The sequence below is a fragment of the Mycobacterium sp. ML4 genome, from assembly GCF_054515735.1.
On record NZ_JBTNSY010000005.1, the window covers coordinates 227456 to 285126 of the forward strand.

Sequence of the window (57671 nt, forward strand, 5' to 3'; positions counted from 1 at the left end):
GATTCGACGGCGGCCGCGTTCACGGTTCCCTCGGTGACCACCTTTGACTGTTCGACCACCTTGGTGAAGTCGGCGGCCCGCTGCTGAAAGTCGTCCCGGAATTCACCGGTGGAGCTGTCGATGACCCGTTGCACGTCCTCCTTGGCCCTCTTGAAGTCCAGCGAGGTCATGTTGACCACGCCCTTCTTGGCACCGGCGATGAACGCCGCTGCCCGCTGCTCCCGATCGGTTGCCTGGTGGTGCTGCCACACGAAGTAGCCGCTGAGCCCGCTGAAGCCGAGTATCAGCAGTACCGCGACGATCTTGGCGACCGTCGACAGCCTCGGGAACCGCACCGCGCCGCGCAGCCGGTCCCGCCGGGACGGATTGGCCGCTACTTCGGGTTCGGCCTCGCTGTAGTTCTCCGACTCGTCGTACTCCGCGGCCTCTGCATAGTCTTCCGCGTCGACGTATTCACCCGACTCGTCGTAGTCCTCGTATTCCTCCGACTCGTCGTACTCGTATTCCTCGTCGTCGTCGTCGTCGTCGTCGTCGTCATCGTCTGCGGCGGCGAGCGCCTCGCGGCGTAGCCGCGCGGCGCGGGCCTTGGCGCGTGCGGCCGCCGCCAGCGCCTCGGCCTCGGCGGCCTCTGCCTCAGCTTCCGCTGCCAACGCCAGCACGTCGGCCTTCGATGGCACCGCCTCGTCGTCTGTCTCAGCCATTACGGCCACCGCTCGTCATTATCGACTGAACTCCGGTATCTCTTACGGTATCGCCCATTGGTAACATCGGAGTCGCCAGCGAACTCCGACGAGGACCGATCAGGCGGATGATCATTCACCCAACCCTTTCCCCCACGTTCCTTCGCGACCGCGAAGGAATGCCGAGGACCGTCCGGCCGGCATCATGACCGCTGTCGACTCTCCCGAAAAGATACTCTTCACCTCCACCAGCCAAGCGTTTCTGTCCAAAGAAGCGTCGCTGCGTCATGTTCGGGAACTGCACGCCGCGGGCATGTCATGGGACCCCGAGTGGTGGGGGCGGGCCGCCGAACTGGGTTGGACCGGCCTGCTGGTTCCGGAGGAACTGGGCGGCGGCAGCGTATCGGGTGACGGGGTAGCGGATCTGGCCGGGGTCGCCGAGCTGCTCGGCAAGACGGTGGCACCCGGTCCGCTGTACCCGGTCAGCACGGTGCTGGCCGGATTGGTGGACTGCGCCGCGCAGGATGCGCACGCGGATCTGATCGAGTCACTGGTCTCGGGCGAGACCGTGGCGTCCTGGGCCGTGTCGGAGCCGCGCCGCCCCTGGGCGCCGCTGCAGCCGGCGGTCACCGCAACCGCGTCCGGCTCCGGCTTCCGTATCGACGGCACCAAGGACAGGGTGGAGGCGGCCGGTGCGAGCGCGGTGCTGCTGGTGACGGCGCGCTCCAACGACGGAGTGCGCCAGTTCCTGGTCCCGACCGACGCACCGGGCGTCCGGATCACGCCGCAGCAGTCGATCGACCTGGTCAAGCAGTACGCGCAGGTGGAATTCGACGGTGCCATGGCCACGGCGGCGGTCGGCGATGCCGGCGAGACGGCTGCCCTGATCGACCGCCAGAGCCAGATCGCACAGGTGCTGCAGTGTGCCGAGTCTGTCGGGATACTGCAGACCGTTTTCGACTTCACCGTGCAGTGGGCACTTGATCGGCACAGCTTCGGGCGGCCGCTTGCGTCGTATCAGGCGCTCAAGCACGTCTTTGCCGACATGAAGCTGTGGCTGGAGGCTTGCCGCGCGACGACGGCCGCTGCGATCGCCGACGTTTCCGCACGCGCGCCTGATGCGGGCCTGTCGACCAGCATCGCGAAGTCCTACGTCGGCGAGGTGGGCGGCGAGATCGTGCAGCGGTGCGTGCAGATGCACGGTGGCATCGGCGTCACGTGGGAGCACGACCTGCATCTTTACTTGAGACGAATCACGTTGTATCGCTCCATGTTCGGCACACCCGAGGAGCACAACCTGCGGGTATACGAGGCGGCCGCCAAATGAGTTCCACAGAAACCGTCGCCGAATTCGCCGCCCGCGCCAGGTTCTGGTTGGCCGAGAACATGCCGCGCATCGATCCGGAGTCGCCGCCGGCGGTGCCGCGTGACGCCGAACAATCCTGGCAACGTGCTCGCGAACTCCAAAAGCTGCTCTACGCAGGCGGTTTCGCCGGTATCTGCTTTCCGCGCGAGTACGGCGGTCTCGGGTTGGACTACGAGTACCAGCGGGCGTTCGACGTCGAATCCCTGTCCTATGAGATGCCGTTGATCCTCAACGTCCCGACCTTCACCATCTGCTGTGCCACTCTGCTCGACACCGGTAGCGAGGAGCAGAAGAAACAACACATCGCCGCGGCGCTGCGCGGTGAGGAGGTCTTGGTGCAGCTGCTCTCCGAGCCCAGCGGTGGCTCGGATCTGGCCGGTGTGATCACCCGCGCCGAACGTCAGGGCGACCGATGGGTGATCAATGGCGCCAAGACCTGGAGCACGAGCGCGTTCGCCGCCGACTACGGGCTGTGCCTGGCCCGCACCAACTGGGATGTGCCCAAACATGACGGGCTCACCATGTTCCTGGTGCCCATCAACCACCCGGGAATCACGTTGCGCCGCATCACCCAGGTGAGCGGCGGCGCCGAGTTCTGCGAGGAGTTTCTGGACGGGGTCGACGTGGGCGACGACGCCGTGGTCGGTGCGGTGAACAAGGGTTGGGCGGTGGCCTCGCGCCAGCTCTACCACGAACGCCGCGCCGTCGGACAGGGTTCGGAGTTCGCCAGCGGCTCGGGCAGCGAGGGCGGACACACGACGCCGGTGGACTACGCCGATCTGCTGGCCAGGACCGGGCAGGCGCATAGTGAGCGGGCGCAAGAGATGGCCGGGCGGGCGCTGGTGCATCGTGCGGTCGCCGAGCAACTCATCAACCACGTCTATCGCAATGTCAGGGACGGTTCCCTGCCGCCCGCCGGCGGGACGCTGATCAGGTTGTTCCACGCCGAGACGGTGATGCTGGAGATGGATACCGCGTTGGCCATTGCCGGGCCGGCCGGCGTCGTCGGCGAAGTCGGCGAAGGGCTGCAGAGCGGGATGCGGTACCTGTCACGACAGTCGGTGGCGATCGGAGGGGGTACCACCGAGATGGCCCGCAATGTGATCGGTGAGCGGGTGCTGAACTTCCCGCGAGAATACGCCGCGGACCGTGGAGTGCCGTTCAACCAGGTGCGGCACGGCAGGGCGCGATAGCCACCCTCAGTCTTCGACGAGGATGTCCTCGACGTCCCCGCTGACGACGGGTATCTGAACCAACGACAGGACGTGATGCGCCGGGCTGCCGGGCGGTGCCACCAACACGCACTCGGCGCCATGCTTGCGGGCCCGCTCGCGCGCCGCGGCCAACGCGCTGACGCCTGCGGACCCGAGATGAGTGACGGCACTCAGGTCGATCGTCAACGATGCTATGCCCGAACGGCTCTCGACGGCGATTTGACGATCCAGGGTGGACGCGGTGTTGGAGTCCACCTCACCGCGCACCACGATACGGCCGCCTTCGGCGACCAGTGAGACGAATTCGCTGTCAATCTCCCGGGGCTGGCCGATGCGGCTGGGCACCGGGTCGCTGACAAAGTTCACCGGCCGGGTGAGCCGGTGGCTGAGGCTGGCGGTCGTGCCGTCAAGGCTGTGCGTGACGTGGGATTCGGTCACCAGTGCCTCGGCCATCGCCAGGCCGCGCCCGCGGCCTTTCTCACCCTCGCGATGATCCTTCCACTCGCCGTGGTCGATCACGGACGCTCGCAACCTGGCGTCACCGCCCAACGAAGCCTCAACGATCAGGCCGCCGGAAACTTCGGTGCGGTAACCGTGTTCGACCGCGTTCTCCACAAATTCGGAGACTGCATGCACCACGTCGGAGATATCGGAGGCATCCGCACCGATCTCGGTAAGCCACTCGCGCAACTTGGCCCGAATCCCGCGGGCCGCGTGGATCGTCGCATCCGACATGATGTATAACGGCGGTACCGGAGTCCGGCGCTGCACCGCGAGTAACGTCACGTCGTCGCTGTAACCCGTTGAGCGCAAAAGCAATTCGAGGGTATCCGAGCACAGGCGGTCGACCGGCCGGGCCGGTGAATCGAGCACGAAGCCGCCGGTGCCGGCGGCGATGCTGCCGGCCAGATCGGCGAACTCCGCGGTGCTGGCCACCAAGGGCCGACCCGGCCGCTCGATCAGGCCGTCACTGTACAGCAGGACCGCGTCGCCGACGTCCAGAGTCTCGGTGCGCACCGGGAATCCGGTGTCGCTGCCCAGCGGACCGGCGCCGGAAGGTTGCACATACCGGGCGTTCGCGTCGGCCGTGACGATCAGGGGGGGCGGGTGCCCGGCGGTACAGTACTGAAGTTCACCGGACGTCAGGTTTAGTGCCGCGACACAGATGGTGGCCGAGTTCGATCCGGGAACGTGCTCGTGGAAAGCGTCGACCGCTTCCAGCGCTTCGGCGATCGTTTTGCCGGTGGTGATCTGCATCCGCAGGGCGGTGCGCAGCTGGGACATCACCGCCGCCGCTTCGACGCCGTGGCCGACGACGTCACCGACGACGAGCACCAGCCTGTCGCCCATGGCCAGGGCGTCGAACCAGTCACCGCCCGCCGCCGTATCCTCGGCGGCGACGAGGTACTCAGCGGCAATGTCGGCACCGGGAACCACCGGGACCGATGCGGCCAGCAGCGCCTGCTGCATGACGATCGCGGAGTCGCGGACGTTGCGGTACCGCTGCGACAACTCCTCGACACGAGCCTCCGTGGCCAACCGCGCGTGGACCCGCCCGGTGACGTCGTCGAACACGACTTGCACACCTTCGATGGATCCGTCCGACCCACGTCGGGGCGTGACGAGAAAGTCGAAGTAGCGCTCCTCCAGTCCGGAGCCTTGCAGGTCGACCTGCAACCGCCACTCCGATCCCGACTGCGACTCGCCGGTCTGATAGACCCGGTCGAACATGTCGTAGATCTGCTGGCCTTCGAGCTCGGGATAGACCTCCTTGGCCGTCTTGCCCACGGCGTTCAGCGACGGATTGAAGGCACGGAAGGCTGCATTGACCGCGACGAAGCGGTGGTCGGGCCCCTCTAGTCCCACCACCACGGCGGGGATGTTCTCGAAGATGCGCCGCACGTCATCAGCCCGGCCCACCGCTTCATCCCAGTCCATTTCGGCCGCCATATTGGCCGTACCTCCCGCGGACCGATGGAGCAAAACGAAGTCGGTGCGCTGACGCCAGCGTCAAGCAACAACAACAACCAGACTATCAATGCGCGAGAGATGCACCATGCACCGAAATTTTGAGGGGCGGGCCGCCCCTTTGACTACGCGGCGGACAGCGCCGCTTCGGTCGTAGGGTGAACCGGCAGCAGGTGGCCCACCCCGCAAGCGTGCACGATGCGCGCGGTCGCGGGGTCGCTGCTGACCAGGCGCAGGGTAATACCGCGGCGCCGGCACCGCTCGGCCTCGTCGGCCAATACCGCAAAGGCGCAGGCGCCCATGAAATCGAGCCCGCTGACATCAACGATCAGCGGCCCGGGTCGGGTGGCAACTCCCGACGCCTCGGCGAGCAGGCCCTGCCAGGTGTGCTCGTTGGACGCGTCGACGTCGCCGCCGGCGCGGATGACCACCGCCGAGCCGCTACGAACCGTGCCGGCTCGCAGCGTGCTACCCGGTTCACCCAGCTCCAGCGACAACCGGTCGCTCAGCGGCACCGGGATTGAGAAAGAGTCGGACGGACCCAGGTTCATCGTGTACCCCCAAAGAGGGCCGCGCGGAAAGAATCCCCCCGATGGAATGTCCACTGCGCGCCCGAAAGACAGACTGATGCATTGTGTATAGCAGAAACTCTGGCCTGATTCGGCCGAATTGCAGATCCGGCAACTGAAACACGACAACGGCTCTGCGTCTCGATCCGGTTGGATCGGATTACCTGGGTATCTGCTGTGTCGCTCACCAGAACACATTCGTGCGCGAGGTGATTATTGAGCGATCCCGATGCCATTCCGCGTGACCTGGAACGGGTCTGGACCGCGATCCCGGTGTGGTTGAGCGGCACCGGTCATCAAGCACCCGCCAGCGTCCGCCTGGGCCTGTTCGAGACCAACGGCGCTGTATCGGTTATCGCCGACGACCAGCCCCAGGGTGATCAGGCGGAGACCGGCTTTTGCGCCGGCTTGGACGTTGGCGCCGCGACCTTCATCAACTTCATCAGGTTGCCACCCATGATCTTGGCGACGTCGGCTTCATCGAAGTCGGTCAGCTCGTCAACGAAAGAGATCGGGTCCTTCAGTCCTTCGGGGTGCGGCCAGTCGGAGCCGAAGAGCACGCGGTCGGTACCCACCATCTTGACGATCTCGGTGAATCGGTCCTCCCAGAACGGGGTGATGTATACGCAGCGTTTGAACGCTTCGACCGGATCTTCGCTGAATGATTGCGGCATCTTCTTGTAGACGCCCTTGAGGCCCTTGAACAGGTCCGGCACCCAGTCGGCGCCGTTTTCGATCGACAGGATCCGCAGCTCCGGGTTTCGGGACAGCGCGCCGTGACACACCAGCGCCCCCATTGCATCCAGGATCGGCCGATGGCCCATCGCGAAGCTGCGGAACGGGGTCGGCTTGAACGGCAGGAACTCGTCGCCGGGCTCCCATACGTTCGCGAATTCGGAGTATCCGCTGTCCGAGGCGTGCATCGACACCGGCAGCTCGGCTTTGATGCAGGCCTGCCAGAACGGGTCGAACTCGTCGAGTCCGAACGAGCGGCTGCCCTTGTAGCCGGGCACCGGTGCCGGCCTGACCAGCACGGTGCGGGCCCCGCGCTCCAGACACCATTCCAGTTCTTCCAGCGCACGCTCGACGATGGGCAGGGTGATCACCGGCGTGGCGAAGATGCGGTCCTGGTAGTTGAAAGACCACTGCTCGTACATCCACTGGTTGAGCGCGTGGATGACGTCGTGGGTCATCTCCGGGTCGTCTTTCATCCGCTCCTCGACCAGGCTCGCGAGCGTCGGGAACATCAGCGCGTAGTCGATGCCGAGCTCGTCCATGACCTCGAGGCGCGCACCCGGTTCGCGGAACGCGGGGATGGCCTTCATCGGCTCGCCGAGGATCTCGCGGTAGCTCTTGCCCTGCGCGCCATTGCGGAAGTAGTCCTCCTGTGCGCCGGGCCGGGCCACCACCTCGAACGTCGGGTTGGGGATGTACTCGCTGATGTGGCCGCGCACCACGATCTTGGTGCGTCCGCGCACCTGCACGTAGTCGATGACGCGCTTGCGGTTTTCGGGCAGGAACTTGGTCAGCGCTTCCTGCGGCTCATACATGTGATTGTCGGCGTCGAAAACCGGGAAGGGAAGTTCGCGAGACGGCATGGCGATCTCCTGTAGAAGTCTTGATCTCTCTTGTTGGTAATGACGTTACCACTCCCGGCAGGGCTTAGTGCGATGAGGAAGAGCGGAATCAGCCACCGCCTGAGGATTCAGATTCGGCGCGGCCGAGGATGGCGAAGTTCACGGTCGCCGTCGCCGCCAGTTCGTCGCCGTCGCCGAAGATGTCGATCTGCATGACAAGCGATCGGCGCCCGGCCCGCAGCACCTTCGGCACGGCCAGGGCCGAACCCTGCCTGATCGGCCGCAGATAGCGGATGACGAGGTCGGAGGTCGTCATAGCGGTTCCCGGCTGCAGGTACTGCAGACCGAGTTGTCCTCCCGCCACGTCGGCGAGAGTGGCTATCAACCCGCCCTGCAGCGCGCCCGAGGTATTCACCACCTGAGGGCTGACCGGCATTGTCATCGCGAAGTCGTCGTGAAAGCTCGCCGGGCGCAAGCCGATCTGGGCGAACAGTTCGGCCAGTGATGGATCCGGTGTCTCGTCACCGGTTTCGCGGATGCCCAGCGCACGGCTGCAGAAGTCGTGCAGCTGGCCGGAGTCGATCGGCGTTCCATTCAATTCGGTTCCCAGCCAATGCAACCGGAGCGCGCCAAGGATGGTCTGCATGACGATGGCCGCGGCGGCACCGACGTCCTGGCCCGGGTTGAAGACCCCCTCGGTAATGCCCTGCCCGATGATGTCTCGCATCAAGCGGTGCAACGGCGAGAGGACCCGGGCGTATTCGCGGGGACGGGTCTCGGCCAGGTTCTGGTTGTAGAGACTCAGCGCCCGGTTCAGGCTGTCCTGGGTCGACGACTCCGGTTGCGCGCCGACCCGGGTGATGATCAGTTTGAGCGCGGCGGTGCTGTCCAGCCCCGCGGTTTCGGCGCGCCAGGTTTGCGCCGCCTGGGCCATGGTCCTCTCGAACAATGCCAGCAGCAGTTCATCCTTGCTGGCGAAATGCTGGTAGAAGGCGCGCAGCGACGTCTTGGAGCGGGCGACGACTTCCTGCACGGTGAAGTCCGTGCGGCCGGTCTCGCCGAGAATCTCGACCGCCGTCTTGATGAAGCGGTCGGCGCGGGTGACTTCGGCTTCATCGGTCGGGCCGGCCATAGGCGGTCTCCTCTTCGGGGCGCTGCAGACGCTCAGAGAATGAGGTTACCGCGCGGACCGGCGCGCTATGTCGGCTCCGGCGGCTCGGCCATGTCGGCCGTGGCCGAGGAACTTACCGGACAATTCGAGGTCACCGACGCCACCGACCGACCCGGCAACGCGCCCCTGTCAGCTACGCGAACCGCGTGGTCGGCCCCTGCGACGTGGCCGCACCTGGTATCCACCGCGCTCTGCCAGCGCGCGCAGCCGACGCAGCGCGAAATCCCTGGCCCGCCCCGATTCAGGAATCACCACCCCGGCCCACAGGCCCTCGACACCGGTGACTTGGTAGGCCTCACTGGCGCACAACCACCGGCGCGGGCAGGCCAAACACAGCGTCTTGGCAACCTCGTCGGGTTCGGTGGTCGTCCACCGCTCCGGCTCGGTGGTGCACGCCGGAACGTATTCGTTGAGCGGTGTGGACAACGGAATTGCCGTTGCAGTCATCGCTTTCCTCCCACTTCGGCGTCGTTGGCGCCGGTCTATGCGACGACATAACCATAAATGTAGCAATAAAGCAACGATAAAAACGTAGCAGCTACAACTTAGAGCCTGGCTTCGGTGGTGTTAGACGTGTGTTATTACGACTGACCTGTGGCACAGCTTTGCCCGGTTTACTACCCGCCGGCAGCTCTCGCGGGGGCGAAAACGGATGTGTAAGCCGGTAACGCCTGTTCGTGGCGCTGTGCCGAGCGCAGAGCGTGTACCGGGAAAGATGTAGCATCTACGAACGCAGTGCTGAAGGAAGGCCGTAGCGACGTGCCCGAGATGTCGGGATCCGAGCCCGGGGGAGAAGCGCGTTGACGTCTGATCACACCGTGTACAGATGGCCGGCCGCTCTGGTGGTCCGACTGGGCGACGAGGTCCACACCCTGGACCCGCGCGCAGGTGTCGCCGTCATCGGCCGGGACAGCTCGGCCACCGTCCGCCTATCCGATGAGCGGATATCCCGGTGGCACGTGCGACTCGAGCCCCATCGGGAAGGCTGGCAGGCCATCGACACCAGCACGAACGGCATGTACGTGGACGGCGTGCGCCGCAGCTCGGTTCTGGTTTCCGATGCCACCACCCTGCACCTGGCCAATCCCGAGGGTTTCCCGGTCACGCTGACACCCGAGGCCGCCTCCGACGAAGTCACCGGCGTAATCGACTTGCCCGAGCCGGACGAAGATGAATGGTGGGAGGCCGACATCGATCCGGGTGTGGCGCGTGCCGGGCTCGCCGTCGCCGCGCGCCGTAACGAACTCGAGATCACCCAGCGCGGACTCGCCAAGGACAAGATCATCAATGCCGGCACTTTGATCGCGTTCGAGAAGGGGCGGAGCTGGCCGCGCCGCGGGACGCTGGCGAAGCTCGAAAAGGCGCTGCAGTGGTCCCCTGGCACCATCGCCCGCATTCGTAGCGGGTCTGCGGTGCTGCCGATCAGCGGCCCGGCGACGGCACCGAGCGAAAGGTCGAGCGTCGCCGAGGAGGCCACGGAGTCGACCACCGACACCGTAGGGGCGCCGCTGATGGCGGAGGCGGTCGAACTCGCGATGCACACCATCAATGCGGCGACAGCGGAACTTCCCGAACCCACCGATCCCGCGTTCACCCCCAAAGTAACCAATATCCTCGCCGACCTGCGGAAGTTGGAGAACGTGGCGGCCAGCGCGGCTCGCAACGCCAAAGGCACCCCGTCAGTGGTGTTGGCGTTGAGCGGCGTTCGCCGCGCTTACAACGACGTGATGGCCAGGGCCGCTCGTTCGCCGAACGCGACGCTCGGGCAGCGCCTCCACAGGGCGCGCCACCGAGCCGAGCTCAGTATCGAAGAGGCGGCGGCCGCCGCCGGACTGCCCGAGAATTTCCTGTCAGATGCTGAGGCGGAGCGCCCCGTGCCGGATGAGGTCGCGGTCGCGATCTTGACGCTGATCGGACAGCTGTCGGTCAGCTAGGCGTGCGGTACTCGGGTTGGCGCAGGGGTCGGAGATCGTCTTGGACCTGCTGGCCGGTCGAACACGTCAGGCGTTTCTGGAATTGGCCGCCTCGATCGCCGACGGGTTCGCGTACACCAAGCGGACCGATCGGATGTCCCCCGGCTAGCGTCCGCCCGCCCGCGAGTGTGAACTACCCGACGCGACGCGCCGGTAGCGCGTCGTAGATTTCACGCTCGGCTTGCCGCGTCGCAGCGAGAAGTTCCGGCTACCCGCCCCGCGCCGCCACCATCGCCGACCGGTTCACCTTGGTGGCCGCCGTGCGCGGGATGCTGTCGACGAACTCGACGGTCTTGGGAACTTTGTATGGGGCGAGTCGGCTCTTGGCGTAGTCGATCACCTGCTGCTCGGTAAGTGGACCCGCAGCGTGCACGACGGCGTGCACCCGTCGTCCCCACCGCGCATCGGAGAGGCCGATAACGACGACATCGGCGATTCCCGGATGTCCGGAGAGTGCCGACTCCACCTCGGCGGGAAAGACATTGGCGCCCCCGCTGATGATCATGTCGGCACGCCGGTCGGTGATGTGCAGGTAACCATCGGTGTCCAGGTGGCCGATGTCGCCGGCAGAACGGAACCCGTCTTCGGTCGACGGCAGCGGCGGCGCTCCGCCCAGATACCGGTAGCCGGCGCTCATCGGCGCCCGCAGATAGACGTCACCCTGCTCGCCCGGTTCCAGGGGTCGTTTGTCGGCGTCCAGAATCCGGATTTCGGTGTCGCGGAATCCGCGACCGACGCTGCCCGGATGGCTCAGCCACTCGTCGCCGCGCAACGCGGTGAGCCCGAGATTCTCGGTCATGCCGTAGGCCATCACGATCTGCTCCGGGCTGAGCAATTCGAACCAGGTGTGCAACAGCGACGGCGGCATCACGGCGGCACCCTGCAGGATGAACACGATGCTGGACAGGTCGCGCCGCCCGATGTCCGGCAGCGCGGCCACGCGCGACAGCATCGTCGGCGTCGCCGTGAAATTGGTGACCCGGTAACGCTCGATCGTGTCCACAAACGTTGGCGCGTGGAACCTTTCGAGTATCACCAGATGGTCGCCGCCGAGCAGCATCAGTAGCGGAGCGAAGCCGTTGGTGTGGTACATCGGGGCGGGCACCATGATCCGCTGCGGCTTGGGCACCGGTGTCCAGTTCTCCAGGAACGGCTCGCCCTGCTGAGGTATCCACAGCGAGGGGGCCAGGTTGAGGATCACCTTGGGCACGCCGGTGGATCCGCTGGAACAGATGCCGTTGGCGGTGGGGGAGATGGCGGTCGGCAGCGGACTTCTGGGCGCAGCGGCCGCGAACGTGTCCAACTCCCATCTGCTGATGTCGTCGACCACCACGGCGGGATTGATCACCGCGCGCACCCGGTCGCGTTCCCACTCGGGCAGGTCCCAGTGCATGGGAATCGGAACGGCGCCGATCTTCCAGCAGCCCAGCGTCGCCAGCACCAGGTGCATCGAGTTCGGGATGGCGATAGCCACCAGCGAACCCTTCTCCGCACCCCGGGCCGCCAGCGCCCGACCCCACTGATTGGCCCGGGCGTCGAGTTCGCCGAAGGTGAGTGCGTGCGCGCTGCCGTCCACCGAGACGACGGTTACCGCTGTGTCGTCACGCTGTTGCTCTGCGAGCTCGGTCAACTTGGTCGCGAAGGGGACGCCGTCCTCGAACGGGTTGGGCGGCACCTTGTTGGTGACGGGGGCGGCGACGGGCTGGTTCATGCCGAGATGCGTCCACTGAACAGCGTCTCAAAGGATCCGTCCCGCACGTCCGGGATCAGTCGCAGTGCCAGCGCCTCCGGACTCAGCGGCAACCGGATCAGCGGTTGGGTGTGCCGGTCGAGCACGCTGATGTCCGACTCGTCGCAAAACCCCAGGGCGCCGAGTAGCTGATGGGCGGTGCGCAGCACTTGGCGCGCCGTGTCGGCCGCCTTCAGCCGCAGCACCAGTGCGTCTGCCGAAAGGATCTGCGTTGGAACCGATTCCGGACGGCACAGGGTGTACTTGGCAAGCTCGTGCAGCCCGCGAACGGCGACCACGGCATCCGCGACGGTGAATCTGACGGCCTGAAAATCAGCCAGGGGCTTGCCGAACTGCACCCGCGCCTGCACATGCGCGGTGGCGACATCCAGTGCGTGCTGTACCGCTCCGAGAATCCGCCATGATCCCAGCACGAGATGAAGGTTAACGTCGGCGGCCGGCACCGTGCCATCGGGTGCCGACAACGTGGCCGGGATCAGAAACGGCCCCAATTTGGCGGCTGTCCGCGACGCCGGTTGGGGCCGGTAGCGGTTGCCATCGAGATCGGCGGCGAGCCAGTGGCCCGGCAGATCGCCGTGGTCGATGCGCGGGCCTCGAGGGTTCACCAGGCTCAGCCGGGCGCCGTCGACGGCCAGCAGTTCCTCCACCAGGGGATACGGCAGGGCCGCCGCCCCGGCAGCCTGGCAGAGCACCGCGGCGGCCAACAGGTCGTCGGATCCTGACCGGACGTCGAGGTCGAATGCGCCGACCTCGGCCAGCGCCTCCCGTGCCGCGAGCCGAATGCTGTCGTCGATCTCGGCACGCAGCCCCGCCGACGGCCCGCCTAGCCGGGCCAGCCGCTTGACCGCAACGGCAGCGAAGTCGGTAATATCTTGTGGCAGTTCGGTATTCACCGATGCTCTCCCAACACGTCGCGTGCCACCATCATCCGCTGGACTTCGATGGTGCCCGATGCCACGGTGGCGGCCTGGGCGTAGCGCCAATGGTCGTCGACCGCCCCGTGCAGCGCGGCGGAGCTGCCGCTGTCCAGCGCGGTCGGGCCGAGCACGTCGAAAAGCAACTCGGCGACCAGCTGATCGCAGGTGGTGGTGGCGATGCGCGCCGCGCTGGCTGCCGCACCCGCTGCGGGGTCATCCTGCAACGACACCGCCCGATAGGCCATCAACCGGGCCACCCGCAGATCTATGAGCGCGCGAACCCACCGGGTACGAATGGATTCGGGCAGTCGGTCCCAGTCATCGCCCAGTTCGGCCTGCATCCGGTGCAGTAGTGCTTCGCAGCGGGCGTAGCGGGCGATACCGACCCGCTCGAACGTCAACGCCTCCCGCATCACCCGCCAGCCGTCACCGGGCTGACCCAGGACGTCGCCGGGGTAGGCCGGCAGGTCGTCGAGGAACACCTCGTTGAGGTGATGGGGTCCGAGCATGGACGGAATGCCCCGGACGGTGAAACCCGGCCGGTCCATCGGAATCAGAAACAGGCTCAGCCGCTTGGATTTCGGCGCATCCGGGTGGGTGCACGCGGCCAGCACGCACCAGGATGCCATCCGGGCGTAGGACGTCCATACCTTCTGGCCGGTGATCCGCCACCCGTCGCCGTCGGGGACGGCGCGGGTGCGCAGCGACGCGAGGTCGGTTCCGGCTTCGGGTTCGGAGAAGCCCTGGCACCAGATCACCTCACCGGAGGCGATGCCGGACAGATGCTTGGCCTTCTGCTCGGCAGTGCCGTAGCGCATGATGGCCGGGCCGACCCAGTTGATCCCCATGTACTGCGGCCCGCGGGGCTCGTAATTGGCCCACATCTCCTCGCGCAATACGGTCTGCTGCCAGATCGAACCACCGCCGCCGCCATGCTCTTTCGGCCAGGCCAGGGCCAGCAGGCCCTCGGAGGCCAGCAGCTTGCAGAACGATTCGGTGGTGGCCAGGTCGTCGGGATCGTCGGTGCAGGCGCCCAGGAAGTCGGCGGGGATGTGCTCGGCAATCAGCTGCCGCAACCGGTTGCGCAGTTCTCCGGCGTCGTCACCGAGGTCGTAGTCCATCGTCGTCATCCCTTCGGCAGCCCGAGTATCCGCTCGGCGATGATGTTGCGCTGGATTTCTGAGGTCCCGCCGTAGATGGTCGCGGCGAGGGCGTCCTGGCGTTCGAACAACAAGTCCGGATCGCCGGTCGACGCCGGGCCGGCCGCGGCCGCACTGAGCTCCCAAACACGTTGTAAAGTAACCGATCCCAATAGTTTCATGATGTCGGCTTCGGGCCTGGGCCGGCCGGCGAGTTCGTTGTTCAGGGCACGGTAGCCGGTCGCCCGCAGCGCCTCGGCGTCGGCGAGCAGCGTGCCGAGCTCGGTGTACAGATCATCGGATGCGGCATCGCGGATCGAATCCAGACCCCGCTGGATCTCGACCCAGTTCATGATCCAAATCATCTGGCGCTCATGGTGTAACGACGACAGCGCGACGTTCCAACCGCCATGCAGCGGACCGAGCAGGTTCTGCACTGGCACCTCGACGTCGTCGAGGAAGACTTCGCAGAACGTCTCGTCGGAAATCGACGCCATCCGGATGGGTTCGATCCGCACCCCGGGTGACTGCAGATCCAGGATCAGGCAGGAAATGCCACGGTGTTTGGGCGCATCAGGATCGGTGCGGGCATACAGGGTGCACCAGCGCGACTCGTGGGCCTGGGTGGTCCAGATCTTGTGGCCGTTGACCCGGAACACAGGGCCGTCGCGCTGAGCGCGGGTGCGCAGTCCGGCGAAGTCCGACCCGGCTTCGGGCTCGGACATGCCCAGCGCCCACCATTCGTCGCCCCGTAAGAGCGGCACCAGCAGGCGGTCGATCTGCTCGGGCGTGCCGAACTGGCGAATGCCGGGCGCCGCGACGCCGGGTCCCTGGATGTTGGGCAGCTTTGGCGCCGATCGCACCGCGGCCTCGATGCGTATCTCCATCGCGTCACGCAGGCCCAGCAACCGACCGCCGTGCTCGCGGGGCCAGGTGGGCTGTAACCAGCCGGACTCGAAGGCGGCTCGTTGGTAGTCGCGCCGCAACGGGATGTCCCAGCGATACTCGCGATAGCGGTCGTAGTAGTCGTCGGGCAGGAAGTCGGTCAGCCAGCCGCCGTACTCTTCTGTCACAGGCGTCATTTCGCGTCCTTCGCGAACCGGCGGCCCACCTCGTGGTACAGCGCGCGACTGTCGCCCAGGAGTGTCGCGCCCTGCCAGGCGTGCCGGACATAGAGGTGCGCGTCATGCTCCCAGGTCTGCCCCAGCGCGCCGTGCACCTGAACCATCGTGCGCGCGCAGGCGCTCACGGCATCGGCGGCGGCTGCTTTGGCCAGAGCCGCTCTGGTCCAGGCGCCCGGTCGGCCCAACCCCGACGCGGCCGCGTAGGTGAGGCTCCGGGCGCGTTCGAGGCTGACGTAGTTGTCCGCAAGTGCGTGTTTGACGCCCTGGAAAGCGCCGATGGGGCCGCCGAACTGACGGCGCGTCTTGGCGTGCTCGACGGAGCGTTGCAGGGCTGCTGAGGCCGCTCCAAGCAGGTCCGCGGCGATCGCGACCAGCGGTGCCGCCAGAGCGGATTCGACGGATTCCACGGACGCGACGGCGACCGCGGCGGCGTCGATCTCGACGTCGGCGACTGGCTGGGCGGGGTCGGTGGACTCGCAGGTCGCGACGGTGACACCGTCACCGGCCCGTGCGACGCCGGCCACCAGGCCGTCATCGGCGGACTGGGCAAGCGTGACGATCAGTTCGGCGCGGGCTGCGTTGGGGACCGCGACCGCGCGTCCACGCATCCGGCCGTCCCGCAACGTCATGGGGACACCCGGCATCCGGGCGCCGGGGGAGTGGACCGCCAAGGTCGCGACGACACCCGAGGCGATCTCGTTGAGCACCTGATCCACCTGCGGGCCGGCCGCGCGAAGCACACCGGCGGCCAGGCCGACGCCGCTCAACAGGGGGACCGGCGCCAGCGCGGCGCCGCACTCCTCGAGCACCACCGCCAGCTCCACCGGCCCGAACTCCCCATCCGCGTCGTACCCGGCCAATTCGGTCCAGCCCAGGTCGACGAACGTCTTCCACAGCGAGCGCCAGCGTTCCGGATCCTCTGAGACCTGGCGGGCGGCATCGGGTGGACACTCGGCGCGCAGGATGCCGCGCACGGTGTCGCGCAGCGCCAGCTGCTCCGAAGTCAGACCAACATCCATAAGACCCCTAACATAATAAAAATAGTAAACTAGCCACCGGCACGCAATCGCAGCGGCGATATGAGGTAGGTGGGATGGTCGAGTGGTATCTGTTTCTGCCGCAGGTGCGGTTGCCGGTGGCCGACATCGTGGACCGCGCCCAGCGCGCCGAGGCGTCCGGATTCGACGGCATCGCCTTCATCGACCATTTGGAGGCCCCAGGGCAACCCGATGAAAACATCTGGGAGGCAATGGGCATTGCCGGCTGGGTGGCGGCCAAGACACAGCACTTGCGTGTCGGTCACCTGGTGCTCTGCGACACGTTCCGGCATCCGGCGGTGCTGGCCAAGCAGGCGGTCACCCTGTCCGCGGCCTCGGACGGCCGCTTCGACCTCGGTCTCGGGTCGGGTTCCTGGCCCGCTGAGTTCGCCAAATTCGATGTGGGTCAGCAGGATCCGGTGGCCCGCGTCGAACTACTCGGAAGTCATCTCGAGCTGATCACGCAATACTGGGCCGGAGGTCAACATCCGAAGCCGTCATATCCCATACCTCTGATCCTTGGCGGTAGCGGTCATCGAATGATGAAATTGGTTGCCAAATACGCCGATTGGTGGAATCTGCAGGTGAATCACCTGGATCGGCTGCCGCGGCTGGCGGACTCCGCGGGAGCTGCCCGAATCTCGGTTCAGCAAATGGTCGGCTTCGCGCGGGCGGGTGCCGATCCTGACGCTGTGCGCGAGGTGAGCGTCAGGCGGTTCGGTCACCTGGGATCGGGTCTGGTCTGTGGTGATGCCGAGGAGTTGACGGTACACTTCGCTGGCCTGGCCGACCAGCGGGTGGAACGCTTCTACGTCTGGTTCGCCGACTTCGCGGCCCCGCGCACTCTGGAGGAATTCGCTGAAACGGTGATCAGGAACTTCCCGCACGGCGCCGGCGCACTTCGGTAGGCACCACCGGCGGGCGGGCATACGGCCCGCGCTGCACCGCGCTGAGCCGGATCTCCGGCAGGTCGACCGCGAGGTCGATGGTGTCCAGCCACGCCACCGCGTTGGCGATGTCGGAGACCTGGATCGCGTACATCTCGAACGGAACATCTTGCAGCATCTCGGTTTCCACCGGGCCGGGCGTCACGAGGTGCACGGCGATGCCGTCACGGTCGACCTCCATCGCCAGCGCCCGCGCGAACGCGTTCATGCCGGCCTTGGACGCCGAATACGCGGTGCGCGCCATCATCGGTTCGTGCGATGCCGATGAGGAGATGAAGACCAGGCGTGACCCGGGGCGCATCCGGGGCAGCACCGCGGAGGTCACCACGAAGCACGAGTCGAGGTTGGCCGAGATGATGGTGCGCCACTGCTCGAATGTCTGCTTGCGCGCGTACGTTCCACCCAATGCGCCGGAGGCGTGGACGACGAGGTCGATGTGTTCGAGTGAGTTTGCCGCAGGGGCGAATCCGTCCGGATCGGAAGCGTCGGCGACCACGGCGCGGGCACCGATCTCCTCGGCGACCGCATTCAGCGGGCCGGCCCGGCGCGCCACCACGACGACGTCGTAGCCGAGCTCACTGAGCTTGGCTGCGCACGCTCTTCCGATGCCACCGCTGCCGCCGGTGACCAGAGCGGTTCTCCTGGTCGTCAAGGGCGCCGCACGTCCCGCGGACGCGACAACGCTTGCGGGGAGAGCGCATAGATGCGTTGTTCGGGCCGGCCGGACAGCACGTAGGTCTGGGTGTCGGCGAGGTGGCGGCCGGCGATGCGCCGGGCTCGGTCGACATCGCCCTCGGCGATGGTCTCGGTGAGCTTGACGTGGGTGTTCAGTGCCGCGCGCCGTTTGGCCAACGAGGGATAGGTGCCGCGCGCCGAACTCTCGTCAGCCCACTGCTGTTCGTGGCTGCTCCACAGCGTCTCCAGGCTGCCGACAACGGCGATGATCGTGTGGTTGCCGCAGCCGCGGACGATGAGATTGTGGAATTCGCGGCCGATCTCGGTGAACAGTCGCCCGTCGTCCAGGTTCTCGGCCATCGCGTCATTGACCTGCTTGAGTTCTGGCACCAGGGTGTCCGCGCGGTCGGGCCGCTGGGCGGCCAGGGCGGCGCAGGCCGGCTCCAATTCCTGTAACGCCGCGCCGAGGTCGCTGACGGCGACCGCCTCGCTCTGCAACACCAGCCCCAGCATGTAGGCGGCACTGGTCTTCGCGGGAGCGTGAACGACGGCACCGCCACGATTGCCGCGGCGCACCGAGACCAACCCTTCGGTCTCGAGGATCCGCAGCGCTTCGCGCAGCGAAACCAGGCTGACTTTGAACTGCTCCACGAGCACTTCCTGCCGCGGCAGCAGATCGCCGTCGGCCAGTTCGCCGTCGATGATCTGACGGCGCAACTCGTCGGCTACGATTTCGGCAATCCTGGGCGCCGACAGTCGGCGACGGGCGTCGGGTCCAATACCCAGGGCGGTCATCCGGTTCCTCGCAACCTTCGGCAGGAAGAGCGCACGGCGACTGACCCGCGAACTCGATTGGCTTAGCTATTTTAGCAGTAATGGTATAAATAGCCGCGTGAGTCACCAGGCCGATCCCCGGCCGACGCCGCTTGAAGATCTCCGGGTCGTCGAGATCAGTGACCGGATCGCCGGCAGCTACTGCGGGAAGCTGTTGGTGGACGCCGGTGCGCAGGTCCGCAAAGTAGAACCGGCGCAAGGGGATCCGCTGCGGAGCTATTCGGCCACCTGCTCGCGGGTGCCCCCCGGTCAGGCCTCGCCGTTGTTCTGCTACCTCAATGCCGGCAAAAGCAGCCTGAGCGTGCCGCCGGGATCACCGCGATTGCAAGCCGAAATGGCCGGGGCCGACGTGGTGATCGTCGCCGTGGCGCGCTCGTGTGCGGCGGATCTGGGCATCGATCCGCACCGGCTACTGGCCGAGTCGCCCCGGGCGGTTGTCGTCACCATCTCCGACTTCGGCTGGACCGGTCCGTTCGCCGACCGTGCCGCCACCGAATTCACCCTGCAAGCCTGGTCGGGTTGCACCGGTTTCCGCGGTGATCCGGCCGGTCCACCGATCTCGATCGGCGGCGACCTCGGTGAGTACATGGGCGGCGTGTACGCGGCCTTCGGCTCGCTGGCCGTGCGCCGCCGCGTCGAGCGTGGCGGCGCCGGTGAACATCTGGACCTGTCCGTGCTGGAGGCGATCACCGCCATGCAGAGCAGCGAATGGCTGCATTCCCAACTGCTGCGGGTCCCGCCGATCCGCCGCACCCTGGAAGTGCCCTCGATCGTGCCGGCCAAAGACGGTTACGTTGGCATCACGATGGTCACCGGGCAGCAGTGGCTGGACTTCGCGGCGATGGTCGAATGCCCGCAATTCGAGGAGATCCCGCAACTGCGTTTTCAGATCGGCCGCTGGGAGTACCGTGACTTCATCTACGAGTCGATCGGTCCGTGGTTTGCCGAGCGCACCGTCGCCGAGATCGTCGAGCTGGGTCAGCTCTTCCGGTTGCCGATCGCGGCCCTGGGCAACGGCGCCACCATCCGTGACATGGCATACATGACCGAACGCGGGGTGTTCATCGACAACCCAGCGGGGTTCCACCAGCCCCGCCCGCCCTGGCTGATGGCGGAATGCGGGCCCGCGCCGCTGCGCGATACGCCTGTTCTGGGCGCAGCCAACGACGAATCAGCCTGGCAGCAGCGCGAATCCGGGACGCCCAGTGCTCAGGACCGGCTGCCGCTGCAGGGTGTGCGCATCGTCGACCTGACCGCGTTCTGGGCCGGGCCCGCGGCCACCCACCTGCTCGCGGCGTTCGGCGCTGACGTGGTGAAGGTGGAGTCCATCCAGCGCCCCGACGGCATCCGCTATTCCGGCGGTATGCGCACCGACGTGGACGACTGGTGGGAATACGGCTGGGTTTTCCATGCGATGAACACCAATAAGCGTTCCGTCACATTGGATTTGGGAAGCGAAGAAGGCCGCGGACTGTTCGGCACGCTGGTCGCCCAAGCCGACGTGGTGATCGAGAACTTCTCGCCGCGCGTGATGGACCATTTCGGACTCACCGTCGATGTGCTGCTGAAGATCAATCCGCGCCTGGTCGTCACGCGGATGCCGGCCTTCGGACTCGCCGGCCCCTGGCGCGAGCGGGTGGGATTCGCCCCCACTATGGAGCAGATCGGCGGTCTTACCTGGGTCACCGGATTGCCCGATGCTCCTCCGGTGACGCCGCGCGGTGCCTGCGACCCGCTGGCCGGCGTGCACGCCGCGTTCGCGGTTCTGGCCGCGCTGAATTTCGCCGAGCGCACCGGCACCGGCCAGCTGGTGGAGTTGCCAATGCTGGAAACAGTGCTGAACACCACCGCGATACAACCGATCGAGGCCGAGGTTTTCGGCAAGACGTTGAGTCGACGGGGAAACCGGGGTCATGGCGGGGCTCTGCAGAACATCTACCGGTGCGCGGGCGACGACGACTGGATCGCGGTCAGCGTGTGCGATGACCGGCAGTGGGCGTCGCTGGTAGATGTGGTCGGGGCTTTGAGAGACGAGGGCTTGAGCACCGAAGCCGGGCGCCGCGAGCGGGCCGACGAGATCGACCTGATGCTGCAGGACTGGTTCGCGACGCAACCGCTCGATGCGACGGTAGAGGTGCTGGCGGCGGCTGGTGTTCCCGCAGCGCCCGTCGGTTCGCCGTCGTTGGTCACCGAGAATCCCCAGCTGCGCGCACGGGGCTTTTTTGAGTCGCTGGACCACCCGCGAACGGGTCCCGGCCCGTATCCGACGCCGCCGTTCGCCCTCCTAGCCGGTCAACGGCAATGGCTTTTGCGCCCGCCACCAACACTCGGCGAGCACAATGAAGACATACTGCGCAATCAATGTGGGCTGACGGAGCGGGAACTCGCGCATCTCGCCGCCGGCGGGGTGATCGGGACCCGGCCACTCGGGCTCTGAGACGAAAGGAGCATCTGTCGATGCGGGTGATCGTCGACCCAGATATGTGTGAGGCCAACGGGTTCTGTGAATCCATCGCCGCGGATATCTTCGCGCTGGGGGATGAGGACGTGGTGCAGATCGCGGACGGCCCGGTGCCGCCGGACCGCGAGATCGACGTGCGGGCCGCGGTCGAACAGTGCCCCATGGCGGCACTGCGCATCGTGGAGTAATGGCGGAGCTGAGCCGTCGGGTATGGTTCGTCGCCCTCGGTCGCCAGGGGTCTCTCCCGGTTGGTGCATGCAGTTGGGTCGGGGCGCACGCCCGCTGAAGTGTCACCACCTCAGGCGATTTCGCTCATGATGTGAAGCGGCGGCCCGCTGGCCCGGGCAAGGTGGCGGCACCTGCGTTGACGTTCAATGTCTAAAATAGTAAAAATAGACGTACGCGCCGAACCGCGGGGAAGTGTGGGCGGCCTCATCGCCGCGCTGCCGCGTGGGAAACGGAGAACTCGTGACCGAAACGTCTTCAGACCTGGCAGCGGCCGACGATCCTGCAGAACAGGAGTTCGGCCCGTCGGGGATCGCGCTGTCCACCTACCGTTTCCCGACTGGCTGGTTCATCGTCGGCTTCGCCTCCGATCTCGCTGCCGGCGATGTCAAGCGGGTGCACTACTTCGGCGAGGAGTTGGTGCTGTTCCGCACCAAGTCCGGCTCCGGAAAAGGGAAGGTGCATGTGCTGGACGCCTACTGTCAGCACCTGGGTGCCAACATGGGCGTCGGCGGCACGGTCGAGGGCGAACACATCGTTTGCCCGTGGCACGGCTGGCAGTGGCGCGGCGACGGCACCAACGCGCTGATTCCGTACAGCAAGATCGGGTGCAAGAACAACGTCCGCATTCGCACTTACCCGGCAACCGAGTGGTACGGCTTCATCCTGGTCTGGCACGAGCGGCATGGCCGCGCGCCGTACTGGCAACCGCCGGTGCTGCCCGAACTGGAGACCGGCGAGTACTACCCGCTGCATCCGCACACCCGGATGCTCAACCGCGTCAAGGTGCATGCGCAGATGATCATCGAGAATGCGGCCGACCCGTATCACGTCCAGTACGTGCACAAAGCGGCCAATCCCGCCAACACGGCGTCGTTCGAGGTGTCCGGCTATCACCTGCACGCCACCGTCAACGCCCACTTCGGCGGCGGCCGGGCGAAGACCTGGTTGACGCCGAACGGACCGGTAGACGCCAAGATCATCTACGACAACTACTCGCTGGGGCTCGGTGTCGTGCGTTTCCCGAGCGATCTGGTGGCCACGGTCCAGGTCACCGGACAGACTCCGGTCGACGAGGACTACACCGACTACTTCTACACCCAGGCATCCATCCGTGAGCCGGGGGACAGCGGTGACGCGCCGACCGGTCGCGCGGCGAAATTCCTCGCCCTGCAGCAGGAAGTGATCAAGCAGGACTTCTTCACCTGGGAGAACATGAAGTACCTGGAGAAGCCGAACCTGGCGCCCGAAGAGGCGCACGACTATGCGGCGCTGCGCCGCTGGGCGCAGCGTTTCTATCCCGGTAAACAGCCGTCGCCCAACGACTTCGGCTACACCGCTGACGGTGAGCCGGACCCGGCGGCCGCGAAAGCCTGATGGGACCCCCGGGGCCGGCTGACTTCGGTGTCGATCAGTTCACCGTCCCGGCGGTTCTGGATCGCCGCGCCGAACAGTATCCCGACCGGGTGATGATTTCGGTCGACGGAACCGACATCACCTTTGCACAGCTGCGGCAGCGCTCCTGCGCCGCGGCGAAAGTGTTGCTAGACAGCGGTATCGAGCCGGGCGATTGTGTTGCGTTGTTCACCGCGACCTGTCCGGAGTGGATCTACTTCTGGCTCGGGGCGGCCCGGATCGGCGCGGTGACCGCCGCGGTGAACGCCTCCAGCAAGGGTGAATTCCTGCTGCACAGCCTCGGGTTGTCACGCGCCAAGGTGATTCTCACCGATGCCGAGCGCCGCGAGCGGGTCCTCGGGATCGCCGGCGAATTGGATGCCGTGACCATCCTCATGACACAGGACGACTCGGTTTGTGGGGCGCTGCGATCCGAGGTCGCGGTGCCAGCGACTGCCCCGGGTGAAATAGGCGCGCTGTTCTTCACTTCGGGTACCACGGGCCCGTCGAAAGCGGTTGCCACCTCCTGGGACTACCTGTTCACCGTGGCGGCTACCGCGGCTGCGGCCTGGGAGTTCACCGCAGGCGAAGTGCTGTGGACCGCGATGCCGCTGTTCCACCTCAGCGCGGCACCCAGCATCCTGGCACCGATGCTGATCGCCGGAACGACGGTGCTGGCAGGTGCTTTTCACCCACAGCGGGTGTGGGACGCTGTGCGTGCGCACCGCGCCGTCGGCTTCGCCGGAGCCGGGGCGATGGTGTCGATGCTGCTGAACCTGCCGCCGGATCCTCGTGACGGGCAATTGCCGCTGCGGTTCATCTCCGCGGCGCCGATCGACGCGGCGTCCTACCGTGCCATCGAAAGGCGTTACGGCTGCGCGGTTGTCACCATGTACGGCATGACCGAGGCATTCCCACTCGCGGTCGACGACGTCGCCTATGACGGCATCCCCGGCACTTCAGGCCGGACGAACCCTAACTTCGAGGTGCGCATCGTCGACGCTGACGGGGTGCAGTTGCCGGCCGGATCGGTCGGCGAGATCACCTGCCGGGCGAAGTTCCGCGACGTGATGAGTGACGGGTATGTGCGGGCGGACGGGCCGGGCCGGCAGGTGGAGCCGCATCCGGAGTGGTTCCGCACCGGCGACCTGGGCAAGGTCGACAGCAAGGGGAACCTGACGTACGTCGACCGGGTCAAGGACTCGCTGCGGCGACGCGGGGAGAACGTTTCGTCAGTGGAATTGGAGGCCGTGGTGATGGCTCATCCCGCGGTCGCTGAAGCCGCTGCGGTAGCCGTGCCCAGCGATCTCAGCGAGGACGACATCTTGGTGATCGTGACGTTAAGAGCCGGGGCCGCATTGGATTGCGCGGAACTGCTGGATTTCTGTGCCGCCCGGATGCCGTATTTCTGCGTACCCCGATTCGTCGACACGGTCGATGAACTCCCGAAGAACGCGATCGGTCGCATACGCAAAGACCTGTTGCGCACGCGCGGTTTGACCGCCGGCGCATGGGATCGTGAACGCCACGGCTACGTGGTGAGTCGGTAGTGTCAGGGCAGGTTCGGCAGCTTGGAGATCAACGATGACGATGACCTATCAGGAACAGCAGATGCTGCAGGCTGCGACCGGCCGTGCGGGCATCCTGGACCTGAACGCGCGACATAACCGCGCGTTCTCCGACGGCGACCGTGACGTGTGGATTGCCACCTTCCGCCACTCCGGCGCTCGCTATATCCGTGGCGGCGAGTCGTTCACCGACCTGTGGACGGCTTTCGACGGCGGTGACGGGCAGCGCCTGGTCACGGTCGATCACGAAATCCACGTCGACGGGGTACACGCGACGCAACGCTGCGTGGCAATACTGTTCGCCGCCGTGCACAACGATTCCACTTTGCAGGCCACCGGCACCTACGCCGATCAGCTGATCTACGAACGTGGCGGCTGGTACTTCGCGTCCCGCGAGCTGGTCTGGGACTCGGTGCCCAGCCGCCACCTCGTCATGTGAGTGCTGTGGTGGAGCTGAGTTACCAGCTGGCCTTCGGAACTTACGAAGAAGCGCTGCAGATGGTCGGAGCCCAGGGCGAAACCCGAACGGCGACAACGGCAATCAGTGGTGCGCGGATTCAGTTGTTTGCCGCGTTGGTCCGCGACGGCAATCGTTCGTTCTGGGACGCCGACTTCGCCCGACAGCACTGGGGCGGCTTGCTGGCGCCCCCGGCCCTGTTGATGGGTTGGTTGATCCCGCCACCGTGGCAACCCTCCCAGATGGAAGGAGCCGACCGGCCATCCACTTCTCTCGCCCTGCGGGTTCCGCTGCCGGGCACCACGTTCATCAACGCGGCCAACGACGTTGAGTTCCTGCAGCCGATCCTGGAGGGTGATCGGCTCACCGCCGTCGAGGAGTTGGTGTCGGTATCACCGGAGAAGCGAACCCGGCTGGGCGTGGGTCATTTCGTCGAGACGCTGGAGACCTACCGCCGCCAGGACGGCGCCGTCGTCGCCATTTCCCGCAACACCCTGTTCCGGTTCACCCCCGAGCCGGTCCCGTGAGCGCACTGGACTGGAACGCGATCAGCATACCCACCGACCTGCCCGAGGTCGTCGATGAGATCACCTACCAACGCGTGATCGAGAACGCCGGAGCCACCTGGGACTACTTCCCGGGCCAATTCGACCCGGCCTACGCGCAAAGCCAGGGCAATCCAACGATTTTCGTCAACACCATGCACCTGGCCGGTTTCGCGGACCGGATCGCCACCGAGTGGGCCGGCCCGCGCAGCCGCGTGGTGCGGCGCTCTATGCGGTTGGCGGGCTCGATCTTCGCCGGCGACACCATGGTGGGCCGTGGGCGGGCGGTGGCCAAACGCTGCGACACCGCTGCGGACCCGCCGCGCTACCTGGTCGAGCTGCGGATCGAGGTACGCAATCAGCACGGTGTGCTGTGCTGCCCCGTGCACATCACCCTGCAGTTTCCGGGTTGAGCGGCGGCAACTTTCCGTTGCAGGCGACTGACTGCAACTCGACGTATTCGCCGAGGCCCTCCGGTCCGAATTCGCGTCCGATTCCCGAGTGTTTGAATCCGCCGAACGGCATGCTGATGTCGAGCATGTACATGTTGATGCCGTAGGTGCCGGTCCGCACCCGGGCCGCTATGTCCAGTCCGTGCGCGGTGTCGGCGGTCCACACAGAGCCGGCCAGACCGTAATCGCTGTCGTTGGCGATCCGGATCGCGTCGTCCTCGTCGGTATAGGTCAGCACGGTCAGCACCGGACCGAAGATCTCCTCTCGGGCGATCCGCATGTCGTTACCGGCGTCGGTGAACAACGTAGGGCGCACGTACCAGCCGCGCCGCTCGGGAGGGTCCTCGCCGCCAACCACCAAGCGGGCACCCTGCTGTCGTCCGGAGCGGATGAATTCCTGCACCCGCTGCTGCTGGCGTTGCGCGACAAGTGGTCCGATGTCGGTCTTGTCATCGGCCGGATCGCCGACGCGCAGGCCCGACATCATGTCGGCCAGTGCGTCGACGAGTTCGTCGTGCCGGTGCCGGCTCACCAGGATGCGGGTCTGCGCCACGCAGGCCTGGCCGTTGTTCATCAATCCGGCCGTTTGCAGCCCGGCCACCGTCTTGCCGATGTCGGCGTCGTCGAGGACGATCGCCGCCGACTTACCGCCCAGTTCCAGGCTCACCCGTTTCAACTGCTCACCGCATAAGGCCGCGATGCGCCGTCCAGTGGCGCTGGATCCGGTGAACGCGACCTTGTCCACGCCGGGATGCCGGACCAGTGCCTCCCCGACGTCCGGACCGCCGGTGACGACGGACACGACGCCGTCCGGCAGCTCCAGTTGTTCGATCATCTCGGCCAACCACAAAGCGTCCAAAGGGGTTTCGGGGGCCGGCTTGATGATCACACTGCAGCCGGCGATCAGCGCGGGGATCAGTTTGGGCATGATCAGGCATTGCGGTACGTTCCACGGCACGATCGCCGCGACCACACCGATCGGCGCGCGTCGCAGGTGCGCTTGGCCCAGCACGCCCTGACGGCGCTCGACCCAGGGGAAGTCGCGGGCGGCCGCGAGTGCCAGGTGGATCATCGAGGCGGCGCCTGCCGCCTGACCGAGCCGGCTGAAGCTGCGAGGCGATCCCATCTGCGCGGTGATCAGGTCGGCCATCTCGTCGATATGACAACCGTAAGCTGCAGCCAGTTCCTCGACTTTGCGGATCCGCTCCTGCGGTGGTAGTCGCGGCCACGGGCCCCGGTCGAACGCATCGCGGGCGGCCCGGACTGCCGCGTCGACATCATCGGGGCCGCCGGCGGGGACCTCGGCGATCGGCTCTTCGGTGTGCGGCGAGATGACCTTCAGCCGTTCGGGGCCCGCGGGTTTGCGCCACCTGCCGCCGATGAACAGGTCGTCATAGGAACGAAGACTCGCCGTCATCGGCGCAACCACCTCAGGGCAGGCGACGGTAATTTCGCTATTGATGCTAACATAGCCAAAAAAGCGGGGTTTTCCCCTGAGGCGAGGCGTGACCGTGACCGGTGACTGGCGTAGTTACCCGTTCGAATTGGTGCCCGGCGATCGGCAATTGGATTTTCCCGCGGCAGAGGGCCGACATGCGGACCAGGAGTCCGACACCTGGTTCATCGCCGGTGAGCTCGACTCGACCGACCGGTCGTTCGCGTTCCTGACCATCTTCAACAGGAACCGGCCCGGAGGCAGCATCGTCGCCGACTTCTACACGCTGGCGTTGTTCGACCTCGACACCGGTGAGTACGGCACCTATACCGATTACGACATGCCGCCGGCCAGCATGCAACCGGGTGCAACGCCGAAATTGTCAAGCGCCACAGGGTATCTCGAAGTGATTTACGACACCGGAGCCGGTACCGCGCGCTGGACCACCCTGCGGGATGCCGACGGCGCACTACGTCCTTATACCTACGACATCGGTTTGGTGGGCACCGACCAGGCCGGCCAGGACATGCGTTTGGATCTCACCGTCACGCCCACCCGGGCGCCCACACCGTTGGGTGCCTCGACCTACAACGGCAAGATCGCCTGTTTCGGCCAGGACGACACCTACTCCTACTTCCAGACCGGCATGGCCATGACCGGGATCCTGCGCTGGGGTGAGACGGAAGAACGGGTCGGTGGTAAGGGCGGGCACGTGGACCGGCAGTGGTTTCCCAAGTACGCGGGCGGTGGAACCGGGGAGCCGCCGCGTACCCGATCGCACGAATGGCGCACCATCAACTTCGACAACGGCGTGGACATGAGCATCTGGCGGCAGTTTCTGCGAACGGAAGGCAATGCGCTGCAACCATTCACCGGTATCACCACAAGCTACCCCGACGGGCGGCCCCCGCAGTGCGCCGAGGACTTCGAGGTGACGATCAGCAGCTACGTCCGGTGGCCGCCGGCGATCCGAACTCTGATCCGGCCACCGTCCGAGGGACGGTACCTGCCCGATCGCCACCGGATAACCTGTGCCGCAATGGAACTGGATGTCGTCGGTGAGCCGCTGGTGTCCGCTCCGGCACACGCTTTGCCGATCGAATACATGGAAGGACCTTACCGCTACCGTGGCACGCTCGGGGGTGAGCCGGTGACGGGGTTCGCGTTCAACGAGCGGTCGCTGGCGATGTACCGGGATTGGGAGTTGGTCGAAGTGCTGGGCACCGTCGCTGATGACCCTTCCGTGCGGGACGCGTTGGGTCAGTTGGCGTCGCTGTTGGCGGCAGGCCGCCGCGACGAGGCGCGGGCGCTGGTCACGGGATTACGGGTTGATCACAAAGATCCGGTGGCGACTGTTCTCGACGACCTCGGCGCAGCGCTGTCAGCAGACTGAGTCCGCTCCCTCGAGAGCCTGCTCCCATGCGCGGTGGCGGTGCTGCAGCCCAGGCTCGTTGCGCCCGAACCTGAGCCGTTGCCGGGCACCGGACTCCAGATTGGCCTGAAGTCCCTCCGCCAAGCGGTAGTCCTCGTCGCGCACCGTGGCGTGGGCGTACTCGAAGACGGCCTGTGCGCCTGCTGCCACCGATTCGTCGGACATATCCAACGGAGTCGAGTTCTGGTGAACGGTGGTGGATCGGCCCGGACGATCACCCGGGTAGACGCGGAACAGTTCGCCGTTGGCAATCGTCACCGAGATCACGATGTTGGGGAACAGCGCGTAGATGACGACCAGATTGTTCAGCGGAACCCACTGGTCCTCGGGAGTGCGATCGAGATCCAGGATGGTGTTGAGCGGGAAGATCAACCGATGGTGCGGCCCATAGGCGTCGAACGCGGTGCAGTTGCTGCGGGCAATAGTGGCGAAGGTCTTCTCGTGCAGGGTGGCGAAGTGATAGTTCTCGGCGAAGGTATCGATGGCGAGTTTCCAGTTGATGGGGGAGTCGAGTACCTTTTCGCCCAGCGGTGACCAGCGGCCGATGCCCCACGAATCCAGTTCGTCGGCCAGCGGACCCAGATGTGCCGCCACGTCCAGTTGTGAACCGGGATCCATTGCCACCCAGAGGAATCCGGCGAATTCCGTGGCGGGCAGCTCGGTCAACCCGTCGGACTTCACCGTCACATCGGGAAAGCCTTCGCGACCCGGCACCGCGACCAGGCGGCCGGTGTTGTCGTACGTCCACGCGTGGTACGGGCAGGTGAACCGCTTGGCCACGCCACAACCCGAAGCCAGTTGCGCCTGCCGGTGCAGGCAGACGTTGTCGAACGCTTTCACCGAACCGTCCGCCACCCTGGTCAGCAGGACGGATCGGTCCATCACCGTCTTGGTGCAGTAAGCACCCGGTCGCGGCAGTTCGGAGGCGTAGCCGACAAGTTGCGGGCTGGCCATCACCATCGCGCGGTCGCGTTCGTGCCGCCCGGTCGAGGTGTACTCCCGCGCCTCGATCGTGTGCTCTGCGGCTGCAAGGTCGGTTGTCCTGTCGCGCGCCAGTTTCAGCGCACGGCGGGTGAGGTCGATCAGCTGGTCGTGTTGCATCCGAACCCCCAGTTGCTTGGTCAACTCCGCCAAACATTACTAACTTTATATTGACAAAGAAAAAGTGGTCCATGCGCCTGCCCCGACGGGCGGAACTCCACGTGTGCGGCACCGCGACTCGCTCGGAAAGATCGACGTAATTCGCAGCGATCTCTTGGTTCGGGTCGCTTAGGCTCCGAACCACGAGGTGAGATAGTCCTCGTCGATCGTGATGGGAGACAACAGATGTCACCTTTCATCTTCGCCGTTCCCGCCGCCAACCCGCTCCTTCAGTTCACCGGCGGTGCAGGCGGGGCGGGTGGCGCCGGGACCGGGGGTGGCGGTGGCGGCGGCGCCACTTCCATCGCGAACGGCGTCCACGGGGTCGGACTTGACGGTGGCGATGGTAATGGCGGTGGAAAGGGCGGCTGCGGTGCCGGCGGCGCCCAGTTCAACGTCGGGAACAATGGCGGCAACGGCGGTGCTGTCCGCGTCGGCGGCTCTGGCGGAAACGGCACCAACATCACCGACGCCGGCGGCAAAGGGCAATCCCCTTGACCGGCGATCGAACCAAGCAGCAAGGAGGTTCAGCGACCAGAGCACCTGAACTGCGGCGGAGGGATAGCCGGTGCCAGCCAACACCGTTTCGGCAATGTGACACAGATGTGACTCAAGAGGTTCCTGAGTCTGCTGAGGTTATTGCGTACCCTGTGCCATGTGCCGGTATCGCGTCGTGACGTGCTCAAACTTACTGCCGTGACACCGGGCCTGATCGGCCTCGGTGTCGCGGCCGCATCTGTGTGCGCTTCGCCGGCGTCCGCTTCGCTGGGCACGTTGCTGGACTACGCGGCAGGCGTCATCCCGGCCGGTCAGATCAGAGCCGCGGGTGCGGCCGGGGCCATCCGGTATGTCTCGGACCGCCGGCCTGGCGGCGACTGGATGCTGGGGAAGCCGATCCAACTCGCAGAGGCTCGCGATCTGCACGGAAGCGGCCTCAAGATCGTCTCGTGCTACCAGTTCGGCAAGGGCAGCACCTCCGACTGGCTCGGCGGCGCCCCCGCCGGCATTCAGCACGCGAAGCGGGGTGCGGAATTGCACGCCGCTGCCGGCGGTCCCGCCGGGGCTCCGATCTACGCGTCTATCGACGACGACCCGTCGCTCGAGCAGTACAAGAACCAGATCGTCCCGTATCTGCGCTCCTGGGAGTCCGTGATCGGTCACCAGCGCACAGGCGTATACGCCAACTCCAAGACCATCGACTGGGCTGTGCACGACGGGCTGGGCGCGTACTTCTGGCAGCACAACTGGGGCTCGCCCAAGGGGTACACCCACCCCGCCGCGCATCTGCATCAGGTTGAGATCGACAAACGGACGGTGGGCGGCGTCGGGGTCGACATCAACGAGATTCTCAAGCCCCAGTTTGGCCAATGGGCATGAGCCGGACGGGTTTCTAAGACTTCGACGAACATTCCAGCAAACACTCGTTCGCTCAGTGCGCGTCATCGGCTACATCCGTGAATCCGCGAGCCGCCGCCGAGGCACGCCGGGGGTCGCCGGCACGACTGAAGTTCTTGAGATAACGATTTGGTAACAATACAGCTTTGAACAGCGCCGTTGTAGCTACTCAACCGTAACCACCTGCATGCAGGACGTTTGTCCGAGACGCCCGAGCCCGGGGTTTGACCCGGTGTTACCCGCGACACGGTTACCCGCGCGTAGAACTCATCAGTAACCTTCCGGCGTCAAGAAAACGTACAGATCCTTATGACACTCTTATTGGGTCCGATGCTGGTTGATGGCACCTCTCCGCGAAGGGATCAGGCGCCGACAAAGCACCGGTCAGACGACTGTCGGCTGCGATTCGGCGTGGAATCGCCCGGAATGTGACGGGGCCTTTTGGCTGGGCCGGCCCGGAACCGGCCGAACGAACCGACACGTGAGACACGCAGACGCGCGACACGGACGCACACAGGGAGATGTGAAGGTGACGATCCACGAGCATGACAGGGGTTCCCCGGCACAGCGAGGGGAGTTCTCGGCAGACCGCGACGGCAGTGGACCACAAAGTGCCCATGCTCTGGTCGACCGTCTGACGGCGGGCGAGCCGTACGCGGTTGCGTTCGGGGGCCAGGGCAGCGCCTGGTTGGAGACGCTCGAGGAACTGGTATCCGGGGCCGGTATCGAATCCGAATTGGCCGAGTTGGTCGGTGAGGTACGGCTGCTCCTCGAGCCGGTGGCCAAAGAACTGGTCGTGGTGCGTCCGATCGGCTTCGAGCCGCTGCAGTGGGTCCGTGCGCTGGCGGCCGAGGACACCGTTCCCTCGGAAAAGCACCTGACGTCGGCGGCGGTGTCGATACCGGGCGTCCTGCTCACCCAGGTGGCCGCGGTCCGCGCGCTGGCGCGCCAGGGCATGGACCTCATCGACACTCCGCCGGTAGCGCTCGCGGGCCACTCCCAGGGCGTGCTGGCTGTGGAGGCGCTCAAGGCCGGCGGTACCCGCGACGTCGAGCTGCTGGCAATGGCTCAGCTGGTCGGCGCGGCGGGAACCCTGGTGGCCCGGCGGCGCGGTATCTCCGTGCTCGGCGACCGCCCGCCGATGGTCGCGGTCACCAACGCCGATCCGCAGCGCATCAGCCAGTTACTCGACGAGTTCGCCCAGGACGTGCGCACGGTGCTCCCGCCGGTGCTGTCGATCCGCAACGGCCGTCGGTCGGTCGTGATCACCGGAACACCCGAGCAGCTGTCGCGGTTCGAACTCTACTGCCAGCAGATCTCCGAGAAAGAAGAAGCCGAGCGCAAGAACAAGGTGCGCGGCGGCGACGTCTTCGCGCCGGTCTTCGATCCGGTCAAGGTGGAGGTCGGCTTCCACACTCCGCGGTTGTCCGACGGCATCGCCATCGTCGGCGGGTGGGCCGAGAAGGTCGGCCTCGACGTCGCCCTCGCCCGCGAGATGGCCGAGGCCATCCTGGTCCGCAAGGTTGACTGGGTCGACGAGATCACCAAGGTGAATGACGCTGGAGCTCGATGGATTCTTGACCTGGGCCCCGGTGACATCCTCACCCGGCTGACCGCGCCGGTGATCCGCGGCCTGGGCATCGGCATCGTGCCCGCGGCCACTCGCGGCGGCCAGCGCAACCTGTTCACCGTCGGCGCCATCCCGGAGGTGGCCCGTGCCTGGTCGACCTACGCGCCGTCCGTCGTTCGTCTGCCCGACGGCAGGGTAAAGCTGTCAACCAAGTTCACCAGGCTGACCGGCCGGTCGCCTATCCTGCTGGCCGGCATGACCCCGACGACCGTCGACGCCAAGATCGTGGCCGCCGCGGCCAACGCCGGGCACTGGGCCGAGCTCGCCGGTGGCGGTCAGGTCACCGAAGAGATCTTTGCCGACCGTGTCGCTGAGCTGTCCGGGCTGCTCGAGCCCGGCCGCACTTATCAGTTCAACGCGCTCTTCCTGGACCCCTACCTGTGGAAGCTCCAGTTGGGCGGCAAGCGATTGGTACAGAAGGCCCGCCAGTCCGGCGCGGCCATCGACGGCGTCGTGGTCAGCGCCGGCATCCCCGACCTCGAGGAAGCCGTCGAGCTGATCGAGGAACTCAACGACATCGGCATCAGCCATGTCGTCTTCAAGCCCGGCACCATCGAGCAGATCCGCTCGGTGATCCGCATCGCCACCGAGGTTTCCACCCGCCCGGTCATCATGCACATCGAGGGTGGCCGCGCGGGTGGCCACCACTCCTGGGAGGACCTGGACGACCTGCTGCTGGCCACATACTCGGAGTTGCGTTCGCGCGCCAACATCACCGTCTGCGTCGGAGGCGGCATCGGCACCCCGGAGCGGGCCGCTGATTATCTGTCCGGGCGCTGGGCGCAGGACTACGGCTTCCCGTTGATGCCGATCGACGGCATCCTGGTCGGCACTGCCGCGATGGCGACGCTGGAGTCCACCACGTCACTCTCGGTGAAGAAGATGCTGGTGGAAACCGGCGGCACCGATCAATGGATCGGTGCCGGAAAAGCGCAGGGCGGCATGGCTTCCAGCCGTAGCCAGCTGGGCGCCGACATCCACGAGATCGACAACAGCGCCTCGCGCTGCGGGCAACTGCTCGACGAGGTGGCCGGCGACGCGGATGCGGTAGCCGAGCGTCGCGACGAGATCATTGCCGCGATGGCCAAAACCGCCAAGCCGTACTTCGGCGACGTCGCGGAGATGACCTATCTGCAATGGCTGCGGCGCTACGTCGAACTGGCCGTCGGACAAGGCGATTCGACCCTGATAGGGGGGACCACCGCCGCGCCGGGCAGCCCCTGGCTGGCCGACACCTGGCGCGACCGGTTCGCGGAGATGCTCAAGCGCGCCGAAGCCCGTTTGCACACACAGGATTTCGGTCCCATCGAAACCCAGTTCGGTGACCCGGCGTTGCTGGAAGAACCCGAGCGCGCCATCGACACCCTGTTGGCACACTACCCGGACGCCGAAACCGTGCAGCTGCACCCGGCGGATGTGCCGTTCTTCATCTCGCTGTGCAAGACGCTGGGCAAGCCGGTCAACTTCGTGCCGGTCATCGATAGAGACGTGCGACGGTGGTGGCGCAGCGACTCGCTGTGGCAGGCCCACGATGCGCGCTACGACGCCGATCAGGTGTGCATCATCCCCGGTCCCGCGGCCGTCGCCGGCATCACCCGGATGGATGAACCCGTCGGTGAGCTGCTGGATCGCTTCGAGCAGGCCGCGATAAATGAAGTGCTGGGTACCGGCGCCGAGCCCCAAGACGTGACCGCACGCCGGCTGGGTCGCGCCGACATCCGGGGGCCGCTGGCCGTCGTGCTGGATGCACCCGACGTCCTGTGGGCGGGACGAACCACCATCAACCCGGTGCATCGCATCGCCGAACCCGGCGACTGGCAGGTACACGAAAACCGCACTGCTACGCACACATCCACCGGCTCGAGGCTGCAGGTGACGCCTGACGGTGACAGCGTCACCCTCAGCGTGCCGGTGTCGGGCACCTGGATCGACATGCACTTGACCCTGCCGGCCAACACGATCGACGGCGGCATCCCGGTCGTGTCCACCGAAGACGCCTCCGCCGCGATGCGTGCCGTACTGGCCATCGCGGCCGGTGTGGACGGGCCGGAGTCGCTGCCCGAGGTGGTCAACGGCACGGCCACTCTGACGGTGGAGTGGGACCCCGAACGGGTCGCCGACCACACCGGCGTCACGGCCACCTTCGGAGAGTCACTGGCCCCCAGCCTCACCACGGTGCCCGACGCGCTCGTCGGACACTGCTGGCCCACCGTTTTCGCGGCAATCGGGGCGGCGGTGACCGACACGGGCGTCCCTGTGGTGGAAGGTCTGCTCAGCCTTGTGCACCTGGATCATGCTGTGCGGATGGCTGGTCAGCTGCCCAAGGATGCGGCTCGGCTGACCATCGCCGCAACCGCTTCCGCCGCCGTCGACACCGACATGGGCCGTGTCGTCCCGGTCACAGTGACCGTCTCGGATGGTGACGGCGGTGTGGTCGCCACCATGGAAGAGCGGTTCGCGATCCTGGGTCGCACCGGAACCGCCGAACTCGCCGACCCGGCTCGCGCCGGCGGGGCCGTCTCCGAGAACGCCACCGACACCCCGCGGCGGCGCCGCCGCGACGTCACGATCGGTGCCCCGGTCGACATGCGCCCGTTCGCCGAGGTGTCCGGCGACCACAACCCCATTCACACCGACAAGGCTGCCGCCCTGCTGGCCGGGCTGGAATCGCCAATCGTGCATGGCATGTGGCTGTCCGCCGCGGCGCAGCACGCGGTGACAGCCACCGACGGGCAGGCGCGGCCTCCCGCCAGGCTGATCGGTTGGACCGCACGGTTCCTCGGCATGGTTCGCCCGGGTGACGAGGTGGACTTCCGGGTCGATCGGGTCGCAATCGACCAGGGCGCAGAAGTTTTGGAGGTTGCCGCCCGGATCGGGTCGGACCTGGTGATGTCGGCGACGGCGAGGCTGGCCGCGCCCAAGACGGTCTACGCGTTCCCCGGCCAGGGCATCCAGCACAAGGGCATGGGCATGGATGTGCGGGCCCGGTCCAAGGCGGCCCGCAAGGTGTGGGACGAGGCCGATCGCTTTACCCGTGACACGCTGGGCTTCTCGGTGCTGCACGTGGTGCGCGACAACCCGACCAGCATCATCGCCAGCGGTGTGCACTACCACCACCCGGACGGCGTGCTGTTTCTGACGCAGTTCACCCAGGTCGCGATGGCGACGGTGGCGGCCGCACAGGTCGCCGAGATGCGTGAGCAGGGTGCCTTCGTCGAAACCGCGATCACGTGCGGCCACTCGGTCGGGGAGTACACCGCGCTCGCCTGCGTCAGCGGCGTATTCGCACTGGATGCGTTGCTGGAGGCCGTGTTCCACCGCGGGTCCAAGATGCACGACATCGTCCCGCGCGACGAGCTGGGCCGATCCAATTACCGCCTGGCGGCCATCCGGCCCTCCCAGATCGACCTGCCCGACGACGAGGTCACCGACTTCGTGGCGAGGATCGCGGAGAATACCGGGGAATTTCTTGAGATCGTCAACTTCAATCTGCGCGGCTCGCAGTACGCGATCGCCGGAACCGTACGCGGTCTGGAGGAACTGGAAGCCGAAGTGGAGCGGCGCCGCGAAATCACCGGCGGTAAGCGATCATTCATTCTGGTTCCCGGTATCGACGTGCCGTTCCACTCGCGGGTGCTGCGGGTCGGTGTGGCCGAGTTCCGGCGGTCGCTGGAGCGGTTGATGCCGCGGGACAAAGACCCGGACGTGATCATCGGGCGCTACATCCCCAACCTGGTGCCTCGCCCGTTCACCCTCGATCGCGACTTCATCCAGGAGATCCGGGATCTGGTGCCTGCCGAACCGCTCGACGAGATCCTCGCCGACTACGACACCTGGCGTAACGAGCGGCCGCGGGACCTGGCGCGTAAGGTGCTGATCGAGCTGCTGGCTTGGCAGTTCGCCAGCCCGGTGCGCTGGATCGAGACGCAGGATCTGCTGTTCATCGAGGAGGCCGCCGGCGGTCTGGGCGTGGAGCGCTTCGTCGAGATCGGGGTGAAGAGCGCGCCGACCGTCGCGGGCCTGGCCACCAACACCCTCAAGCTGCCCGAATATGCCCACAGCACAATCGAAGTGCTCAACGCCGAACGTGACGCGGCGGTGCTGTTCGCCACCGATACCGACCCCGAGCCGGAAGATGACGTGGAGGTAGCTCCGGGAGATTCCGACGCTGCGGCGTCGGACGGTGCGCCCATTTCCAATGTTGCGCCGGACGTCGCTCCGGCTCCCGCCGCAGCTCCGTCGGGTGCTCCGAGACCTGACGACATCGGATTCGATGCCGCCGATGCCACTTTGGCCTTGATCGCCATTTCGGCCAAGATGCGCCTGGACCAGATCGAGCCGCTGGACTCCATCGAGTCGATCACCGACGGCGCGTCGTCGCGGCGTAATCAGTTGCTGGTCGACCTCGGCTCCGAGCTGAACCTGGGTGCCATCGACGGGGCCGCCGAGGCCGATCTGGCCGGCCTGCGTGCGCAGGTCACCAAGCTGGCCCGCACCTACAAGCCGTTCGGCCCAGTGCTTTCCGACGCGATCAACGACCAGCTGCGCACGGTGCTCGGACCCTCCGGTAAGCGCCCCGCCGCCATCGCCGAACGTGTGACGAAGACCTGGGAGCTGGGCGAGGGATGGGCCAAGCATGTCACCGTGGAGGTGGCGTTGGGCACCCGCGAAGGCACCAGTGTTCGCGGCGGTGCCATGGGGCACCTGCACGAAGGTGCGCTGGCCGACGCCGCATCTGTCGACAAGGTCATCGACGCCGCCGTGGCCGCGGTCGGCGCGCGGCTCGGGATTCCCGTGTCGTTGCCGTCCGCGGGCGGAGGTGGCGGTGCGACCGTCGACGCCGCCGCGCTGAGCGAGTTCACTGACCAGATCACCGGCCGCGACGGGGTGCTGGCTTCGGCCGCCCGGCTGGTGCTGGGTCAGCTGGGACTGGACGACCCGGTCACCGCCTCGCCCACCACGACCGATGCCGAGCTCATCGACCTCGTCACTGCCGAATTGGGCGCGGACTGGCCACGTTTGGTGGCACCGACCTTCGACGGCAAGAAGGCCGTCGTCTTCGACGACCGCTGGGCCAGCGCCCGCGAGGACCTGGTCAAACTGTGGCTCACCGACGAGGGCGACATCGACGCCGACTGGCTGCGCCTGTCCGAACGCTTCGAGGGCGCCGGACATGTCGTCGCCACCCAGGCCACCTGGTGGCAGGGCAAGTCGCTGGCCGCGGGCAAGCAGATCCACGCATCGCTCTACGGCCGAATCGCCGCCGGCGCCGAAAACCCGGACGCTGGTCCCTACAGCAACGAAATCGCCGTCGTGACAGGCGCTTCCAAGGGCTCGATCGCGGCATCAGTGGCGGCCCGGCTGCTCGACGGCGGTGCCACCGTCATCGCGACCACGTCCAAGCTCAATGACGAGCGGCTGGCGTTCTACCGCAACCTCTATCGGGACCACGCCCGCTACGGCGCGGCGTTGTGGGTGGTGCCGGCCAACATGGCATCCTATTCCGACATCGACGCGCTGGTCGAATGGATCGGCAACGAGCAGAGCGAAAGCCTTGGGCCGCAGTCCATTCACATCAAGGACGCGCATACCCCGACGCTGCTGTTCCCGTTCGCGGCACCGCGCGTGGTGGGCGACCTGTCCGAGGTCGGTGCGCGCGCCGAGATGGAGATGAAGGTGCTGTTGTGGGCCGTGCAGCGATTGATCAGCGGCCTGTCGAAGATCGGGGCCGAACGTGACATCGCCTCGCGCCTACACGTGGTGCTGCCCGGCTCGCCCAACCGCGGAATGTTCGGCGGCGACGGCGCTTACGGGGAAGCCAAGTCGGCGCTGGACGCCGTGGTGAGCCGCTGGCACGCCGAAAGTTCCTGGGCGGAACGGGTCAGCCTGGCGCACGCGCTGATCGGCTGGACCCGCGGCACCGGCCTGATGGGCCATAACGACGCCATCGTCGCCGCCGTCGAAGAGGCCGGTGTGACCACCTACTCGACCGACGAGATGGCCCGCTTGCTGCTGGGCCTGTGCGACGTGGAATCCAAGGTGGCCGCGGCCAGTTCGCCGATCAAGGCGGACCTGACCGGAGGCCTGGCCGAGGCCAACCTCGACATGGCCGAACTGGCGGCCAAGGCCCGCGAGGAGATGACAGCCGAGTCTGTGGCGGACGAGGACGCGGCGGCCGAGGGCACCATTTCGGCGCTGCCGTCGCCGCCGCGCGGATACACCCCGGCCCCGCCGCCGGAATGGGCCGACCTCGACGTCGACCCGGCCGACCTGGTGGTGATCGTCGGCGGCGCCGAACTCGGACCGTACGGATCGTCGCGCACCCGCTTCGAGATGGAGGTCGAGAACCAACTGTCGGCCGCCGGGGTTCTCGAACTGGCCTGGACCACCGGACTCATCCGCTGGGAGGATGACCCGCAACCGGGTTGGTACGACACACAATCCGGCGATCTGGTAGACGAGTCCGAGCTGGTCGAGCGCTACCACGACGCCGTGGTGGAACGCTGCGGCATCCGGGAGTTCGTCGACGACGGTGCGATCGACCCGGACCACGCCTCGCCGCTGCTGGTGTCGGTGTTCCTGGACAAGGACTTCACCTTCGTAGTGTCGTCGGAGGCCGAAGCCCGGTCCTTCGCCGAGTTCGATCCCGAGCACACCATAATTCGTCCGGCGCCTGACTCTGGCGACTGGCAGGTCACCCGCAAGGCCGGCACCGAAGTCCGGGTGCCGCGCAAGACCAAGCTGTCGCGGGTCGTCGGCGCGCAGATCCCGACCGGGTTCGACCCGACGGTGTGGGGGATCAGCCCGGACATGGCCAACTCGATCGACCGGGTGGCGCTGTGGAACATCGTGACGACCGTCGACGCGTTCCTGTCGGCCGGGTTCAGTCCGGCCGAAGTGATGCGCTACGTGCACCCGAGCCTGGTGGCCAGCACCCAGGGCACCGGCATGGGCGGCATGACGTCGATGCAGACCATGTACCACGGGAACCTGCTCGGACGTAACAAGCCGAACGACATCCTGCAGGAAGTACTGCCGAATGTCGTTGCCGCGCATGTGGTTCAGTCGTACGTGGGTAGCTACGGGTCGATGATCCACCCGGTCGCGGCCTGTGCGACGGCGGCCGTGTCGGTGGAGGAGGGCGTCGACAAGATCCGGCTCGGCAAGGCCGAGCTGGTGGTGGCCGGCGGCTTGGACGACCTGACGCTGGAGGCCATCATCGGCTTCGGTGACATGGCGGCCACCGCCGACACGTCGATGATGCGCGGCCGCGGCATCGAGGACTCGAAGTTCTCCCGGCCCAATGACCGGCGCCGGCTGGGCTTCGTCGAGGCCCAGGGAGGTGGCACCATCCTGCTGGCACGCGGCGATCTGGCGCTGCGGATGGGGCTGCCGGTGCTTGCTGTGGTGGCTTTCGCGCAATCCTTCGGCGACGGCGTGCACACCTCGATTCCGGCGCCGGGCCTGGGCGCGCTGGGCGCCGGCCGCGGCGGAAGGGACTCGGCGCTGGCGCGCTCGCTGGCCAAGCTGGGCGTGACCGCAGACGACATCGCGGTGGTCTCCAAGCACGACACGTCGACGCTGGCCAACGACCCCAACGAGACGGAGCTGCATGAGCGACTCGCCGACTCGCTGGGCCGTTCCGAAGGGGCGCCGCTGTTCGTGGTGTCGCAGAAGAGCCTGACCGGTCACGCCAAGGGCGGCGCGGCGGTCTTCCAGACGATGGGGTTGTGCCAGATGTTGCGCGACGGGGTGATCCCGCCCAACCGCAGCCTGGACTGCGTCGACGACGAGCTGGCCGGTTCGTCGCACTTCGTCTGGGTGCGGGACACCTTGCGGCTCGGCGACAAATTCCCGCTCAAGGCTGGAATGCTGACCAGCCTCGGCTTCGGCCACGTGTCGGGTCTGGTCGCGCTGGTGCACCCGCAGGCGTTCATCGCGTCGTTGGAGCCTGGCCAGCGGGCGGACTACCAGCGGCGTGCGGATGCCCGGCTGCTGGCCGGTCAGCGCCGGCTCGCGTCGGCGATCGCGGGCGGCGAGCCGATGTACCAGCGGCCGCCGGACCGCCGCTTCGGCCACGACGCGCCGGAGAAGCCGCAGGAGGCATCCATGCTGCTGAATCCGGCCGCCCGATTGGGCGACGGTGACGCGTACCAGGTCTCTGCAGGGTGACCCGGATCCGTTAACCTGGCCACCCATGGGCATCGTCGGAATCGGGATTGACCTTGTCTCCATTCCTGATTTCGCTGAGCAGGTGGACCAGCCGGGGACGGTGTTCGCGGAGACCTTTACCCCGGGTGAGCGCCGCGACGCCTCCGACAAGAGTTCGTCGGCAGCGCGTCACCTGGCCGCGCGTTGGGCCGCAAAGGAGGCGGTGATCAAGGCCTGGTCCGGGTCCCGGTTCGCCCAGCGGCCGGTGCTGCCGGAGGACATTCACCGCGACATCGAGGTGGTTACGGACATGTGGGGCCGACCGCGGGTCCGGTTGAGTGGTGAGATCGCCAAGCATCTTGCCGATGTGACTATTCACGTGTCGCTGACCCACGAAGCGGACACCGCGGCCGCCGTTGCGATTCTGGAGACCGGCTGAGCGCGAGCAGACATAAAATCGCAGCGGAGCGCGTGCTCCCGTGCGATTTTATGTCTGCTCGCGCGCGGGGGCAGCGGCTGCTCTGCCGGCGCGGGTTCGGTCGTAAGGGACGATCGCCGTGAACCTCGAATTGGCGAATACCGTTGCCGGACAGGCCCGCGCCATCGATTTTCGCTACCACACGTCCTCGGCCGTCAGCTCGACAAGGTGTTCCCGACGCACTGGTCGTTCCGGCGCGGTGAGATCGCGATGTACAGCCTCGTCGTACTGCTGATCAACGGCGTGTACCGGACCCTGTTCTTCGACACGTCGATGGCGGAGGTCACCTACGACGGGGTTTATCAGCCGCTGCGGGGCGTCGAGATGGCGCGGGCTTAGGGGAAGGCGCCTGACATTTCGTTCGAAGTGCGCGGTGGTCTGTTCGTCCGGCGGATCCACCACTGAGCGGCGCTGATGTTTGCCGCTTCGATATGGTGCACCGCGGCGCTGTCGTCAATTACTTTGGGAATGCCGGTGATTGGCACCTGGATGCACTGGTCGTTGTTCGGCGGCGACATTCCCGGCACGGTTTTGATCCCGCGGCAGTATGCGCTGCACATACTGCTGATCCCGGGCATTCTCATGGCGCTGATCGGTGTGAATGGTTCCAGAAGCACACTCAGTTCCCCGGACCGGGTCGTCGCACCGAGCACAACGTGGTCGGCCTGCGCGCCATGCCGACCTTCGCGGTCAAGTCCGGTGCCTTCTTCGCCTGCATCGTCGGTGTGCTGGGCACGGTGTGCTGGGCCTGATGGGCGGTCTGCAACCCGATCTGGAACTTGCTTCCTAACAAGCCATCTCAGGCATCGGCGGGCTCGCAGCCCGTAGGACGAGCAGACACAGAATCGCACGCCTTTCGCGGAAAACGTGCGATTCTGTGTCTGCTCGCGGGAGTTAGCGCGCCAAGCTGCGGGCGTAACCGGCGCCCATGCTCAGCAGCACCAGGCCCACGATGACGAACGCCGCCACGCGGAAGATGCCGTCCAACGTGGCCAAGTCGAACACGAAGAGCTTGCCCGTGGCCGCACCCGTGAGCGCAAGGCCGGCAGTGATCGCCTCCGTACGACGCTCCGCGCCATCCAGGCGCAGCGCGTAGACGAAAAGCCCTGCCGCCATGACGATCCAGCAGATGGTGGCGGCCATGTGACCCGCCAGGAAACCGGCGCCGGTACCACCGACCAGAACACCGGCGGTCACCGTGAAAGCCGTGACGGCATACACGACAAGCGCTGCCGCGGTGGCGATCAACAGGCCCGCGGCTTGTGAGTCCAGCCACGCCCGGGTCATCACCACGGCCAAGGCGATGACCAGCAGACTGGCGGTCAGCGTGGACACCGCGGCGGCAACGGGCATGGCGGTGGCCCGCAAAAGCGCGTGCAATGGCACGTACCTGTAGAACAGTCCGATACCGATGATGCCGAATCCCGTTGCAATCCAACGCGCTACGGTGTCCTTGCGCACCACGACGGCGATGACGATTGCCAGTGCCAGCAGTAGAGGGCCTTCGACATAGCCGGAGAATGCGACGGTGAGGGCGATCAGCGCCGAGACCGCAGACCATACCGACCAGATCTGGGTGACGGTCCGCGGAAGTCTGCCGATGACGACGACGGTCAGCAGGGCCGTCGCCAACCCCGCGGCCAGCACGGCGGCCAGCACCCGATCGACTGCGATCGCACTGGCCAACAGCGGAACGGTGCCGAATGTCGTCAGCAGCGCCAGGGCAGTCGCATTTGTGGCGGCCCGCAATTCAATCAGGCCGTCTGTCACGGCCAACACCGCGGCCACGGCGCATGCCCCGCCGAGTAACCCGGCGTTGTCGTCCCGCCCGGCTCCGATCAAGGCCATCAGCAGCGGCAGTGTGGCCGCTGCGACGCGGGCGGCGTGCATCCACACCCAGTCCTTGCCTAATTGCGCCGGCAGCGCCGCGGCCGAGAGCGCCAGCATGAAGCAGACCAACAGCAAGTCCGCGCCGTGGGTAAGTACGGGTGCCAACGCGATCAACGGCACCAGCACCAGCAGCGAAAGCTGTTCGGAGTCCCAGCGCCGCGCCAACGCCAGTCCCGCGCCGCCCACCAAGGCGGCCAGCAGCAAACCGACGGGCGCCGACACCCACTTGTAGATGGTGACGACAGCGATGACGTCCAGGTATGCGGCGGCAATACCGGTGGCCGCCAATGCAATAGCTCCGGTGCGCCCGCCTGGTCGGCCCCGCAACCTGCCCGCGACGCCTACCAGCGCACCGGCCAGAGCGGTGCCACCGGCTACCCGAATCTCCGGTCGAAGCAGACCGGCCTGCGCGGCGAGCACGAGCAATAACACGACGCCGATCAGCGTCACGGCAACTCCGGCGACCGCGAGCAACTTGCCGATCCAGCCGCGGTCGGACACGTTATCGGATTGCTCCGGCGTAGGGGCTGGAGCCGGCCGTGGTGGGTGCCGGCGCGGTGGGCGCGGTTCCTGAGGCCCTGCCGACGCCGGCTGCCAGTAGTGCCAGTAGTTCTGCCAATACGACGGTGCTTGTTGCTGAGGTGCCGCCTGCTGAGCGGCGACGGGCGGTGGTGGTACGAAGACCGGTGCCGGCCGCGCGGCGGGTGCTGGCGCGGGAGGGGTCTGGGCCATGAAGAACAAACGGTCCAACTGCGTGAGTTCGCCCGAAACCCGGGACAATTGCCGGGCCAGGGCGTCGAATTCCTGCGAAAGCCGGGTGATCACGGCCTGGTGCGATTCGGTCATACCGACTAACCCTGCCGGGGCGGCAGAGCAATCGGATGAGTAGGACTACCTGGATCCCGTTACTGGTCGAGCCCGTGCTCGATGGCGTAACGCGTCAGTTCCACCCGATTGGCAACCTGCAGCTTGCGAAACGTGGCCTGCACATGATTTTCCACCGTTCGGTGACTCAACGAGAGCCGATCGGCAATTTGCTTGGCGGACAGTCCCTTTGCGACAAGCCGCAACACTTCGGTCTCGCGCTCGGTAAGGCTGGGTGTGGCTGGGCCAGACCTCGGGTTCGCCGCGATGCGCCGGTATTCGCCCAGCACCAGGCCGGCCAGGCTGGGCGTGAACACCGCGCGACCCGCTGCCGTGGCCCGCACCGCATCAGCCAACTCGGCCTTGCTTGCGCTCTTGACCAGGTATCCGGTCGCCCCGGCCTTGACCGCCTCCAATACGTCGTCGCGCTCGTCGGATGCCGAAAGCACCAGCACTTTTGTCGACGGCGACACGTCGAGCACCCCCGCCGTGGCAGCCGCGCCGTCACCGTCGGCCAGGCGCATGTCCATTACCACCACGTCCGGTTTGACCACTGCCGCACGCCGCCGGGCGGCAGCCACGCCGTCGGCGGTGGCAACCACGTTGAACCCGTCGTCGGCGAGGTCACGGGCCACCGCATCGCGCCAGATCGGGTGGTCGTCGACCACCATCACCGTAGGTTCGGTCGCTTCAGTCATGACGAGGCACGCTCAATTCCCATTCCGTTCCCTCTCCCGCACCGGTGTGCAGCTCAGCGCTGCCGCCCAATGAGTTCAACCGTCCGACGATCGACTTCGAAATGCCTACGTGCCCTTGATCAACCGCTTCCCGCAATCGTCCCGGCGCGATGCCCACCCCGTCATCGCGGATGCTCACCGTGACCGAATCGCCCAGGTCTTCCAGCAGGACGAAGGCCCGCGCGTGCCGTCCGGCGTGCGCGCGTACGTTGTCCAGGGCATTGCCCACCGCGGCGTCCAGTTCGGTGGCGACACCGCCGTCCAAAAGAACGGCGGTGCCCGGCAGGCTCATCGAGACGCGCTCACCTTCCCGGCGGCGCAGCAGGGCGCGCACATCGATGGTCTCGTCCGTCTCGGCCTCCATCTCGGTGGAAGTCACCCAACTGCGCAGCGCTCGTTCCTGTTCGCCGGCGAGAGCCGCGAGTTCGGCTGCCGCGCCGCCGATCTCGTGGCCTCTCTTGGCGACAAGCGCAAGCACCTGGATGACGCCATCGTGGACTTGGCGGGACAACCGCTCGCGTTCTTCCAGCGCTGCCGACAGCCGGGCCGCGCGCTGCAACTCGTCGTGCGCGCGGCGGGCCGTGCTGGCCGCGAGTCCCACCGCGAGTCCGGCCGCTAACTCGACGATGATGGTGGCGTTGCGCCCGAGGTTGACGCTGATGTAGCCCTTGACGAATTCGCTCGCCGCCGTCACCGCCAGCCCGGTCAGCATGCCCCCGGTCGGGCCGAACTGCAGGGCGGCTGAAATGGTCGCGTTGCTGGCCCACAACGTCGTCGGCCAGGTCTGGTTGTTGTACGCCCACTGTTCCGATGCGACCACCTCGGTGGACAGCATCAGTGCCACGACGACGACGAGTTCGGCGATGACCCACAAGGGCCGCCGGCCGAACCCACGCAGATAGGCGAACGCGCACGCCGCACTCCAGGTGATGAGCACCGCGAACAGCGACCAGCCCAGCGCGGGGTGCCGCAGGTCTGAGTTGATCGCGACATGGAAACCCAATGCATAGATGCAGCTCAGCAGTCGGAACAGCTGGGCCGCCCGCCACAGCGGTGTCGTCGGGTCGGGACCGTCGGTGGTCACCGCGCAAGTTTAACTAGCCTGTTGAGCATGACTGATCTGGTTGAGCGGGTGCGCGAGGTGCTGCCTTCGGTACGACGCGATCTCGAAGACCTGGTGCGAATCGAATCCGTGTGGGCCGATCCGGCTCGGCGCGACGAGGTGCGCCGCAGTGCCCGGGCAGTGGCGGATCTGTTGTCCCAGGCAGGTTTTGACGATGTTCGCATCGTAACCGAGGGTGGTGCACCTGCGGTCATCGCGCATTATCCGGCGCCGGCAGGTGCGCCCACCGTGCTGCTGTACGCCCACCACGACGTGCAACCCGAAGGTGACCGTGGGCAGTGGCGCTCGCCGCCGTTCGAGCCAACCGAACGTGGCGGACGTCTGTACGGTAGGGGCACCGCCGACGACAAGGCAGGCATCGCAACACATTTGGCGGCGTTTCGGGCGCACGGCGGCCGGCCACCGGTCGGCGTCACGGTGTTCGTCGAGGGCGAGGAAGAGTCGGGATCACCGACGTTGGGCCAGTTCCTGGCAGCGCACCGCGACGAGCTGGCGGCCGACGTGATCGTGATTGCCGACTCGGACAATTGGAGCACCGAGATTCCGGCGCTGACGGTGTCGCTGCGGGGGATGGCCGACTGCGTGGTAGAGGTGGCCACGCTGGATCACGGCCTGCACTCCGGTCTGTGGGGTGGCGTGGTGCCCGATGCGCTGACGGTGCTGGTGCGGCTGCTGGCCAGCCTGCACGACGACGACGGCAACGTGGCGGTCGAGGGGCTGCACGAAGGCACAGCCGCCGATGTGGAATATCCGCCGGACCGGGTGCGAAAGGAGTCGGGTCTGCTGGACGGTGTGACGGAGATCGGGTGTGGCTCGGTGCCGCAGCGGCTGTGGGCCAAGCCGGCGATCACGGTGATCGGCATCGACACCACGGCGGTGGCCGCGGCCTCGAACACGCTGATTCCGCGGGCGCGGGCCAAGATCAGCATCCGAGTGGCGCCCGGTGGCGACGCGGCGAAGCACCTGGACGCGGTGGAATCTCACCTCAGGCAACACGCCCCGTGGGGTGCGCAGGTCAGCGTCATCCGCGGCGAGATCGGTCAGCCGTACGCAATAGACGCAAGCGGGCCGGTCTACGACGCCGCGCGGGCGGCGTTCCGGCAAGCCTGGGGTGTGGAGGCCATCGATATGGGCATGGGCGGGTCGATTCCGTTCATCGCCGAGTTCGCTACGGCCTTTCCGCACGCCAAGATTCTGGTCACCGGCGTGGAAGACCCGGGGACGCAGGCGCACAGCATCAACGAGAGCCTGGATTTGGGGGTGCTGGAGCGCGCGGCGATCAGCGAGGCCTTGCTGCTGGCCAATCTGGCTACGAGTCTCTCGACGTGACGTTTGGTCCGTGATCCGGACGGCACGATGTTTGCCCGCCTCGTAGCGACACAGAGCGGCAGCGCGATTGTCGCTCAGAGGCGGGCATGAGCTGCCTCGGTCCCGACAGAGGCCCCTGTGGCGGATGTGATTGCACGGCAACGCGCTCGGCGTACTAGACGGACAGATCCCGCCGCAACTTGGCCACGTGACCGGTCGCCTTCACGTTGTACTGCGCGACGGCGATCTTGCCCTTCTCGTCAACGACGAACGTCGAGCGGATGACGCCGGTCACCGTCTTGCCGTACATCTGCTTCTCGCCGAAGGCGCCGTAGGCCGTGAGCACTTTACGCTCCGGGTCGGACAGCAGCGGGAACGTCAGCCCTTCGGCGTCGCGGAACTTCGCCAGCTTCTCCGGTTTGTCGGGGGAGATGCCGACGACGTCGATGCCGGCTTCGTTGAGTTCGGCCCGGCTGTCGCGGAAGTCGCAGGCCTGTTTGGTGCAGCCGGGTGTCGATGCGGCCGGGTAGAAGTACACGACGACCTTGCGACCCTTGTAGTCCGACAGTTTCACTTTGTTGCCGTCGGCGTCGGGTAGGTTGAAGGCGGGCGCTTTGTCGCCTGGTGCCAGGCGTGTGGTCTCGGTCAAGGTGCATCCCTTTCTTGTCGCCGGGGCGTCGGCACTAGGGTAGTTCGTCAGTGCACCAGCCTGACTTGGAGGACAGACACGTGGCGGACCGCGATCCCGACACCATCAAGCAGGAGATCGACCAAGCCCGCGAGCAGCTGGCGGCCACCGTCGACTCGCTTGCGGAGCGCGCCAATCCTCGCCGCCTGGCCGACGACGTCAAGGCCAAGGTCATCGAGTTCCTGAACAAGCCCATCGTCACGGTGTCACTTACCGGGATCGGCGTCGCCGCCGTCGTGGTGGTGATCTACCGGGTCAGGAAGCGCTGACACCTGTCGCGCGAGCGTGAAGCTGGCTTCACGCTCGCCGCCGAACGTGAAACCAGCTTCACGGTGGACGCCTAACGTCAGTGCCGCGCCACGAAGTAGCCCGACACCACCCGCTGCGATCGCGCCCGGCCTGATTCATGCCACCGCGCGCCTCCAGGCCAGGGGGTTCAGTTCCCGGAACGGGTCCTCGGACCGCAATGCCAACAAGTCGCGCAGGATTGCTTCGAGTTCGTGTTGCGTGTCGTCGCGCACCGTCGTCACCCAGGTATCAGCTGACATCCGTATGGGTTTTGTGGTGTCGATCGGGTCGCCGAAGCGCAGATACATACGCTGTGGGCGGGGGATCAGGGTCGGGCCGATGCCCCGCACGAGGGGCATCGCCATATCGGCGTTGCCGTTGAGCCTTTTGCTGACAGCTTGGCTGAGGCGGCCCAGTCCGCTGTCCCGAGTGACCAAGCTCTTGTAGATGTCGTCGCCCCCGACCAATCCGACCGGCACGACGGGATAGTGGTTCTCGACCGCCAAGCGCGCGAATCCGGACCGGCCCTGCCAATTCAGCTGGTATTCCTCGCCCTTGAACTTCGCTATCTCGCGTCCACCCCCGGGGAAGACCAGGATGGTCTGGTCGTGGCGCATCAATTCGCGCGCTGTCTCAGGGGCACCGACGACGCCACCGTAGGCGGCGATGAGGTCACGTCCGAATCCTTTCGCCTCGCCGAACCTGCGGTCGGCCAGCGGCCGTACCCGCGTCCCTATCGCGCGTCGCACGTAGTGCGGGATGAGCAGAATTTCGGCGAATGCCTGCTGAGTGTGGTTGCCCACCAACAGGAACCGGCCATCGGCGGGCAGCTTTTCCAGGCCGCTGACATACGGACGGTATAGGTCGACGACGGGTTCGATGCCGCCCTGGATCGTTTGCAGCGCCTCGCTCAAGATCCGCACCCGACGGGGATGGTTCATCACAGCCTCAAGTGTCTCGGTCATGGGGTCCTCCGTTTCTCCGGCCACTATACCGAACGAACTAGTTCGTATGATACGTTACGGAGGTGCGAAGTACCGACGAACTCCGCGACACGATCCTGACCGCAGCGCGCTCGGAGTTCGCTCGATTCGGACTGGCCGGCGCCCGGATCGACCGGATCGCCCGAGCCGCATGTGCCAGCAAAGAGCGGCTGTACGCGCACTTCCGGGACAAAGAGACGCTGTTTCGCAGTGTCGTTGCCGCCGACAGCGCGGAGTTCTTCGCCGCCGTCGCGGTGCGGCCCGACGCGGTGCCGGAGTTCGTCGGCGACATTTTCGATCTGGCCTGCCGGCGACCCGAGCACCTGCGCATGATCACCTGGGCCAACCTGGAAGGCCTGACCCTCGACCCGCCACCCGCGCACGAATGGGACTCGGTGCCGGACCGCGACATTCGCGCCATCGAGGAAGCTCAAGCCGCCGGCTACGTCGACCCCGCCTGGCAGCCGATAGAACTGCTGGTGGTGCTGATCGGGGTAGGCCTGTGCTGGGCGCAGTCACCGCACCCGGACGCCCGAACCTCCGATCCCGCAGTGCTGGCGGCCCGGCGCGCGGCCGTCGTCGAGGCGGCCAGACGAATTATCGCGCCGCGAGGATAGCCTCGGCGGTGCGGCGCCCGCTGACCAGCGCGCCTTGAATCGAGGCAGTGTCGCGGTGATCGCCGCACAGCCAGATCCCGGTCGGAGTGCGGATCGGGCGGCGAACCAGAAGGGGTGCAAGCTGTGCCGGTAGGGCATTGGGAATGACGTGGCGAGTCACCGGCGTCCAGCCACGTTGATCGCTGAGCAGAATGTCCGCCGCATGCTCACGCATCACCTTTTCGTGCGGCACGGTGCCGCCCCGTTCCACGACCGCCGAGGCTGCGATCAGGTGCTTGCCGGGCGGGGCGTAGGTAGGTGCGGCGGCACTGATCACCGCGGTGTTGAGTACCGGTCCCGGGGGATCTCGGCGGGCGTCCACCCGGAGCATCGGCGGCCCCGGCACCGGTATGTCGGTGGCCCACCAGTCGGTGACGACGCCGTGCATTTCCGGCGCTGTTTCGCTGGTTAACCACGCGGCCGCGACCGCTTCGGTGGCAACCACCACATGCTGCGCGCGGGCGCGGACTCCGTCTCCCTGCACCAGCCATCCCCGGGATTCGGTCTCGATTCGAAACGCCCTGTGATTGAACCTGATTCGACCATTGATCTTGGCAGCCAGCTGTTCTGGCAGGGCCTGCATTCCGTCCGCCGGCAGGGCAGGCACCCCCAGCGCGAACATCCGGGCAAGGAGCAAGGCGAACGCGTTCGAGCTCACACCGGTGGTCTCGAGCAGAACACCGGCCAGGAAGCGATCGACCACCCTGCGCAATTCGCCGCGCACGCCCGCCCGATTCAGCCCATCCCGCAGACTGACATCCTGATCATGCAGTGATTTGAGCTTTTTCGGCCGCAGAGCCGGGGCGGCCCACCGCACCAGGGCGACCACATCACGGGGCGCGAGTCCTCCGGAGGACAGCATCGTCGGCAGCCGTCGCGGCGCGCGCAGTGGATGCACCCACACCACCGAACCCCGATCACGGCGGACTACGACACCGGCGCCGAACTGTTGCAGCTTCAGCTGCGCCAGATCGATCGCTCGGCGGAGCTCCGGATACGCCGGGTTGAGTACCTGAAAGCCCCGGTCGCAGCGAAACCCGTCGACGACGTCGGTGCGTATTCGGCCACCGACCGCGCTCTTGGCCTCCCAGACGAGCACGTCACGCCCGGCGGCTGCCAGCACGTCAGCGCAGCGCAAGCCGGCCAGGCCCGCGCCGATGACCAGCACCTCGACTTCGTCCATTTCAGCTCATTCCTTGGGTGGAACGGAACAACCGGTCAAACGATCGCCGACCATGCCGCGGTCACCGATTACGGCGCGGTGCCGAACAGCTGTGGCGGTAGACATTGTCTCTCTCGCGGTCTCTCTCGCGGTCTCTCTAAGCGGTCTCTCTCGCGTCGCTCTCGCGCCGAATGATCGATCGGGGCGGCGACCGTCGCCGCCGCGCTCCGAGGTGTCAGGCCACTCACGGCCGCGCAGCGCTTTGGCGCAGTCCTCTGTCCGATAATGGTCTAAAAGTACAATAATGTTCAGAGCTACTAATACTGGTTATGCTGGCCATTACTGGATCGGCCGGCCGCGAAAGCGCGGACTCGCGTTCGCGTAACCAAGAACACACATCCGGCCGCGGAAGGCAGAAGGGCCGTTGGTGGTGGCGCGGCAGATATGACCCCCATACCGGCTAACCGGCCGTCCGACGGCGGCGAAGACGCACGGGTGGCGCGAACTCGCGCCGATGTTGGCCGAGCGGCGCTGAGACTTCTCACCGGCGAGGGGCCAGAGGCGATCACGCATGCGCGGGTTGCCGAAATCGCCGGATATTCCAAGACCACGATGTATACACATTGGCCGGCGCGCATCGACCTGATCACCATGGCGATCGAGTCGCTCGGCGAGATGCCGCACCACGAACGCACCGATGACCTACGGGCGGACGTAATCGAGGAACTCAAGGTCTTTCGTTGGGGCATTGTCGAACTGCGACTCGACCTCGTGCTGGCCAGCATGGCGCAGTGGGCGTCTCGGGAACAGATCAGGGAGCTCAGGGACAAGGTCAACAGTGATGGTCAGCGCCAGATGTACGTGATGCTGGGCGAGGTGTTCTCCGGTGCGGAATTGGACGCCGCCGTCTCCATGCTGACCGGTGTTGTCGCGTGCCCGTCGCTGATGTACGGCACCCTGCCGGACGACGACATCATCGGAGCTGCCGTGGACATGGTCTTGAGAAGCGCTGACTCGCCGGGTACACCGGCCCGTACCGTGGAGACATGACCATGTCTGTGCCTGGAGTGAAGGCGGTCAGCGCGGTACGGCGCGACCTGGGCGGCAGATTGTTCGGCATGGTGGCCGGGCCGGACGGACCGGCGAATCGAGAGCGCATCCACCGCGCACCGGGTGATCGATGGTTCACGCCGGACCGTCCCATCAGGCGGGTGAACGCGGATGCGTCGATGTTCGTCGGCGGCTTGCGGGCACTGCTGTTGCAGTCCCTGCACCCGCTGGCCATGGCCGGAGTCGCCGAGCACTCGGACTATCGGGGCGATCCCTGGGGACGGCTGCAGCGCACCAGCACGTTTCTGGCCACCACCACGTTCGGCTGCGCCGCTGACGCCCAGGCCGCGGTCGACCATGTCCGTCGCATCCACCGGTACGTGCATGGCGTCGCGCCGGACGGGAGGCCGTATCACGCATCTGACCCACATCTGCTGGAGTGGGTTCACATCGCCGAGGTGGACAGCTTCCTGCTCGCGCATCAGCTGTACGGCGCGGCCCCACTCGACCAGTCAGGGCGGGACGGCTACGTCGCCGATATGGCCGTGGTGGCGAGGGCGCTCGGCGTACCGGAACCGCCGCGCACCGAGCAAGAACTCCACGACCGGATTGAAGACTTCCGTCCTGAACTGCGCGGTACCCGGGCCGCCCGCGATGCCGCTCGGTTTCTCCTGCTGACGCCGCCGCTGCCGTTACCGGCCCGACCCGCTTACGGCGTGCTGGCCGCCACTGCGGTGGCGATGCTGCCGGCGTGGGCCAGACTGCCTCTGCTGCTTCCGTATGTCCCGGTGCTGGAGACGACGGTGACCCGCATGGCCGGACGCATGCTCGTCGGGAGTATTCGTTGGGTCATGACCCCGGCCGCGGACACGTCTGAGGCGTCAACGTCCCCGGCGTGACCGGAAGATCTGTCTGCGGCGTGATGGCGGCGCAGTGCTCTGTGAGCTCTCGAGAGCCTTGGGGGCCCATACCGGATGGCCCGACTCGACGGCTCGCCGGAAGGCTGCCCGGGCAGCCGCTATGTCGCCGTGCTCAGCCCACAGAGTGCCCAGTCCGAACTCCGCGGCCGGGCCTGACTCGGCATTTCCGGAGTCGACCGCCTCTTGGAATGCGGCCGCCGCCCGGTCCACCTCGCCTTGTCCAGCCCACAGGATCCCGAATCTGAGTGCGGCTCCGGGTGCGTGGTCGGGGTGCCCGGAGTCCAGCGCGAACTGGTAAGCCGCCGTGGCTCCCTCGACATCGCCCAAGCCCGCTCGTAGCATTCCGAGGGAATTCGCAGCCTCGGGCGCGTACTCGGGATGGCCGGAATCGATCGCCGCCTGGTAGAACGCGGTGGCGTCGGCGAAGTCACCGTCCTTCTCGTACAGCTTCGCCATGTTGATCGCCGCCCTTGGTGCCGCCTCGGTTTCCTCGGTGTCGATCGCTGACCGATACGACTCGGTGGCTCGTTCGAAATCACCGGACTTCTCCCGCAGCCGACCGAGATTGACCAGCGCCTTGGCCACCAGATCGGGCTCACCGGAATCGATGGCGGCCTGACACGCGGTCGCCGCGCCGGCCAGATCGCCCTGCTTTTCCAGCAGCGAGGCCATGTTGAATTCCGCGATGGGCGACAGCTCCGGGTGATCGGTGGCGATGACGATCTGGTACGCCTCCTCGGCTCCCTCGGCGTCACCCAGTGCTTCTCGAGTCAAGGCCAGGTTGATCGCGGCAGTAGGAATCACCTCGGGATGACCGGATGCGACGGCGATCCGGTAGGCCACCTCGGCCCCGGCGGCGTTCCCGCGACCCGCCCGCAATCCGCCCAGTTGAAGCAGGGCGATCAGGATCGACTGCTCGTGTTCGGATTCGATCGCTACGCGGTAGGCCGCTTCGGCCGCATCCGCATCGCCCTGTTCGGCGCGCAGGTTCCCGAGGTTCAGTGCCGCCATCGGAGCATGCTCGGGGTGACCGGAGTCAATGGCCAGCTGATAGGCCGCCGTCGCAGCCGCCGTATCGCCTTGCCCGGCCAGCAGGAAGCCGACAGCGAATGCGGCCGCTGACCCCCAGTGCGGATGTTCGGAGTCGATGGCCCATTGATATGCCGCGAGAGCACCGTCGACATCGCCCTCGGTGGCTCGCTGACGCCCCAGTGCGAAGGCGGCCGGCGCCGCCTGCTCGAGGTCGCCGGAGTGCAGAGCGCGCTGAAAAGCCGCCTCCAGGTCGCCGGTTTCACCCGACCCGTCTCGCGGTCGCGTGTGCTCAGAAGGGTTTCCAGATCCCCCTCGGTTCCCACTGTCGGGCACGCCGTCGGTCACTGATCTATGCCTCTATGCCGTAACCACCGCGGAGGTCCGTGTGGGCAGCTTTCAGCACGCGGTTGCACAGCACCACCAGCGCATCGACGTCAAGGTCCGACTCATCGCCGAGTTCCTTGAGAAACGATGCTTCTTCGTCCTGCAGCGCAATCCATTTTCGCTTCCGTTCACTCATCGCCTCATCGCTATTTGGCGGGACGTCGACGGCGTTCTGGAGTTGCTCCTTGCAGGCATCCAGCTGAGTCAGCGAGTAGCCGTGCTCGCGAAATTGGCGGTCCCATTCGTCAAGGATCAATTCGGTGAGGTCGCGAACCGGCTCTGCGGCATAAATCATCAGCTCGGCGACTCCGTCGTCGAGACCCAGCCGTGCGCGGAATTCGTACAACTCTCTGGTGGCCGCAGCCCGTCTTCGGCTGATGCTCTCTTCAGTGGCTTGGGTGCCCGCGAGTGGCTCTGCGCCGCGCTTGAGGTGGAGGACGGCGGAGATGAGACGCTTCAGCACCGCCTTCTTGTCCTCCCCGGCCCTTTTCTCGTATTCGAGGACTAGCGCGTGAGCCCGGTCCTCTCGCTTGGTTCTGGCGTCGATGCGCTTAGTCCAGACCGCCACCGTCGCAGTGGACAGAACGGAGGCGACCGGTACCAGGGTGGTCGTGAGCAAGGTCGTCCAGCTCATCGCACTAGTGCCAGTCTTCTCGGCGATGGCCCCGGCGGGCTTCTCCGCTTGTGCACCCGGACGTGCTCATTTCCACGTGGTCCAGTCTGCACGACCGGGCTGTGGGCTACGAGCGTTTGGCGTGGTGAGACAATTATGTCTCATCTGAGATAATATCGTCTCATGACGTCAAATCGTGAACGGGTGTTGCACGCCGCAGCGGATGTCCTCGGCCGGCGGCCCGACGCGACCCAGGACGAGATCGCCGCGGCCGTCGGCGTCAGTCGCGCGACGCTGCATCGCTACTTCGCCGGGCGGGCCGCGCTCGTCGAGGCGCTGAACCAGCTCGCCGTGGCCCAGCTGCGTGAGGCCCTCAAAACCGCCCGCTGTGAGGACGGATCCGCCTCAGAAGCGTTGCAGCGCTTGGTGACCGCGTGCGAGCCGGTGTCGGGATACCTCACCTTTCTCTGCACCCAGAGTCAGGATCTCGATACGAATGAGACGCAGCAGGGCTGGGACGAGATCGACGCCGGGATCAGGGAACTGTTCGAGCGGGGCCAGCGGGAAGGTGAGTTCCGCCCAGATCTGAGTGCCGTCTGGTTGACCGAGGCGCTCTATGACCTTATCGCCGGCGCTGCGTGGGTCATCCAGGCCGGACGTGCCGCACGCCGCGACTTCACCCGGATGGTCACCGACCTGCTGCTCCACGGGGTGACCCGGTCATGACGCGGAGTTGGTTGGCGCTCGCTGTGCTCAGCCTCGGAGTGCTGGTGATCGGCGTCGACGGCACGGTACTGGCCGTTGCCACCCCGCTGATTACCGAGGATCTCGGCGCGACGGCGACGCAGGTCTTGTGGATCGGCGACATTTACTCGTTCGTGCTGGCGGGTCTGCTTGTCACGATGGGCAGCCTCGGCGACCGGATCGGTCACAAGAAGCTGTTACTCTGCAGCGCAACGGCTTTCGCCTGCATGTCGGTGGCAACCGCATACGCACCGACCGGCGGGCTGCTGATCGGCGCGCGGGCGCTGCTGGGTGTGGCCGGGGCAGCGTTGGCGCCGTCGACGCTCGCGTTGATCCGCGGTCTGTTTCCCCGGCCACGCGAACGCAGCGTGGCAGTGGGCGTCTGGGCCGCAATGTTCTCGGCGGGTACCGCGTTGGGCCCGGTGACCGGTGGGCTGCTGCTGGAGCACTTCTGTTGGAGCTCAGTGTTTTTGATCAACATCCCGGTGATGGTCGTGCTACTCGTCGGCGGTACCGTCTTGTTGCCCGAACATCGCGGCTCTGCGCCGGGGCCGTGGGACCTGCCCAGCGTCGCGCTGGCGCTCGTGGGCATGCTCGGCCTCGTCTACGCCTTCAAGCAAGGTGCCGCCGGCGGGCTTGGGGTCGAGGTGGCTGCGGTCGGTGTCGTCGGCGCCGCGGCGTTGACGCTGTTCGTCAGGCGGCAGCTCACGCTGCGTACACCGTTGATCGACATTCGGCTTTTCGCCAATCGCGCCTTCTCGGTTGTGGTCGCCGCCAACTTGCTTTCCGTACTTGGCCTTTCGGGCCTGGTGTTCTTCCTGTCCCAGTTCTTTCAACTGGTTCAGGGATACAACCCGCTGCGGGCCGGGATGGCCGAACTGCCTGCCGCGGTCGCCGCGACCGTATTCGGCCTGTTGGCCGGTGTCGCCGTGCGTTACTGGTCGCAGCGCGCGGTCCTCGCGACGGGGCTGGCGCTCGTCGGTGCCGCGACGGCGTCGCTGACTTTGATCAGCCCATCCACCGGCTACCCACAGCTCGGCGTCGCCCTGTTTGTCGTCGGCGTCGGCCTCGGATTGGCCTTCACCGCGGCGAGCGACGTCATCATCGCCAGCGTCCCGCCGGAGCGGGCCGGCGCGGCAGCGGCGGTCTCGGAGACCGCCTACGAACTCGGCGCGGCGCTTGGCATCGCGATACTCGGTTCCATAGTCACCGCCGTATACCGCGGACTGGCGATTCCGCCCGGTACCCCGGATGCCGTGGCGGCACATGCCCGGGACTCGCTCGCCGCTGCGACCCTGGCGACAAGGGGCCTGTACGTCGACCGGAGGCAAGGCGTCTTGACGGCCGCCAAGACGGCGTTTACCGACGGGCTGGCGATCGCCGCGGGGGTCGGCTCGGCGCTGCTGCTCGCTTCGGCGGTGGCCGTGTGGCTGCTGCTCAAGCCCGATCCGACGCTGCAACCCGATCAGCCGGCGGCGGGAGGCACGCTCTGCTCGAAGCGGAAAACGTTCGTCGGATCGTAGT

At 66.5% G+C, this 57671-nt stretch carries 48 protein-coding genes and 1 pseudogene (2 of these 49 running past the window's edge); 25 read left to right on the plus strand and 24 right to left on the minus strand.

Features of this window, described 5'->3' with window-relative positions:
* A protein-coding gene (locus ACX9NE_RS07510; RefSeq protein WP_459361053.1) for a hypothetical protein crosses the window boundary here: on the minus strand, positions 1–701 show its 5' portion. 157 nt of this gene lie to the left of the window's left edge; only the first 701 of its 858 coding nucleotides appear in the window; its start codon is at positions 699–701; the stop codon falls past the left edge of the window.
* Positions 702–885: 184 nt separating this feature from the next.
* On the opposite strand from ACX9NE_RS07510, the gene ACX9NE_RS07515 reads away from it, so the two are divergent.
* Both ACX9NE_RS07515 and ACX9NE_RS07520 read left to right on the plus strand, forming a co-directional pair.
* Positions 886–2007, plus strand: coding sequence for an acyl-CoA dehydrogenase family protein (locus ACX9NE_RS07515; RefSeq protein ID WP_459361054.1), 1122 nt, complete (start codon positions 886–888; stop codon positions 2005–2007).
* Positions 2004–3239, plus strand: a complete 1236-nt coding sequence (locus ACX9NE_RS07520; RefSeq protein ID WP_459361055.1) for an acyl-CoA dehydrogenase family protein — start codon at positions 2004–2006, stop codon at positions 3237–3239. Before ACX9NE_RS07515 ends, ACX9NE_RS07520 begins: the two co-directional genes overlap by 4 nt.
* Before the next feature lie 6 nt (positions 3240–3245).
* Here the strand turns inward: ACX9NE_RS07520 and ACX9NE_RS07525 are convergent, their stop codons facing one another.
* From ACX9NE_RS07525 to ACX9NE_RS07545, 5 genes are all read right to left on the minus strand, one after another.
* On the minus strand, positions 3246–5210 hold the full coding sequence (locus ACX9NE_RS07525; RefSeq protein WP_459361056.1) for a SpoIIE family protein phosphatase: 1965 nt from the start codon (positions 5208–5210) through the stop codon (positions 3246–3248).
* Between the two features lie 143 nt (positions 5211–5353).
* Positions 5354–5779 carry an anti-sigma factor antagonist gene (locus tag ACX9NE_RS07530; protein WP_459361057.1) on the minus strand — a complete coding sequence of 142 codons (426 nt, stop codon included), beginning with the start codon at positions 5777–5779 and terminating at the stop codon, positions 5354–5356.
* A 398-nt stretch (positions 5780–6177) separates the two neighbouring features.
* The gene (locus tag ACX9NE_RS07535) at positions 6178–7395 is read right to left on the minus strand and encodes an amidohydrolase family protein (protein WP_459361058.1); all 1218 of its coding nucleotides are present in this window, start codon (positions 7393–7395) and stop codon (positions 6178–6180) included.
* 88 nt (positions 7396–7483) lie between these two features.
* Complete coding sequence (locus ACX9NE_RS07540) at positions 7484–8506, minus strand: hotdog fold thioesterase (protein ID WP_459361059.1); 1023 nt, start codon at positions 8504–8506, stop codon at positions 7484–7486.
* A 168-nt stretch (positions 8507–8674) separates the two neighbouring features.
* Positions 8675–8992 carry a WhiB family transcriptional regulator gene (locus ACX9NE_RS07545; RefSeq protein WP_459361060.1) on the minus strand — a complete coding sequence of 106 codons (318 nt, stop codon included), beginning with the start codon at positions 8990–8992 and terminating at the stop codon, positions 8675–8677.
* A 371-nt stretch (positions 8993–9363) separates the two neighbouring features.
* On the opposite strand from ACX9NE_RS07545, the gene ACX9NE_RS07550 reads away from it, so the two are divergent.
* Both ACX9NE_RS07550 and ACX9NE_RS07555 read left to right on the plus strand, forming a co-directional pair.
* The gene (locus ACX9NE_RS07550) at positions 9364–10479 is read left to right on the plus strand and encodes an FHA domain-containing protein (protein ID WP_459361061.1); all 1116 of its coding nucleotides are present in this window, start codon (positions 9364–9366) and stop codon (positions 10477–10479) included.
* 16 nt (positions 10480–10495) lie between these two features.
* Positions 10496–10627 carry a hypothetical protein gene (locus tag ACX9NE_RS07555; protein ID WP_459361062.1) on the plus strand — a complete coding sequence of 44 codons (132 nt, stop codon included), beginning with the start codon at positions 10496–10498 and terminating at the stop codon, positions 10625–10627.
* Between the two features lie 99 nt (positions 10628–10726).
* On the opposite strand, the gene ACX9NE_RS07560 is transcribed toward ACX9NE_RS07555, so the two are convergent.
* Genes ACX9NE_RS07560 through ACX9NE_RS07580 form a run of 5 tightly spaced genes read right to left on the minus strand, consistent with a single transcriptional unit; the run spans position 10727 to position 16467 of the window.
* Positions 10727–12229, minus strand: a complete 1503-nt coding sequence (locus ACX9NE_RS07560; protein WP_459361063.1) for a class I adenylate-forming enzyme family protein — start codon at positions 12227–12229, stop codon at positions 10727–10729.
* Positions 12226–13161: an acyl-CoA dehydrogenase family protein gene (locus ACX9NE_RS07565; protein ID WP_459361064.1), complete on the minus strand. Its 936-nt coding sequence runs from the start codon at positions 13159–13161 to the stop codon at positions 12226–12228. The genes ACX9NE_RS07560 and ACX9NE_RS07565 overlap by 4 nt, the downstream gene beginning before the upstream one ends.
* Complete coding sequence (locus tag ACX9NE_RS07570; protein WP_459361065.1) at positions 13158–14315, minus strand: acyl-CoA dehydrogenase family protein; 1158 nt, start codon at positions 14313–14315, stop codon at positions 13158–13160. Before ACX9NE_RS07570 ends, ACX9NE_RS07565 begins: the two co-directional genes overlap by 4 nt.
* Positions 14312–15406 (minus strand): acyl-CoA dehydrogenase family protein, encoded by a 1095-nt coding sequence (locus ACX9NE_RS07575; RefSeq protein ID WP_459361066.1) that lies wholly within the window; start codon positions 15404–15406, stop codon positions 14312–14314. The genes ACX9NE_RS07570 and ACX9NE_RS07575 overlap by 4 nt, the downstream gene beginning before the upstream one ends.
* A complete protein-coding gene (locus tag ACX9NE_RS07580; RefSeq protein ID WP_459361067.1) occupies positions 15403–16467 on the minus strand; it encodes an acyl-CoA dehydrogenase family protein in 1065 nt (354 codons plus the stop codon). Before ACX9NE_RS07580 ends, ACX9NE_RS07575 begins: the two co-directional genes overlap by 4 nt.
* Before the next feature lie 74 nt (positions 16468–16541).
* On the opposite strand from ACX9NE_RS07580, the gene ACX9NE_RS07585 reads away from it, so the two are divergent.
* Positions 16542–17393 carry an LLM class flavin-dependent oxidoreductase gene (locus tag ACX9NE_RS07585; protein ID WP_459361068.1) on the plus strand — a complete coding sequence of 284 codons (852 nt, stop codon included), beginning with the start codon at positions 16542–16544 and terminating at the stop codon, positions 17391–17393.
* On the opposite strand, the gene ACX9NE_RS07590 is transcribed toward ACX9NE_RS07585, so the two are convergent.
* Positions 17356–18084 carry an SDR family oxidoreductase gene (locus ACX9NE_RS07590; RefSeq protein ID WP_459361069.1) on the minus strand — a complete coding sequence of 243 codons (729 nt, stop codon included), beginning with the start codon at positions 18082–18084 and terminating at the stop codon, positions 17356–17358. The two genes, ACX9NE_RS07585 and ACX9NE_RS07590, sit on opposite strands and share 38 nt — an antisense overlap.
* Positions 18081–18902 (minus strand): FadR/GntR family transcriptional regulator, encoded by an 822-nt coding sequence (locus ACX9NE_RS07595; RefSeq protein ID WP_459361070.1) that lies wholly within the window; start codon positions 18900–18902, stop codon positions 18081–18083. Before ACX9NE_RS07595 ends, ACX9NE_RS07590 begins: the two co-directional genes overlap by 4 nt.
* 85 nt (positions 18903–18987) lie before the next feature.
* On the opposite strand from ACX9NE_RS07595, the gene ACX9NE_RS07600 reads away from it, so the two are divergent.
* The 7 genes from ACX9NE_RS07600 (at position 18988) to ACX9NE_RS07630 (ending at position 26005) form a co-directional block, all read left to right on the plus strand.
* On the plus strand, positions 18988–21378 hold the full coding sequence (locus ACX9NE_RS07600; RefSeq protein ID WP_459361118.1) for a CaiB/BaiF CoA-transferase family protein: 2391 nt from the start codon (positions 18988–18990) through the stop codon (positions 21376–21378).
* 20 nt (positions 21379–21398) lie between these two features.
* On the plus strand, positions 21399–21590 hold the full coding sequence (locus tag ACX9NE_RS07605) for a ferredoxin (RefSeq protein WP_459361071.1): 192 nt from the start codon (positions 21399–21401) through the stop codon (positions 21588–21590).
* A gap of 280 nt (positions 21591–21870) precedes the next feature.
* The gene (locus ACX9NE_RS07610) at positions 21871–23004 is read left to right on the plus strand and encodes an aromatic ring-hydroxylating oxygenase subunit alpha (protein WP_459361072.1); all 1134 of its coding nucleotides are present in this window, start codon (positions 21871–21873) and stop codon (positions 23002–23004) included.
* Positions 23004–24572, plus strand: a complete 1569-nt coding sequence (locus ACX9NE_RS07615) for an AMP-binding protein (RefSeq protein ID WP_459361073.1) — start codon at positions 23004–23006, stop codon at positions 24570–24572. Before ACX9NE_RS07610 ends, ACX9NE_RS07615 begins: the two co-directional genes overlap by 1 nt.
* A gap of 34 nt (positions 24573–24606) precedes the next feature.
* The gene (locus tag ACX9NE_RS07620) at positions 24607–25029 is read left to right on the plus strand and encodes a nuclear transport factor 2 family protein (protein WP_459361074.1); all 423 of its coding nucleotides are present in this window, start codon (positions 24607–24609) and stop codon (positions 25027–25029) included.
* Positions 25030–25088: 59 nt separating this feature from the next.
* On the plus strand, positions 25089–25574 hold the full coding sequence (locus ACX9NE_RS07625; protein WP_459361119.1) for a MaoC family dehydratase: 486 nt from the start codon (positions 25089–25091) through the stop codon (positions 25572–25574).
* A complete protein-coding gene (locus ACX9NE_RS07630; protein ID WP_459361075.1) occupies positions 25571–26005 on the plus strand; it encodes a MaoC/PaaZ C-terminal domain-containing protein in 435 nt (144 codons plus the stop codon). The genes ACX9NE_RS07625 and ACX9NE_RS07630 overlap by 4 nt, the downstream gene beginning before the upstream one ends.
* On the opposite strand, the gene ACX9NE_RS07635 is transcribed toward ACX9NE_RS07630, so the two are convergent.
* The gene (locus ACX9NE_RS07635; RefSeq protein ID WP_459361076.1) at positions 25983–27461 is read right to left on the minus strand and encodes an aldehyde dehydrogenase; all 1479 of its coding nucleotides are present in this window, start codon (positions 27459–27461) and stop codon (positions 25983–25985) included. The two genes, ACX9NE_RS07630 and ACX9NE_RS07635, sit on opposite strands and share 23 nt — an antisense overlap.
* A gap of 94 nt (positions 27462–27555) precedes the next feature.
* On the opposite strand from ACX9NE_RS07635, the gene ACX9NE_RS07640 reads away from it, so the two are divergent.
* A complete protein-coding gene (locus ACX9NE_RS07640) occupies positions 27556–28872 on the plus strand; it encodes a secreted hydrolase (protein ID WP_459361077.1) in 1317 nt (438 codons plus the stop codon).
* On the opposite strand, the gene ACX9NE_RS07645 is transcribed toward ACX9NE_RS07640, so the two are convergent.
* Positions 28861–30012 (minus strand): aromatic ring-hydroxylating oxygenase subunit alpha, encoded by a 1152-nt coding sequence (locus tag ACX9NE_RS07645; protein WP_459361120.1) that lies wholly within the window; start codon positions 30010–30012, stop codon positions 28861–28863. The two genes, ACX9NE_RS07640 and ACX9NE_RS07645, sit on opposite strands and share 12 nt — an antisense overlap.
* Positions 30013–30237: 225 nt before the next feature.
* Between ACX9NE_RS07645 and ACX9NE_RS07650 the strand changes: the two genes are divergently transcribed.
* The 5 genes and pseudogenes from ACX9NE_RS07650 to ACX9NE_RS07670 form a co-directional block, all read left to right on the plus strand.
* Positions 30238–30549, plus strand: a complete 312-nt coding sequence (locus ACX9NE_RS07650) for a hypothetical protein (protein ID WP_459361078.1) — start codon at positions 30238–30240, stop codon at positions 30547–30549.
* Between the two features lie 159 nt (positions 30550–30708).
* On the plus strand, positions 30709–31428 hold the full coding sequence (locus ACX9NE_RS07655) for a DUF1906 domain-containing protein (protein WP_459361079.1): 720 nt from the start codon (positions 30709–30711) through the stop codon (positions 31426–31428).
* A 547-nt stretch (positions 31429–31975) separates the two neighbouring features.
* The gene (locus ACX9NE_RS07660; protein WP_459361080.1) at positions 31976–41248 is read left to right on the plus strand and encodes a fatty acid synthase subunit beta domain-containing protein; all 9273 of its coding nucleotides are present in this window, start codon (positions 31976–31978) and stop codon (positions 41246–41248) included.
* A 25-nt stretch (positions 41249–41273) separates the two neighbouring features.
* A complete protein-coding gene (acpS, locus tag ACX9NE_RS07665; RefSeq protein WP_459361081.1) occupies positions 41274–41666 on the plus strand; it encodes a holo-ACP synthase AcpS in 393 nt (130 codons plus the stop codon).
* 118 nt (positions 41667–41784) lie between these two features.
* Positions 41785–42529: pseudogene (locus ACX9NE_RS07670) on the plus strand (cytochrome b N-terminal domain-containing protein); the annotation flags it as partial.
* Between the two features lie 70 nt (positions 42530–42599).
* Here the strand turns inward: ACX9NE_RS07670 and ACX9NE_RS07675 are convergent.
* The 3 genes from ACX9NE_RS07675 to macS are packed head-to-tail and all read right to left on the minus strand — an operon-like array spanning position 42600 to position 46280.
* Entirely contained in the window at positions 42600–44441 is a 1842-nt protein-coding gene (locus ACX9NE_RS07675) for a DUF2339 domain-containing protein (RefSeq protein WP_459361082.1), read from the minus strand.
* Between the two features lie 59 nt (positions 44442–44500).
* Positions 44501–45157 carry a response regulator gene (locus ACX9NE_RS07680; protein ID WP_459361083.1) on the minus strand — a complete coding sequence of 219 codons (657 nt, stop codon included), beginning with the start codon at positions 45155–45157 and terminating at the stop codon, positions 44501–44503.
* Positions 45150–46280 (minus strand): MacS family sensor histidine kinase, encoded by a 1131-nt coding sequence (macS, locus tag ACX9NE_RS07685; protein WP_459361084.1) that lies wholly within the window; start codon positions 46278–46280, stop codon positions 45150–45152. The genes ACX9NE_RS07680 and macS overlap by 8 nt, the downstream gene beginning before the upstream one ends.
* A 27-nt stretch (positions 46281–46307) precedes the next feature.
* Here macS and ACX9NE_RS07690 point away from each other — a divergent pair, with 27 nt between their 5' ends.
* Positions 46308–47648, plus strand: a complete 1341-nt coding sequence (locus tag ACX9NE_RS07690; RefSeq protein WP_459361085.1) for a M20/M25/M40 family metallo-hydrolase — start codon at positions 46308–46310, stop codon at positions 47646–47648.
* A gap of 154 nt (positions 47649–47802) precedes the next feature.
* On the opposite strand, the gene bcp is transcribed toward ACX9NE_RS07690, so the two are convergent.
* Complete coding sequence (gene bcp, locus ACX9NE_RS07695; protein ID WP_459361086.1) at positions 47803–48276, minus strand: thioredoxin-dependent thiol peroxidase; 474 nt, start codon at positions 48274–48276, stop codon at positions 47803–47805.
* 80 nt (positions 48277–48356) lie between these two features.
* Between bcp and ACX9NE_RS07700 the strand changes: the two genes are divergently transcribed.
* Positions 48357–48584, plus strand: a complete 228-nt coding sequence (locus ACX9NE_RS07700; RefSeq protein ID WP_459361087.1) for a DUF3618 domain-containing protein — start codon at positions 48357–48359, stop codon at positions 48582–48584.
* 135 nt (positions 48585–48719) lie between these two features.
* On the opposite strand, the gene ACX9NE_RS07705 is transcribed toward ACX9NE_RS07700, so the two are convergent.
* Entirely contained in the window at positions 48720–49568 is an 849-nt protein-coding gene (locus ACX9NE_RS07705; protein ID WP_459361088.1) for a lysophospholipid acyltransferase family protein, read from the minus strand.
* A 62-nt stretch (positions 49569–49630) separates the two neighbouring features.
* Here ACX9NE_RS07705 and ACX9NE_RS07710 point away from each other — a divergent pair, with 62 nt between their 5' ends.
* On the plus strand, positions 49631–50203 hold the full coding sequence (locus ACX9NE_RS07710) for a TetR family transcriptional regulator (protein WP_459361089.1): 573 nt from the start codon (positions 49631–49633) through the stop codon (positions 50201–50203).
* Here the strand turns inward: ACX9NE_RS07710 and ACX9NE_RS07715 are convergent.
* Positions 50184–51425: an FAD-dependent oxidoreductase gene (locus tag ACX9NE_RS07715; protein WP_459361090.1), complete on the minus strand. Its 1242-nt coding sequence runs from the start codon at positions 51423–51425 to the stop codon at positions 50184–50186. The two genes, ACX9NE_RS07710 and ACX9NE_RS07715, sit on opposite strands and share 20 nt — an antisense overlap.
* A gap of 423 nt (positions 51426–51848) precedes the next feature.
* On the opposite strand from ACX9NE_RS07715, the gene ACX9NE_RS07720 reads away from it, so the two are divergent.
* Positions 51849–52454 (plus strand): TetR/AcrR family transcriptional regulator, encoded by a 606-nt coding sequence (locus tag ACX9NE_RS07720; protein ID WP_459361091.1) that lies wholly within the window; start codon positions 51849–51851, stop codon positions 52452–52454.
* Complete coding sequence (locus ACX9NE_RS07725; protein ID WP_459361092.1) at positions 52451–53353, plus strand: oxygenase MpaB family protein; 903 nt, start codon at positions 52451–52453, stop codon at positions 53351–53353. The genes ACX9NE_RS07720 and ACX9NE_RS07725 overlap by 4 nt, the downstream gene beginning before the upstream one ends.
* On the opposite strand, the gene ACX9NE_RS07730 is transcribed toward ACX9NE_RS07725, so the two are convergent.
* Together ACX9NE_RS07730 and ACX9NE_RS07735 are read right to left on the minus strand one after the other, a co-directional pair.
* The gene (locus ACX9NE_RS07730; protein ID WP_459361093.1) at positions 53336–54751 is read right to left on the minus strand and encodes a tetratricopeptide repeat protein; all 1416 of its coding nucleotides are present in this window, start codon (positions 54749–54751) and stop codon (positions 53336–53338) included. The two genes, ACX9NE_RS07725 and ACX9NE_RS07730, sit on opposite strands and share 18 nt — an antisense overlap.
* 4 nt (positions 54752–54755) lie before the next feature.
* Positions 54756–55424, minus strand: coding sequence for a hypothetical protein (locus ACX9NE_RS07735; RefSeq protein ID WP_459361094.1), 669 nt, complete (start codon positions 55422–55424; stop codon positions 54756–54758).
* A gap of 162 nt (positions 55425–55586) precedes the next feature.
* On the opposite strand from ACX9NE_RS07735, the gene ACX9NE_RS07740 reads away from it, so the two are divergent.
* Complete coding sequence (locus ACX9NE_RS07740) at positions 55587–56129, plus strand: TetR/AcrR family transcriptional regulator (protein ID WP_459361095.1); 543 nt, start codon at positions 55587–55589, stop codon at positions 56127–56129.
* Positions 56126–57670 carry an MFS transporter gene (locus ACX9NE_RS07745; protein WP_459361096.1) on the plus strand — a complete coding sequence of 515 codons (1545 nt, stop codon included), beginning with the start codon at positions 56126–56128 and terminating at the stop codon, positions 57668–57670. Before ACX9NE_RS07740 ends, ACX9NE_RS07745 begins: the two co-directional genes overlap by 4 nt.
* Here the strand turns inward: ACX9NE_RS07745 and ACX9NE_RS07750 are convergent.
* On the minus strand, positions 57613–57671 hold the end of the coding sequence (locus ACX9NE_RS07750; RefSeq protein WP_459361097.1) for an FAD-binding oxidoreductase. Its footprint extends 1270 nt past the window's final position; the window shows 59 of its 1329 coding nt (coding positions 1271–1329); its start codon lies beyond the right edge, outside the window; its stop codon occupies positions 57613–57615. The genes ACX9NE_RS07745 and ACX9NE_RS07750 overlap by 58 nt on opposite strands.

What these genes read in the sequence shown, in the direction of transcription:
- ACX9NE_RS07690 (WP_459361085.1), top strand. Translation starts at nt 46,308, where the DNA reads ATGACTGATCTGGTTGAGCGGGTGCGCGAGGTGCTGCCTTCGGTACGA.
- ACX9NE_RS07715 (WP_459361090.1), bottom strand. Translation starts at nt 51,425, where the DNA reads ATGGACGAAGTCGAGGTGCTGGTCATCGGCGCGGGCCTGGCCGGCTTG.
- ACX9NE_RS07570 (WP_459361065.1), bottom strand. Translation starts at nt 14,315, where the DNA reads ATGACGACGATGGACTACGACCTCGGTGACGACGCCGGAGAACTGCGC.
- ACX9NE_RS07535 (WP_459361058.1), bottom strand. Translation starts at nt 7,395, where the DNA reads ATGCCGTCTCGCGAACTTCCCTTCCCGGTTTTCGACGCCGACAATCAC.
- ACX9NE_RS07605 (WP_459361071.1), top strand. Translation starts at nt 21,399, where the DNA reads ATGCGGGTGATCGTCGACCCAGATATGTGTGAGGCCAACGGGTTCTGT.
- acpS (WP_459361081.1), top strand. Translation starts at nt 41,274, where the DNA reads ATGGGCATCGTCGGAATCGGGATTGACCTTGTCTCCATTCCTGATTTC.
- ACX9NE_RS07625 (WP_459361119.1), top strand. Translation starts at nt 25,089, where the DNA reads ATGGTCGGAGCCCAGGGCGAAACCCGAACGGCGACAACGGCAATCAGT.
- ACX9NE_RS07745 (WP_459361096.1), top strand. Translation starts at nt 56,126, where the DNA reads ATGACGCGGAGTTGGTTGGCGCTCGCTGTGCTCAGCCTCGGAGTGCTG.
- ACX9NE_RS07530 (WP_459361057.1), bottom strand. Translation starts at nt 5,779, where the DNA reads ATGAACCTGGGTCCGTCCGACTCTTTCTCAATCCCGGTGCCGCTGAGC.
- ACX9NE_RS07585 (WP_459361068.1), top strand. Translation starts at nt 16,542, where the DNA reads ATGGTCGAGTGGTATCTGTTTCTGCCGCAGGTGCGGTTGCCGGTGGCC.
- ACX9NE_RS07675 (WP_459361082.1), bottom strand. Translation starts at nt 44,441, where the DNA reads ATGACCGAATCGCACCAGGCCGTGATCACCCGGCTTTCGCAGGAATTC.
- ACX9NE_RS07680 (WP_459361083.1), bottom strand. Translation starts at nt 45,157, where the DNA reads ATGACTGAAGCGACCGAACCTACGGTGATGGTGGTCGACGACCACCCG.
- ACX9NE_RS07725 (WP_459361092.1), top strand. Translation starts at nt 52,451, where the DNA reads ATGACCATGTCTGTGCCTGGAGTGAAGGCGGTCAGCGCGGTACGGCGC.
- ACX9NE_RS07705 (WP_459361088.1), bottom strand. Translation starts at nt 49,568, where the DNA reads ATGACCGAGACACTTGAGGCTGTGATGAACCATCCCCGTCGGGTGCGG.
- ACX9NE_RS07515 (WP_459361054.1), top strand. Translation starts at nt 886, where the DNA reads ATGACCGCTGTCGACTCTCCCGAAAAGATACTCTTCACCTCCACCAGC.
- ACX9NE_RS07735 (WP_459361094.1), bottom strand. Translation starts at nt 55,424, where the DNA reads ATGAGCTGGACGACCTTGCTCACGACCACCCTGGTACCGGTCGCCTCC.
- ACX9NE_RS07740 (WP_459361095.1), top strand. Translation starts at nt 55,587, where the DNA reads ATGACGTCAAATCGTGAACGGGTGTTGCACGCCGCAGCGGATGTCCTC.
- ACX9NE_RS07620 (WP_459361074.1), top strand. Translation starts at nt 24,607, where the DNA reads ATGACGATGACCTATCAGGAACAGCAGATGCTGCAGGCTGCGACCGGC.
- ACX9NE_RS07595 (WP_459361070.1), bottom strand. Translation starts at nt 18,902, where the DNA reads ATGACCGCCCTGGGTATTGGACCCGACGCCCGTCGCCGACTGTCGGCG.
- ACX9NE_RS07635 (WP_459361076.1), bottom strand. Translation starts at nt 27,461, where the DNA reads ATGACGGCGAGTCTTCGTTCCTATGACGACCTGTTCATCGGCGGCAGG.
- ACX9NE_RS07645 (WP_459361120.1), bottom strand. Translation starts at nt 30,012, where the DNA reads ATGCAACACGACCAGCTGATCGACCTCACCCGCCGTGCGCTGAAACTG.
- ACX9NE_RS07520 (WP_459361055.1), top strand. Translation starts at nt 2,004, where the DNA reads ATGAGTTCCACAGAAACCGTCGCCGAATTCGCCGCCCGCGCCAGGTTC.
- ACX9NE_RS07650 (WP_459361078.1), top strand. Translation starts at nt 30,238, where the DNA reads ATGTCACCTTTCATCTTCGCCGTTCCCGCCGCCAACCCGCTCCTTCAG.
- ACX9NE_RS07615 (WP_459361073.1), top strand. Translation starts at nt 23,004, where the DNA reads ATGGGACCCCCGGGGCCGGCTGACTTCGGTGTCGATCAGTTCACCGTC.
- ACX9NE_RS07540 (WP_459361059.1), bottom strand. Translation starts at nt 8,506, where the DNA reads ATGGCCGGCCCGACCGATGAAGCCGAAGTCACCCGCGCCGACCGCTTC.
- ACX9NE_RS07525 (WP_459361056.1), bottom strand. Translation starts at nt 5,210, where the DNA reads ATGGCGGCCGAAATGGACTGGGATGAAGCGGTGGGCCGGGCTGATGAC.
- ACX9NE_RS07720 (WP_459361091.1), top strand. Translation starts at nt 51,849, where the DNA reads ATGACCCCCATACCGGCTAACCGGCCGTCCGACGGCGGCGAAGACGCA.
- ACX9NE_RS07545 (WP_459361060.1), bottom strand. Translation starts at nt 8,992, where the DNA reads ATGACTGCAACGGCAATTCCGTTGTCCACACCGCTCAACGAATACGTT.
- ACX9NE_RS07575 (WP_459361066.1), bottom strand. Translation starts at nt 15,406, where the DNA reads ATGACGCCTGTGACAGAAGAGTACGGCGGCTGGCTGACCGACTTCCTG.
- ACX9NE_RS07560 (WP_459361063.1), bottom strand. Translation starts at nt 12,229, where the DNA reads ATGAACCAGCCCGTCGCCGCCCCCGTCACCAACAAGGTGCCGCCCAAC.
- ACX9NE_RS07580 (WP_459361067.1), bottom strand. Translation starts at nt 16,467, where the DNA reads ATGGATGTTGGTCTGACTTCGGAGCAGCTGGCGCTGCGCGACACCGTG.